The 55693-nt window shown below is 69.6% G+C and carries 46 protein-coding genes and 3 pseudogenes; 30 read left to right on the top strand and 19 right to left on the bottom strand.

The annotated features are described in order from the left end of the window. The 4 genes from ACFVW8_RS16055 to ACFVW8_RS16040 form a co-directional block, all read right to left on the bottom strand. The coding region (locus tag ACFVW8_RS16055; protein WP_389690256.1) for an FG-GAP-like repeat-containing protein at nt 1–794 on the bottom strand (794 nt) is incomplete at its 3' end. A 311-nt stretch (nt 795–1105) separates the two neighbouring features. Continuing rightward, on the bottom strand, nt 1106–1972 hold the full coding sequence (locus ACFVW8_RS16050) for a GyrI-like domain-containing protein (RefSeq protein WP_389690254.1): 867 nt from the start codon (nt 1970–1972) through the stop codon (nt 1106–1108). 195 nt (nt 1973–2167) lie between these two features. Next, a complete protein-coding gene (locus tag ACFVW8_RS16045; protein WP_389690252.1) occupies nt 2168–2680 on the bottom strand; it encodes a hypothetical protein in 513 nt (170 codons plus the stop codon). Continuing rightward, on the bottom strand, nt 2677–3042 hold the full coding sequence (locus ACFVW8_RS16040; RefSeq protein WP_389690250.1) for a signal peptidase I: 366 nt from the start codon (nt 3040–3042) through the stop codon (nt 2677–2679). Before ACFVW8_RS16040 ends, ACFVW8_RS16045 begins: the two co-directional genes overlap by 4 nt. Nucleotides 3043–3435: 393 nt before the next feature. Here ACFVW8_RS16040 and ACFVW8_RS16035 point away from each other — a divergent pair, with 393 nt between their 5' ends. From ACFVW8_RS16035 to ACFVW8_RS16015, 5 genes are all read left to right on the top strand, one after another. Beyond that, nucleotides 3436–3597, top strand: a complete 162-nt coding sequence (locus ACFVW8_RS16035; RefSeq protein WP_389690248.1) for a hypothetical protein — start codon at nt 3436–3438, stop codon at nt 3595–3597. After that, nucleotides 3594–4163, top strand: coding sequence for a sigma-70 family RNA polymerase sigma factor (locus ACFVW8_RS16030; RefSeq protein WP_389690247.1), 570 nt, complete (start codon nt 3594–3596; stop codon nt 4161–4163). The genes ACFVW8_RS16035 and ACFVW8_RS16030 overlap by 4 nt, the downstream gene beginning before the upstream one ends. After that, nucleotides 4160–5026 (top strand): hypothetical protein, encoded by an 867-nt coding sequence (locus ACFVW8_RS16025; protein ID WP_389690245.1) that lies wholly within the window; start codon nt 4160–4162, stop codon nt 5024–5026. The genes ACFVW8_RS16030 and ACFVW8_RS16025 overlap by 4 nt, the downstream gene beginning before the upstream one ends. A gap of 177 nt (nt 5027–5203) precedes the next feature. After that, nucleotides 5204–5800 carry an RNA 2',3'-cyclic phosphodiesterase gene (gene thpR / locus ACFVW8_RS16020; protein ID WP_389690243.1) on the top strand — a complete coding sequence of 199 codons (597 nt, stop codon included), beginning with the start codon at nt 5204–5206 and terminating at the stop codon, nt 5798–5800. 231 nt (nt 5801–6031) lie between these two features. Beyond that, entirely contained in the window at nt 6032–6496 is a 465-nt protein-coding gene (locus tag ACFVW8_RS16015) for a phosphotransferase (protein WP_389690241.1), read from the top strand. Nucleotides 6497–6558: 62 nt separating this feature from the next. On the opposite strand, the gene ACFVW8_RS16010 is transcribed toward ACFVW8_RS16015, so the two are convergent. Both ACFVW8_RS16010 and ACFVW8_RS16005 read right to left on the bottom strand, forming a co-directional pair. Next, nucleotides 6559–7065, bottom strand: a complete 507-nt coding sequence (locus tag ACFVW8_RS16010; RefSeq protein WP_389690239.1) for a DinB family protein — start codon at nt 7063–7065, stop codon at nt 6559–6561. Nucleotides 7066–7203: 138 nt separating this feature from the next. Beyond that, nucleotides 7204–7641, bottom strand: coding sequence for a glutaredoxin domain-containing protein (locus tag ACFVW8_RS16005; RefSeq protein WP_389690237.1), 438 nt, complete (start codon nt 7639–7641; stop codon nt 7204–7206). Nucleotides 7642–8499: 858 nt separating this feature from the next. On the opposite strand from ACFVW8_RS16005, the gene ACFVW8_RS16000 reads away from it, so the two are divergent. Beyond that, nucleotides 8500–9261, top strand: a complete 762-nt coding sequence (locus ACFVW8_RS16000; protein WP_389690235.1) for a metallophosphoesterase family protein — start codon at nt 8500–8502, stop codon at nt 9259–9261. Between the two features lie 73 nt (nt 9262–9334). After that, complete coding sequence (locus ACFVW8_RS15995; RefSeq protein WP_389690233.1) at nt 9335–10177, top strand: endonuclease/exonuclease/phosphatase family protein; 843 nt, start codon at nt 9335–9337, stop codon at nt 10175–10177. On the opposite strand, the pseudogene ACFVW8_RS15990 reads toward ACFVW8_RS15995, so the two are convergent. After that, nucleotides 10125–10433: pseudogene (locus ACFVW8_RS15990) on the bottom strand (MFS transporter); the annotation flags it as partial. The gene ACFVW8_RS15995 and the pseudogene ACFVW8_RS15990 overlap by 53 nt on opposite strands. Between ACFVW8_RS15990 and ACFVW8_RS15985 the strand changes: the two are divergent. The 3 genes and pseudogenes from ACFVW8_RS15985 to ACFVW8_RS15975 all read left to right on the top strand — a co-directional run. Then, nucleotides 10324–10722, top strand: a pseudogene (locus tag ACFVW8_RS15985) (DUF5937 family protein); the annotation flags it as partial. The pseudogenes ACFVW8_RS15990 and ACFVW8_RS15985 overlap by 110 nt on opposite strands. Then, nucleotides 10613–10894, top strand: coding sequence for a DUF5937 family protein (locus ACFVW8_RS15980; protein ID WP_389690231.1), 282 nt, complete (start codon nt 10613–10615; stop codon nt 10892–10894). The pseudogene ACFVW8_RS15985 and the gene ACFVW8_RS15980, both read left to right, overlap by 110 nt. Further along, the gene (locus ACFVW8_RS15975) at nt 10803–11066 is read left to right on the top strand and encodes an ArsR/SmtB family transcription factor (RefSeq protein WP_389690259.1); all 264 of its coding nucleotides are present in this window, start codon (nt 10803–10805) and stop codon (nt 11064–11066) included. Before ACFVW8_RS15980 ends, ACFVW8_RS15975 begins: the two co-directional genes overlap by 92 nt. 29 nt (nt 11067–11095) lie before the next feature. Here the strand turns inward: ACFVW8_RS15975 and ACFVW8_RS15970 are convergent, their stop codons facing one another. Both ACFVW8_RS15970 and ACFVW8_RS15965 read right to left on the bottom strand, forming a co-directional pair. Beyond that, nucleotides 11096–11896, bottom strand: coding sequence for an SAM-dependent methyltransferase (locus tag ACFVW8_RS15970; RefSeq protein ID WP_389690230.1), 801 nt, complete (start codon nt 11894–11896; stop codon nt 11096–11098). A gap of 153 nt (nt 11897–12049) precedes the next feature. Beyond that, nucleotides 12050–12652: a TetR/AcrR family transcriptional regulator gene (locus ACFVW8_RS15965; RefSeq protein ID WP_389690228.1), complete on the bottom strand. Its 603-nt coding sequence runs from the start codon at nt 12650–12652 to the stop codon at nt 12050–12052. 297 nt (nt 12653–12949) lie between these two features. On the opposite strand from ACFVW8_RS15965, the gene ACFVW8_RS15960 reads away from it, so the two are divergent. The 3 genes and pseudogenes from ACFVW8_RS15960 (at nt 12950) to ACFVW8_RS15950 (ending at nt 16534) form a co-directional block, all read left to right on the top strand. Then, nucleotides 12950–14092 (top strand): FAD-dependent oxidoreductase, encoded by a 1143-nt coding sequence (locus ACFVW8_RS15960; RefSeq protein WP_389690226.1) that lies wholly within the window; start codon nt 12950–12952, stop codon nt 14090–14092. Between the two features lie 138 nt (nt 14093–14230). Next, nucleotides 14231–15540 (top strand): annotated as a pseudogene (locus ACFVW8_RS15955) (NAD-dependent succinate-semialdehyde dehydrogenase); the annotation flags it as partial. Nucleotides 15541–15706: 166 nt separating this feature from the next. Next, nucleotides 15707–16534, top strand: a complete 828-nt coding sequence (locus ACFVW8_RS15950; RefSeq protein WP_389690222.1) for an aldo/keto reductase — start codon at nt 15707–15709, stop codon at nt 16532–16534. A gap of 39 nt (nt 16535–16573) precedes the next feature. Here the strand turns inward: ACFVW8_RS15950 and ACFVW8_RS15945 are convergent, their stop codons facing one another. Beyond that, nucleotides 16574–17749, bottom strand: a complete 1176-nt coding sequence (locus ACFVW8_RS15945; protein ID WP_389690220.1) for a PP2C family protein-serine/threonine phosphatase — start codon at nt 17747–17749, stop codon at nt 16574–16576. 285 nt (nt 17750–18034) lie between these two features. Here ACFVW8_RS15945 and ACFVW8_RS15940 point away from each other — a divergent pair, with 285 nt between their 5' ends. Continuing rightward, nucleotides 18035–19000 (top strand): LLM class F420-dependent oxidoreductase, encoded by a 966-nt coding sequence (locus tag ACFVW8_RS15940; protein WP_389690218.1) that lies wholly within the window; start codon nt 18035–18037, stop codon nt 18998–19000. A 46-nt stretch (nt 19001–19046) separates the two neighbouring features. On the opposite strand, the gene hemC is transcribed toward ACFVW8_RS15940, so the two are convergent. Continuing rightward, nucleotides 19047–19979, bottom strand: coding sequence for a hydroxymethylbilane synthase (hemC, locus tag ACFVW8_RS15935; protein ID WP_389690216.1), 933 nt, complete (start codon nt 19977–19979; stop codon nt 19047–19049). Between the two features lie 100 nt (nt 19980–20079). Further along, nucleotides 20080–21630, bottom strand: a complete 1551-nt coding sequence (locus ACFVW8_RS15930) for an MFS transporter (RefSeq protein ID WP_389690214.1) — start codon at nt 21628–21630, stop codon at nt 20080–20082. 409 nt (nt 21631–22039) lie between these two features. On the opposite strand from ACFVW8_RS15930, the gene ACFVW8_RS15925 reads away from it, so the two are divergent. From ACFVW8_RS15925 to ACFVW8_RS15915, 3 genes are all read left to right on the top strand, one after another. Further along, nucleotides 22040–22864 (top strand): FAD binding domain-containing protein, encoded by an 825-nt coding sequence (locus tag ACFVW8_RS15925; RefSeq protein WP_389690212.1) that lies wholly within the window; start codon nt 22040–22042, stop codon nt 22862–22864. Further along, a complete protein-coding gene (locus tag ACFVW8_RS15920) occupies nt 22861–25704 on the top strand; it encodes a molybdopterin-dependent oxidoreductase (protein ID WP_389690210.1) in 2844 nt (947 codons plus the stop codon). Before ACFVW8_RS15925 ends, ACFVW8_RS15920 begins: the two co-directional genes overlap by 4 nt. 89 nt (nt 25705–25793) lie before the next feature. After that, nucleotides 25794–26489 (top strand): DUF6882 domain-containing protein, encoded by a 696-nt coding sequence (locus ACFVW8_RS15915; protein ID WP_389690208.1) that lies wholly within the window; start codon nt 25794–25796, stop codon nt 26487–26489. A 25-nt stretch (nt 26490–26514) separates the two neighbouring features. On the opposite strand, the gene ACFVW8_RS15910 is transcribed toward ACFVW8_RS15915, so the two are convergent. Further along, nucleotides 26515–27450 carry an aminoglycoside phosphotransferase family protein gene (locus ACFVW8_RS15910; RefSeq protein WP_389690206.1) on the bottom strand — a complete coding sequence of 312 codons (936 nt, stop codon included), beginning with the start codon at nt 27448–27450 and terminating at the stop codon, nt 26515–26517. A 132-nt stretch (nt 27451–27582) separates the two neighbouring features. Between ACFVW8_RS15910 and ACFVW8_RS15905 the strand changes: the two genes are divergently transcribed. Both ACFVW8_RS15905 and ACFVW8_RS15900 read left to right on the top strand, forming a co-directional pair. Continuing rightward, complete coding sequence (locus ACFVW8_RS15905) at nt 27583–28317, top strand: S1 family peptidase (protein WP_389690204.1); 735 nt, start codon at nt 27583–27585, stop codon at nt 28315–28317. 367 nt (nt 28318–28684) lie between these two features. Next, nucleotides 28685–32143, top strand: a complete 3459-nt coding sequence (locus ACFVW8_RS15900) for a glycosyl hydrolase (RefSeq protein WP_389690202.1) — start codon at nt 28685–28687, stop codon at nt 32141–32143. A gap of 138 nt (nt 32144–32281) precedes the next feature. Here the strand turns inward: ACFVW8_RS15900 and ACFVW8_RS15895 are convergent, their stop codons facing one another. Continuing rightward, nucleotides 32282–32359, bottom strand: coding sequence for a 50S ribosomal protein bL37 (locus ACFVW8_RS15895; protein ID WP_371604899.1), 78 nt, complete (start codon nt 32357–32359; stop codon nt 32282–32284). Nucleotides 32360–32765: 406 nt separating this feature from the next. On the opposite strand from ACFVW8_RS15895, the gene malX reads away from it, so the two are divergent. The 10 genes from malX to ACFVW8_RS15845 all read left to right on the top strand — a co-directional run bounded on the left by malX (nt 32766) and on the right by ACFVW8_RS15845 (nt 45939). Further along, complete coding sequence (gene malX, locus ACFVW8_RS15890) at nt 32766–34373, top strand: maltose/glucose-specific PTS transporter subunit IIBC (protein WP_389690200.1); 1608 nt, start codon at nt 32766–32768, stop codon at nt 34371–34373. Nucleotides 34374–34375: 2 nt separating this feature from the next. After that, on the top strand, nt 34376–35590 hold the full coding sequence (locus ACFVW8_RS15885; RefSeq protein ID WP_389690198.1) for a MalY/PatB family protein: 1215 nt from the start codon (nt 34376–34378) through the stop codon (nt 35588–35590). Between the two features lie 195 nt (nt 35591–35785). After that, on the top strand, nt 35786–36256 hold the full coding sequence (locus ACFVW8_RS15880; RefSeq protein ID WP_389690196.1) for a MarR family winged helix-turn-helix transcriptional regulator: 471 nt from the start codon (nt 35786–35788) through the stop codon (nt 36254–36256). Between the two features lie 254 nt (nt 36257–36510). Beyond that, complete coding sequence (locus tag ACFVW8_RS15875; protein ID WP_389690194.1) at nt 36511–39081, top strand: FUSC family protein; 2571 nt, start codon at nt 36511–36513, stop codon at nt 39079–39081. Between the two features lie 314 nt (nt 39082–39395). Continuing rightward, nucleotides 39396–40718, top strand: coding sequence for a glycoside hydrolase family 71/99-like protein (locus tag ACFVW8_RS15870; protein WP_389690192.1), 1323 nt, complete (start codon nt 39396–39398; stop codon nt 40716–40718). A gap of 552 nt (nt 40719–41270) precedes the next feature. Then, nucleotides 41271–42491, top strand: coding sequence for a cytochrome P450 (locus ACFVW8_RS15865; protein ID WP_389690190.1), 1221 nt, complete (start codon nt 41271–41273; stop codon nt 42489–42491). Further along, nucleotides 42485–43147 carry a TetR/AcrR family transcriptional regulator gene (locus ACFVW8_RS15860; RefSeq protein WP_389690188.1) on the top strand — a complete coding sequence of 221 codons (663 nt, stop codon included), beginning with the start codon at nt 42485–42487 and terminating at the stop codon, nt 43145–43147. The genes ACFVW8_RS15865 and ACFVW8_RS15860 overlap by 7 nt, the downstream gene beginning before the upstream one ends. Nucleotides 43148–43189: 42 nt before the next feature. After that, nucleotides 43190–43390, top strand: a complete 201-nt coding sequence (locus ACFVW8_RS15855; protein ID WP_389690186.1) for a ferredoxin — start codon at nt 43190–43192, stop codon at nt 43388–43390. Further along, nucleotides 43387–44592, top strand: a complete 1206-nt coding sequence (locus ACFVW8_RS15850) for an NAD(P)/FAD-dependent oxidoreductase (RefSeq protein WP_389690184.1) — start codon at nt 43387–43389, stop codon at nt 44590–44592. The genes ACFVW8_RS15855 and ACFVW8_RS15850 overlap by 4 nt, the downstream gene beginning before the upstream one ends. Nucleotides 44593–44700: 108 nt before the next feature. Beyond that, entirely contained in the window at nt 44701–45939 is a 1239-nt protein-coding gene (locus ACFVW8_RS15845; RefSeq protein WP_389690182.1) for a cytochrome P450, read from the top strand. Between the two features lie 61 nt (nt 45940–46000). Here ACFVW8_RS15845 and ACFVW8_RS15840 read toward each other — a convergent pair whose 3' ends face one another. From ACFVW8_RS15840 to ACFVW8_RS15820, 5 genes are all read right to left on the bottom strand, one after another. Beyond that, entirely contained in the window at nt 46001–48988 is a 2988-nt protein-coding gene (locus ACFVW8_RS15840; protein ID WP_389690180.1) for a phosphatase PAP2 family protein, read from the bottom strand. A gap of 240 nt (nt 48989–49228) precedes the next feature. Beyond that, nucleotides 49229–49975, bottom strand: a complete 747-nt coding sequence (locus ACFVW8_RS15835) for a DUF1838 family protein (protein WP_389690178.1) — start codon at nt 49973–49975, stop codon at nt 49229–49231. A gap of 154 nt (nt 49976–50129) precedes the next feature. Then, nucleotides 50130–51590: an amidase gene (locus ACFVW8_RS15830; RefSeq protein WP_389690176.1), complete on the bottom strand. Its 1461-nt coding sequence runs from the start codon at nt 51588–51590 to the stop codon at nt 50130–50132. Continuing rightward, entirely contained in the window at nt 51587–53296 is a 1710-nt protein-coding gene (locus ACFVW8_RS15825; protein WP_389690174.1) for an MFS transporter, read from the bottom strand. The genes ACFVW8_RS15830 and ACFVW8_RS15825 overlap by 4 nt, the downstream gene beginning before the upstream one ends. 250 nt (nt 53297–53546) lie before the next feature. Then, nucleotides 53547–54407 carry a helix-turn-helix transcriptional regulator gene (locus ACFVW8_RS15820; protein WP_389690172.1) on the bottom strand — a complete coding sequence of 287 codons (861 nt, stop codon included), beginning with the start codon at nt 54405–54407 and terminating at the stop codon, nt 53547–53549. A 126-nt stretch (nt 54408–54533) separates the two neighbouring features. Here ACFVW8_RS15820 and ACFVW8_RS15815 point away from each other — a divergent pair, with 126 nt between their 5' ends. Next, nucleotides 54534–55529, top strand: a complete 996-nt coding sequence (locus ACFVW8_RS15815; protein ID WP_389690170.1) for an aldo/keto reductase — start codon at nt 54534–54536, stop codon at nt 55527–55529. The last annotated feature ends 164 nt before the right edge of the window (nt 55530–55693 follow it).

Here is a 55693-nt window from a genome sequence, read left to right as displayed (position 1 = left end):
CCGTTGACGTCGCCGACCGACTCGGCGGTGTTGGGCCCGCTGAGCGAGTGGGGGCCGTTCACGCACGAGTCGTCGGTCGCGCAACCCGCGCCGTCGGAGTCGTAACCCCACCACTCGGACTTGTCCAGGAAGTCGAGCCGGGCGGTCGGCTCGCCCGCGCGTGAAACGGGGCCCTTCCACAGGTTCGCCTGCTGCGGCACGGAGTCGTCGCCGTCGGTCTCGGCGTCCGCGAACAGCGCCAGGTCGGCCTTTCCGTCACCGTCGAAGTCGCCCACCTGCGGGGTCCGTCCGAAGCCGGCGATGGCGGTGCCGCCGGTGAGTCCCGAGGGGGAACCCCATACGACGACACTGCCCGCCGACCCCTGGGAGGAGCCGATCACCAGGTCGCTGTAGCCGTCGCCGTCGAGATCACCCTTGCTGAAGGTGTTCCCGAACCGCTGCTTCGCGGTGGCCGCCCCGGGCACGCCGCTCGTCGAGCGGCTCACGACCTTCCGGTGTGCGGGATCGATTCCGTCCGCCGATCCGTATGTCACGGCCACATAACCCGCCTGTGCCTTGCCGGACACGGTCGCGCCGGGGGCTGCGGTGACGAGGTCCGCGTAGCCGTCGCCGTTGAAGTCGTCCGCCGACGTGGCGCGGCCCCCGGCTGCGTGGGCCTCCCCGGGGGTGAGCGATACGACGGTCAGACCGGCTGACACCAGTAGCGCTGCGGCCAGTGGGGCCGCTGCCCGGGCACTGTGTCTTGTGCCGGTCCGTCCAACGAGTTGGGTGTCAGGCCGTCGCATCCATAGCATGAAGTCTTCCTTCGGTCGCCATTTCGTATTCACTTCGTATGACGGTGCGAGTGAGGAGATGGTTGTGCGCCACATGGCACCGAATGTTTTGTGCGGGGCAGTTGTGGCGCAATTTGCGTGCACATTCTGTTCGTTCCGGATGGTCCAGAAGCGCATTCGGCGATGTGAGGCGTCGTTCTGAATCGAGCCGGCGAGACGTCAGGATCAGAGCAGACCACCGAGGCATACGGCGGCGTCGGAGTCCGGTCGGGCAAGTACTGGCGAACCCGGAGCAGTTCACCGACACCGATCCGCCGTCCTGCCTCCACTTCTCAGACGGCGGTCCGCTCCACGGGGATCCACAACTCCGCGTCCGCCTGTGCCGCGTCCTGCGAGAGCCGGGTCCGCAGGATCTCGGGACCCGGCCGGCTCCGGTACGGGTTGGACGGGAACCACTGCGTGAAGACGTCCCGCCACAGGTACTGGAGCGCCTGCGGAAACGGTCCGGAGTTCCCGAAGACGGCCCACGTGCCGGCCGGGACGGTGAGCGCGTCCAAGTCCTCGGGCGCGGCGGCACCGGTCACCACGCCGTGGTAGTAGTCGAGTTCGGTTCCCTCGGCACGGCTGTGGTCCAGATTGTCACTCACCGAGACGATCCCCTCCGGCTCCTGATCGGACAGGCGCTGGATCCGCTGCACCGTGTCCTGGCCGATGCCCCGGACGAACGTGGCAATGGCGGGGTTCATCCCCTCGTGCACGAGGGGAACGCGTGCCTTCCTGCCCACCACACGGAACTCGGCCTTCTGCACAACCCGGTACCGCATGCTGCTGCTCCCCTCGACGACGAGGCGGAAGGACATCCGTGGCTGGGACTGCAGGCTCGCACCGGCCCGCCTGGCCTCGCCGGGGCCGACGCCGTGCATCGCACGGAAGGCACGCGCGAACGCCTCGCCCGAGGTGTAGCCGTAGCGCACCGCGATCTCCAGCAGCGTCCGCTCCCCGGTCAGCACCTCGGCACCCGCGACCGTCAGCCGCCTGCGCCGGACGTACTCCGACAACGGGACCCCCGCCAGCGCGGAGAACAGCCGCCGGAAGTGGTACTCGGACGTCACCGCGATCCGTGCCGGCTCGGCCACCTCGATCCGCTGATCGAGGTGGCGTTCGATGTGCTCCATCGCCTGGTTCAGCCGCTCCAGCACCCCGGACTCCTTCCCTTTCGATCACTCAGGTTAGGAGCCCCCTGCCTCACCGGGCCCGACATCCTGTGCCCGGTCCGGTCGGGTCCGACGGGCTCCGGCACGCCTGCACAGGCCACATCCGCACCGTCGGCGAGCGGTGCTGCATGGCGATCACACCGCAACCAGATCCTGTGTCCGGCGTGACGTGCGTGGCGGCTATCTGCCGGGCGGCCTTACCCAGGGAGCGAAGCGTTGTCCAGGTGCTGTGTCCTCGCGCCAATACCTGAGAACCATCTCGTGGACGATACGGACGCGCTCGGCGGCGACGAGGCACGAGACGAGCTCGTGCCCGCCGGCGTCGGCCTCGAAAGCCACCAGGACGGGGGGTTCTGCGCCGAGCTGACGCGTGACACGCAGAAGCTCTTCGGGCGACGGGGAACGGAACGCCGGATCGTAGAAACCCGAAGGGCAGCTCACCAGCACCGGGTCGTCGAAGACCAGCTCCAGGCCATGGTGGTAGGTCAGATCGTGATCAGCGGCAAGCGTCAGCCGTGCGCGGTCCCAGCTGACCACGTCCCACTCCCACCACGACCCCTCGGGGAGCCGGAGGCCGGCATGTTGCTGTTCGGCGTCCACCGTCAACCCCCTGATCAGTCGGGAAGGACCCGTATCTTCGGCGAAGGCAGCGTCCCGGACAGTCCGCAGGCCCTGGTCGGCGAAGGCGATCAACCAGTCACCGCGTAACCGGGTACGGACGGCCATCGAACGGTCAGCACCACCGACTCCTCCTCCGCGAACCAGGAGTGATCGACTCCGCGCCCCCAGACGACGTAGTCACCCTGTTCCTCCAGGAGGACGTTGCGGCCCGGGAGTTCAACGCGGAAGCGTCCGCTGATGAGGACGAGCAGGGCGGTGCGTTCCTCGCCCTGCACCCATTGCGATCGCTCGTCGCCGCGAGGGTGTACGCCCCATTTGATCTCCACGGCCTCACTGTGGCGCGGATCGCCGGCGTGCTTGAAGTGCCCCAGGAGCCACCCCCGGTCCAGCGCCGCATCCTTGCCCGCATTGCCCACGTAGACACTGTCGTTCATGCTGCCGGACGCTAGCACCGGTGCTCATGAGTGCCGGGCCGGCGGGGGCGGTGCGCCTGTCGTGCCGAACACTGAACCCTTCGGGTGCTGTGACTTGAGTCACGAGAGCCGTTTGCTGGATTTGCGCAAATTTATGCAAAAGATCGCTCCCGGGATGTGTGTGCTGGTGGCCGCGCCGACGTGCGGGTGGCCCGGTGTGGCCAATGGTGCTGGATGAGCAACAGGAAACATCTGTGTGTCACTGGGGATCTTCACTCCGTAGCGTTCATCGAATTGCCCCTGCACACTTGTTCGTTCCCAGGTGTTGTTGAGGGTGAAGGGCGCACACTCCGCGCCCTTCCCGGGCTCACAGAATTTCTCCCGGCTCCTTCGCACGAACAGAGGCTCTTGCCTGTGACGATCCATCTTGTAGCTGACCTGATGATCCTGGCGGTCACGATTCGTGTCTTCGGCAAGGACGCCCGCACCCTGCTGCGCCATCTGGCGGCCGCGGGAGTCCGGATCGGGGTGAGCGAGATGAGCCGCCGCCCCCGCGACGGGGAGGAAGGCCGGTGACCGAGTCCCGAAGCCGTACCCGCGCGGGCGCCGATCCGATGACCCAGCAGCCCCCCGATCTCTCCTTCACCGCCTTCCATCAGATGAACCGACCGCGCTATGTCCACTATGCCGAGACGTTCCTCCACAACCGCCACGATGCCGAAGAGGCGATCGACAGCGCCTTCGAACAGCTCCTGCGCACCTGGGACAAGGTCCTGATCGTCGAGAATCCTTCCGGGTACGCGTGGACGGTGATGCGGAACAAGGTCAATGACCACAGCCGCGCACGCAGGCGCCGGCCCCCGCTCCTCGACGACGAGGCCTTTAACACCTTCGCCCTGCGCGACGCCGTCGATCCGTACGGACAGATCACCGAGTCCCTCGCCCTCATGAGGGCCATGCGTCAGCTCACGGAACGTCAGCTCGACGTCATGGTCATGACGTACCTCCACGGACTGAACGCACCCGAGGTCGCCGACGCCCTCGGCATCACCAGCGCCACTGTCCGCTCCACGGTCCGCCACGCGACGCGCCGCCTGCGGGACATCCTGGGACCCGACCGTGCCATGGAAGGACGACGATGAGCCGCCACATCACGGAATTTCTCTCCCGCGCACGCCTCGTCACCACCCCTTATACCCAGGAAGACATCGACGCGGCCGAGGCCCGCCTCCTCGCCCGCCTCCACACCACCGGCCCGTCCTCGGTCCCACCGGCGCCCTGTGTGCCCGCTACGGAGGAGCCGACGGAGCACGAGGCGGCCCAGAACCTGCAGACCCTCTGCGAAACCGTCGTCACCCGCAACACCGCTCTCAGCACCCTCGACACATTCCTCACTCCCCAGCTCCCCGAGCCCCCCGGGGCACGGGTCCTCGGCTGCATCCTCCAGCTCGCCGAATCCGAGGAGAACGCCCGCTTCTGGTGGCAGTACGCGGCCGGCGCCGGTGACCCAGCGGCCGCCTACTGCCTCTACCTGCACCACCTCGCGCTCGGCGAGCGCGGCGAAGCCCGTTGGTGGGGTGAGCAGACCGAGCAGATCCAGAGCGCTCCCCCCTCCACCGACGGCTTGACCGATGCCGCCCCCGATGTCACAACCGACGACGTGCCGGTCGCCGTCAGCGACGCGCTCAACGCCGTGACGACCACCGACGCGAGACTCCTGCCCACCGCGCTGCGCATCCTCGGCGCGCTGAAGACCGACCCGGGGCCGGTGCCGGCCATGGTGGGAGCCGTACTCGACTACGTCCCCGTGGCAGTCGGCCACATCGACGACTTCGAGCTGCCCCTGCCCGCTCCCGGATTCACCGACCACATCCGCACCCTCACGGCCACCAGTCCGCCCGCTTCCGGACGGCCCTCGGTACGCAACCGCCTCCAGCCCCGTCCCAAACCCACCCGCCCCCTCATCGCCTCTGCCCGTCGCCACCCCACATGGTGCTGGGGGTAGCGCCGACGGCCCAGCGGACTGCGGGCGTCAGCCGGCTCGCCGCTGATCCCCGCAGTGCGCGGCGAGCGCCACGGCTGCCCCGTGGCCGCTCGCCGGGAGCGCCCTCCGCACCCGGCTCGCCTGCGTACCGGCCGGCCGCCGACGCATCCGCCATGCGGGTGCGGTAGGAAGTGCGGTGTGATCGAACAGACCCCGTCCCCGACCGTTCGCGTGTTCATCGCCCTCGCCCCGCCCGACCACGCGAAAGAAGAACTTGCCCGGGAGCTGCGCCCCGTCTACGACACACACCCGCACATGCGGTGGAACCGCATCGAGGACTGGCACATCACGCTCGCCTTCCTCGGGGAACTGCCCGCGGAGACAGTTCCGCTCCTGCGTCGGCCGCTCGCCGACCTCGCCGCGGCCCACCGGCCACCAAGTCTGGCGCTGCACGGCAGCGGAAGCTTCGACGGCCGGGTGCTGTGGAGCGGCATCGACGGGGACCTCGACGTATTGCACATGCTCGCCGAGGATGTGCGCACCACGGTCAAGAACTGCGGTGTCACCCTTGAGGACCGGCCCCTGCGCCCGCATCTGACATTGGCTCGCGCCCGCCGAGGAGACCAGTCCTCGGCGGAAGAAATCGCCGAAGGGCTCGCGCGGTTCACCGGCAGTCGATGGGCTGCCGAACGCCTGCACCTGGTCGGCAGCAACGCCGGCCGGAGCCGGGGGCCGATCCACTACCGTGACATCGACGCCTGGGCCCTCGGTGGCCGAAGCCGCACCGGATCCTGAACGAGCCGACCGGGGCGGCCGACCGGGGCGGCCGACCGGTGCAGCCGGCCGGGCCGGGAAAACGTCGTCGACCAGCCCGAGACCCAGCCGGCAGTCTGTTGGGCAGGTCCGACCGCGGCTCATGAACATACGGCCAGGAGACCTAGTGGTGCCCCCCGCACGCCTGCCTGACCGCGCCGACGCGGACACCGCTGCGGCTGCGCTGCGAGAGGCGTCGCGGAGATCCGCTCCATGGGATGCCCCACTCCGGCGTGGCCTGCCGTCGGTGCGACGGCAGACGGTTTCGGCTACCGGATCCAGGAGTTCGTTCCCGGGCACAGCCGGAACCAAGTGACCGCGACCAGGGCCCGGTTGCTGATCACCGTGCTGGAGCGCCATGCGGGTATCGATCCGGACCCACAACACTGCTGGTCGCGTTTTGTGAGGGAACAGGTGACCGGCCGCCGGGACGAACTGCTGCGGGCCGCGGCCGAGAGAGGTCCAACCGGGCAGCCGCTGGCCGACGCCTGCGAGCGGCTGCTCGCGGCCCACGGCACCGTCGCTCTGCCCACGGGCGGCCTGGTCCACGGAGACTTCCGTCCCGGCAACATCCTCTTCCAGCCAGGCCGTGTCAGCGGCGTCATCGATATCGAGGCCCTGGGCAGCGGATCCCGGTCGCGTGCTGATCCTTCTCGGCCGCGCCGACGGGGCCCATGAGCCGTGGGCGCGATCGCCCACCGGGCCCGGCACGGGCGGCTCGCCGCTGCTCATGGGTCGCACTACTCGCCCACGACTCCGTCGACAGCTTCGCGCAACAGGTCGGCGTGGCCGTTGTGGCGTGCGTACTCCTCGATCATGTGGGTGAAGACGTACCGCAGGGAGATGGTCTCGCCGCGAAAGTCGACTGGTTCGTCAAGGGAGTTGAAGGAGTCCGCGACGGCACGGGCGCGGGCGCACTCCTCGCGCCAGACTTCGAACGCCTCCTCGGCGTCGGCGTCCTCGACACGGAACTCGACGAACGTGCCATCGATCTCGCCGGGCCAAGGCGGTGTGACGTCCTCGGCGTTCATGACGAGGCGGAACCAACACCGCTCGACCGAGGCGGCGTGCCGCACCAGGCCGAGGAGAGTGAGCCCCGACGTCGGGATCGCTCTCCGCTTCAGCTGCTCGTGGGTCAGCCCTGAGCACTTCATGGCCAGGGTGGCCCTCTGGTAGTCGAGGAACGAGACGAGCGAGGTACGGTCCTCGGCCGTCTTCCCGGGATGTATGCGCTGGTCGTCGGTCACCGGGCGATCATGGCAAGGAGGCACTCGCGTCGGCCACCTGGATTCCGAGGCGTGGACATCGAAACCTGCCCGCCCCGTCGGAGGCGAGGGCGCAATCGGCCCGCGGGCCCGAGCCTTCGGATGCGGCGGCCTTTGCGGTCACGTGGACGGAGGAAGCAGGTCACGCACCCATCGCGGGTCCGGGTTGACGTGGGGCCGGCCTGCCACGACGACGGTCGGCACGGTCTCGTTGCCGTCGTTGGCGGCTCGCACCACTGCCGCGCCGGCGGGGTCACGCCAGATGTCGACCCAGTGCAACCGGCGGGCATGACGACCCAGCCGGTAGCGCAGTCGCAGACAGTATGCGCAGCCCGATCGCCAGAAGACGACCGGTCTGCCGTCGACCGCGCTGCGGCGCTGCGCCTCCAGCGCACCGATCGATCGCGGGAAGGCGAGAGGCGAGTGCATGCCTGCGAGCAGCACGAACACCACCAGGATCGCTGTGGACTCCCAGGCGAGTCCCGCCAGGATCGGCCCGGCCGCGACGACCGAGCCGCAGAGAACAAGCAGTATCGGCAACGTCCATGCGCGCATCATGATGACGCATGCTATCGACAAGTCGAAGTGCAGGCTCCCCTCCTGTTCGTCCTACGCCGGCCCCGACCAGGAAACGGCACGGAGCCGTGCGACGGCCCGCTGCAAATCACCGAAGGCGCGTTCTTCCTCCCGCGGACCGGTGCGGGAGGCGGCCAGGACGCTGTGACGTGCCCCGAGGATCCGGGCATATGTGTCGAAGCAGGTGAGGACCTCCTGGATCGCAAGCTCCTCCGGCGTGGGAGGAGGCGGGGGAAGGGGGTCGTTCGGGGATGACATCGCCAGACTCTTGTCTCATCGCAAAGTTACGGGTCGGGGAGAAGCGGTGCGTCCGTCAGGCGTCGCGCACTGGCTGCTCAGGTGCCGTATGACGGCTTCCGGACAGCACGCGGGGACGAGGCGAGCCGTGCGTGACGACACGTGCGCCCTGCCGGTGGGGCGTGGTCCGAGGAAGCAGGGCGGTGCCCCGGCCTCCGCGGCGAGGCGGATGACCGTGCTGGGGCCGCCCGGTCTGCTTGCCGGCGCCGGGGGCGCGTGCGCGAGCCTTGAGGAGCCTTCTTCGAATACGCGACGCTCTGGGGGACAGCATCCCCGTACACGGCGGGACGGCTGTGTGAGCGTAGAGGCGGGGAGATGGAGCGAATTGCACGGCAGGCCTTCCGGGCGCGACGAATACGTCGCCGACCAGGCTTCCCGGCACACCACCCGTCCCCGAACGGCGGGGTGGGCTGTCATCAGAGTACGCGCCACCGCAGTCGTCAGTACACTCCGGGGCGACCGCAAGGCGCAATGCGGCCCCTTGGACTACGCGCCCGGCGAAAGAGCAGCCCGCTCGGCTGTCTTCACCCCACAGTGGTGACCATGCTGAACCGAGTCGCCGTCCTGTCCGACATTCACGGAGTCCTGCCGGCCCTGGAAGCGGTGCTCGCCGAGCCGGAGATCGGCACCGCAGATCACATCGTGCTCACCGGCGACATCACCGCCGGCCCGCAACCGGTTCAGGTTCTCGACCTGTTGTCCGGCCTCGGCGACCGCGTCATCTGGATCAGCGGCAACGCCGACCGTGAACTCCTCGAATACCGCCGCGGGCAACCTGACACGATCCACGACCCGATCGCTCCCTGGGCAGCCGAACAGCTCCGCGAGGACCATCTCGACCTTCTCGGCTCGCTGCCACGATCGCTTTCCCTGTCCGTGAAGGGTCTGGGAAAGGTGCTGTTCTGTCATGCGACCCCTCGCGACGACGAGGAGGTCGTGCTGGTCGACTCCCGCCTCGACCGCTGGACGGAAGTCTTCAGCGGACTCGATTCCGACATCCGCACCGTGGTCTGCGGCCACACCCATATGCCGTTCGTCCGCCTCGTCCATGGCCGGCTCGTGATCAACCCCGGCAGCATCGGCATGCCCTACGGACGAACCGGAGCACACTGGGCCCTGCTCGGCCCGGGCGTCGAACTGCGTACTACACACTTCGACCTTCAGGCCGCAGCCATCCAGCTCGGCCAGGAATCGTCCTACCCCGGAATCGCCGAGTGGGCCGACTACTTCCTGCACGCCCGCGCGACCGATGTCGACGCCCTCGGAGCCTTCGCCCCACGGGACGGACGCGACCAGAGCCCGTGACACCCGCCCCCCCCACACCTTGTGCGGGGAGACCTCGCATGATGGCGTGTGTCTCTACTTCGAGGAGGCGAAGGTGACCGGAAACGGCGCGCGGTGGCTCGCGGGCGCCCTGATCGTGGCCTGCGTGTTGCTCGCCGGCTCCAGCGCACCGGACGGTGCCTCCATCGCGAGGCCGCTGCCGGCCGGCGCCCCCAAGGAGATCGTGCCGAACCGCGTCATGACGTGGAACATCTGCAATCCCTGCAAGGGGAGCGGCCAGAACGCAGCCCGGGCGGCGGAGATCGCCACGTACGCGCCTCAGGTCATCGGCCTGCAAGAGGCGTGCGTGGGTGATGTCGAGAGGATCCGGGATCATCTGCAGTACCAGTACGGGCTGGTCTACCACGTCGAGTACGGATCCGTTCTGCAGAGTTGGAGCCGCTGCGGGGGAGTGCCCTGGAGCCCGGGGGGCTTTGGCCAGGCAATCCTCTCGGCCACTCCGATGACCGACCAGGTGAACGTGGAGTACCCGGACGGCGGTTCCGAGGACCGCGGGTACATGGCCGTCACCACGCTCGTGGACGGCCGGCCCGTCCGGGTCTTCAACACGCACCTGGCCGAACGGAGGCAGGAATCAGTCCGGGTGAAGCAGACCGCCGTACTGGCGGAGGCGGTCGCCCGGCTTGACCGCACGATCGTTCTCGGCGACTTCAACGCGGTGCCGGATGCCGCCGAACTCACCGGGATGTGGGGTTTGTTCGCGGACGCGGATCCCGGATGCGGTCCCGCTGCGGCCGGTACGTGCGAGCCGACCACCGACTGGCGCAGCACGTTCGACTACATCTTTCTGCGCGGCTTCGCCCCGACCGGGCACGGTGTGCATCTCACTCCGTACTCGGACCACGATCTGGTGCAGGCCGATCTGAGGCGGGCGTAGCGAGGTCCGGCGTTCTCAGCAGGTTCTGTGGGCGCCCCGCGGCGGGCGGGCGAGCGTTGTCGGTGGCGACGGCTCCGGCGGAGAGGAGCGTCGCGGTGGCGAGGCTGCCCCAGAGGGCGGCCGGGCCGTGGGGCGCGAGAGTGGCGATGACCGCCGGGGAGACGGCGAGTCCGAAGCCAGTGGAGAGCTGGAAGCGGGCGAGGGCGCGTCCCAGGACATGGGCCGGGGCGAGGGCGGTGACGAGCGCCGTGGCGCTGCGGCTGCTCGCGGACCCGGCAGGTGTGCGGATGCGGGTGCGTCACACCCTCGAACAGTGCGCCGAAGCATTCTTCGACGCCGCCTGGACGGGCGTCGCCGCGCAACTCGCCACCGACCTGCGCCTGAAGAACGACCTGCTGAAGCGCCGGGGCGGCACTCGCATCGGTCTCCGGCGCCGTGACCCTGGCGCCGGACGGCAACTGCATCATCGTGGACAAGCTGCAGGACAACGCGACCGCCGCCCGCGGCACCGGGGTGACCTTCCTCCCCAGCATCTTCGGCCGCCCGCACCTGGTGTGGTCCACGCGCCCGGGTGGCAGCCGGTGGTGCAGTACCCCGTGGCCGAGTCGAGTCCACCGGAGCCGGTATCGCTGGAAACGGTCACGCTACGACTGGAGGCACTCGCGCATCCGGTACGGCTGCGGCTGCTGCGCACCCTGGCCCGCACACCACCGGTGAGCTGGCCCACGCCTGGGGACTCTCACCCCCGGAGGTCCCCCGCCACCTCGCTGTCCTGCGCCGCGCCGGCCTGCTCACGGCCCGACGGCACGGTCGTTACGTCCGTTACACCCTCAATCTGCCCGACCTGACGGCGCTGGGGACCGACCTGCTGGCGGCCGTGCTGCGCTGAGCGGCTTCGGTCGCCGATCGCCGCGAAGGTCACGCCTTGCGGCCGACCGCGCACCACATCGGCAGGCTGTCATCCGGGGCGTCGGACGGCCCGGGGCGCCAGCGGGTCAGTGTGACGACCCCCGGTTCCAGGATCTCCAGGCCGTCGAGGAAGCGGTGCACCTCCGCCTCGGTGCGCGGAGTGGCCGAGGCATGGCCGGCAGCACGCTCGTTGTAGATCCGCATGGATTCGGCGACCTCGGGGGCGGTGACGTCGGCGGCCGGATGCGACAGCACGAGGTGACTGCCGGGGGCGAGGCGGTCCAGCAGCCGACGGGTGATGTCCCAGGGGTCCTCGGAGTCCTTGATGTATTGAAGGATTGCCACGAGCATGAGTCCGACCGGCTGGTTCAGGTCGAGTTTGCCGGAGGCCGCTTCGAGGATCGTGTCCACGTCCCGCACATCGGCCTGCACATAGTCGGTCTGCCCCTCGGGCCCGCTGACCAGCAGGGCCCGGGCGTGGGAGAGCACGATCGGGTCGTTGTCGACGTAGACGACACGGGATTCGGGGGCGGCCTTCTGTGCCACCTCGTGGGTGTTCGCCGCGGCGGGAATCCCCGTGCCGATGTCGAGGAACTGGCGTACCCCGAGCTCCGTGAGGTGACGTACGGTGCGGCCGAGGAAGGCTCGGTTGGCCCGGACGGACGGCACGATCGTCGGGTTCGCCGCGGCGGCGAGTTCGGCTGCTTCCTGATCCACCGGATAGTGGTCCTTGCCGCCGAGCCAGACGTTGTACACCCGGGCCGGGTGCGCGGCCGCGGGAGGCGGTGCGGACAGCGTGTGGTCGTTCATCGATTCGTCCCCTCTGCGGCCGCGACAGCCGACTCGAACTCAAGTCCGCATACGGTACCTCTCGTGATCAGCGGCGCGGTTCCGCTCGGCACATGTCCCGTGGTGCGCGGGCGAATTCGGTTCGGCGCGGACGGTACTGCACAGGACGGCCCCCTACTTGCTCCGAGGAGCACCCGAACCGCTCGGTGGCTGCCAGCCGTTGGCGAGAATGCCGAAGACCTCCTCGACTGCGGCTCGGCGGTCCTTCTGTCCCTGGGCGAGGACCGGGACCTCGAGGACGAACCGGGCCAGAGTGGCACAGGCGAGATTGTCATGGTCCACGCCGAAATCGTCGGCGATGGCTGCGCTGAGGGTGCCGGTGTGCCGGGCCCACATGCGTTCGGCGTACGCACGCAGAGCCGGTGTGGAGTCGACCAGGTGGTTGAACTCCTCCCTCTGGGGGTGCTCCGCGATCGGCAGCCAGGAGTCGAGCACATGTCGGCGCAGTGCGTCCGGGACGCTCTGGCCGGCGGGCCGCTCCCGCACCGCGGCGATCAGCTGCGCGTCGTTGCTGTCCTCCTGGTCGAAGACGAGGGCTTCCTTGCCGGTGAAGTGCTTGAACACCGTGGTGGTCGACACGTCTGCCGCTTCGGCGATGTCGCGGATGCTCACGTGGTCGTATCCGCGCTCCAGGAAGAGCTCGAGTGCGGAGTCGCTGATCGCTCGGCGGGTGGCTGCCTTCTTGCGTTCGCGGCGGCCGGCGGGGGGCTCAGTCATACGGCGAGCCTACCCGATAGTGGCATCCGTAGTTAAGTTGTCAGATTCCACTTTTTGCCATAATCTACTTTCGTGAGCCGGGGGGCCGGTGGAGGCTCCCGTGCTTCTGGCGGCCGGCATGAGTTGTCGCTTTTCGTCTGCGGCCAATGTCTTTCGTCTGCGATCAAGTCCTCGCTTTCGCCGCCGCCGGCCTGCTGCGCCCCTCCGCGAAACGTCGCCTCCGCGGCGCCGGCGGTCGAAGCCAGGATCTGTGCCTGCTCACCTGCCCCTCTCTCTTCACTCCCGGAAGGAACACCCATGACTTCTCCGAACCCCGCACGCGCCCGGATCAGCATCATCGGAGCCGGACCCGGCGGACTGACGTGTGCCCGCATCCTCCAGCGGAACGGCATCCCGGTCACCGTTTACGACCGCGACGCCGGCCCCGACGTGCGCAATCAGGGCGGCACCCTGGACCTGCACGCCGACAACGGTCAGATCGCTCTGCGCGAGGCCGGTCTCCTCGAGGAGTTCTTCGAACTCGCCCGCCCCGAGGGGCAGGAGATGCGCCAGATGGATCCGGCGGGCACGATCACGTCCCACGAGGTCCCGGAGCCCGACGAGCTGTTCAAGCCGGAAATCGACCGAGGCCAGCTGCGCGACCTTCTGCTCGACTCGCTGCTGCCCGGCACTGTGCGCTGGGGTCATGGCCTCGAACGTGTCGACGGGCCCGCCCGAGGGGCGCGCCAGCTGCACTTCACCGACGGCACCACCGTCGAGACCGACCTGGTCATCGGCGCCGACGGCGCCTTCTCCCGGGTGCGACCGGCCGTTTCCCCCGCCGTGCCCGAATACACCGGAGTGAGCTTCCTGGAAGCGTGGTTCTCCGACGTCGACAACCGGCACCCCGACATCGCCCGACTGGTGGGCCAGGGCGGCGCCCACGCCGCCGACGGTGAGCGAGGGATGTTCGCGCAGCGCAACAGCGGCAACCACATCCGGGTCTACGTCATTCAACGCGTCCAGGCCGACTGGATGAGCGGGAGCGGGCTGAAGCGGGACGACACCCACGGGATCCGGGCCCTGCTCCTTGAGCGCTACGCCCACTGGTCGCCCCTCATGCGTCGCATGATCACCGACAATGACGGCCCTTACGTCGACCGCCCGATTCTCGCCCTCCCCGTCCCGCACGCCTGGGAGCCCAGCCCCACGGTGACGCTGCTCGGCGACGCGGCTCATCTCATGCCGCCTCTGGGTGTCGGCGTGAACCTCGCCATGCTCGATGCCTGTGAGCTGGCACTCGCTCTCGCAAACGCCACCACGGTCGACGACGCCGTCCGCGCCTACGAGAAGACGATGCTCCCCCGCTCCGCGGAGATGGCCCAGGTGCTCGAGGGCGGTGCGGAGCACCTGCTGGCCACCGAGGCGCCCGACTTCGGCGACGGCGACCACCGGCGCTGACGACCGCAGGGCTTTTTTGGGGTGTTTGTTCGGTTTGCCCATCCTGCTGCCGGGTAACCCGGGGGAGAGGCGGAATGCGATGTTCCGCCGTGCGCCGATGTCAGCCGCGCGCGCCGCCCCTCTCGTTCTGGAGATTCCATGTCGGGTCAGCACAAGAGTTCTTTTGCGACCGTGAACCCATACACCGGGGAGACTCTCGCCGAGTTCCCGGCCATCGAGGGCGAGAAGGTCGATTCCGCACTCGAATCAGCAGGTCAGGCATTCGAGGCATGGCGAAAGCGGCCTATCACGGAGCGTGCGGCCGTCGTCGGTCGTGCGGCCGGACTGATGAAGGAACGAAAAGAGCAACTGGCCCAGATCGTCACCCAGGAGATGGGCAAGCTCATCTCCGAGGCGCGCGGCGAGGTGGATCTCGCCGCGTCGATTCTGGAGTACTACGCGCAGCACGGGGCGGACTTCGCCGCCGCCGAGCGACTCGATGTGGAGGAGGGGAGGCGTACCTCGTCAATGAGCCCATCGGGGTGCTGCTGGGTGTCATGCCCTGGAACTTCCCGCTCTACCAGGTGGTCCGTTTCGCGGGACCGAACCTGGTGCTCGGCAACACCGTGCTGGTCAAGCACGCCGGTATCTGCCCGCAGTCCGCTCTTGCCCTGGAGTCACTCTTCCGGGACGCGGAGGCACCCCAGGGCGTCTACACGAACCTGTTCGTGAGCCACGACGAGATCTCGCGCATCATCGACAGCCCCGTCGTCCGAGGGGCCTCCCTGACCGGCAGTGAGGCGGCGGGAGCCCGGGTCGCGGAACGGGCCGGGCGGAACATGAAGCCCACTCTGCTCGAGCTCGGCGGCAGCGACGTCTTCGTCGTCCTCGACGGTGAGGGACTGGAGCGGACCATCGGGGCCGCGGTGGCAGGCCGGATGGCCAACACCGGTCAGAGCTGCGTGGCCTCCAAGCGGTTCATCGTGCTGGAGGGCGTCTACGACGACTTCGTGGACGGAATGCGCCGCGCGTTCGAGGCGTTGCGGCCGGGCGATCCGGCGGACGACGTGACCACCCTGGGGCCGCTCTCCTCGGAGCAGGCGGCCTCGGACCTGGCCGACCAGATCCGCGAGACCGTGGCACAGGGCGCGGAACTGGTCACCGGCGGCCACCGGATCGACCGCCCGGGCGCCTTCGTCGAACCGACGGTCATCACCGGCGTCAAGCCGGGTATGCGCGCCTACGCCGAGGAACTGTTCGGGCCGGCCGCGGTGATCTACCGGGTCGCGGACGAGGACGAGGCCATCGCCCTCGCCAACGACAGTCAGTACGGCCTCGGCGGATCCGTGTTCTGCGCGGACGTGGAGCGGGGCCGGCGGGTGGCGGAGCGGGTGGAGACCGGCATGGTCTGGGTGAACCACCCGACCTCGACCCAGCCCGACCTGCCCTTCGGCGGCATCAAGCGCTCCGGCTACGGGCGGGAGCTCTCGAAACTCGGGATGCAGGAGTTCGTCAACCGCAAACTGGTCCGGATCCTGCCGCCCGACGCGGAGCTGCGGGGCATCGCAGGCTGAGCGATCCGGCCGCGGCGCGTGCGTATATACGACACCAGAACCGACGACACCAGGAGTGACCGTGACCGCAGTGCCCGTCATCACCCTCAACAACGCAGTACAGATCCCTCAACTCGGCTTCGGCACCTTCCAGATTCCGGCGGATGAGACCCGGGCGACGACCCTGGCCGCGCTGGAAACCGGATACCGGCACATCGACACCGCGGAGATGTACGGCAACGAGAAGGAGGTCGGCCAGGCGGTAAGGGACTCCGGACTCGACCGTGCCGACGTCTTCGTGACCAGCAAGCTCGACAACGGCGACCACGCACACGACGACGCCCTCAAGGCGTTCGATCGCACCATGGACGAGCTCGGCTTCGACTACCTGGATCTCTTCCTCATCCACTGGCCGCTGCCCGGCAAGGGCGACTTCGTGGAGACATGGAAGGCCCTGGAGGAGATCTACCGCTCCGGCCGCGCCAAGGCCATCGGCGTCTCCAACTTCCAGCCCCACCACCTGCGCCGCCTGCTGGAAGGCAGCGATGTGGTGCCTGTGGTCAACCAGATCGAGGTGCACCCCTACCTCACCCAGGACGATGTCAGGGCGTTCGGAGCCGAGCACGAAATCGTCACGGAGGCCTGGTCGCCCATCGCGCAGGGCAAGGTGCTCGACGACCCCACCATCAACCGCATCGCGGAGCGGGTCGGCAAGACGCCTGCCCAGGTGACCCTGCGCTGGCACATCCAGCGCGGGGACATCGTCTTCCCCAAGTCGGTGACCCAGAAGCGTATTGAGGAGAACTTCGACCTCTTCGACTTCGAGCTGGCCGAGGGCGACGTCGGTGAGATCTCCGCGCTGAACCGGGACGAGCGGACCGGGTTCGACCCGGATCGCTTCAACGGCTGAGAGGACGCCGTACCCGGCGCGACCGCCCCGGACCGAGCCCTACCGCCACTCGATCATCAGGATGGTGGCATCGTCATTGAGTTTGTCGTTCTGGCGCTCCCGGATCGAGTGAATCAGCTGACGGAGAGCCTCCGAGGCAGGCTCTCCCGCGGCGGTGGCGCGGATGATCGAGGCCGTGAAGCCCTCCAGCCCGAATTGCGGTCCGTCTGCCAAGCGGGCTTCGGTCACTCCGTCCGTGTACAGGAGGACGCGGTCCCCGGGTTCCAGGGAGACCTCGTGTACTACGCGGGACGAAGGCACGAGACTTCCAGGGGTGCCCATCGGAGGTTCACCGGTCCGCTCCAGGGCATTTTCCAGTACCTGCTGGTCACGGATGAGCAGGGGCGGGGGATGGCCGCAGTTGATCCAGCTCATGACTCCGCTGGACATGTCCAGCTGCAGGGCGATCCCGGTACAGAACTGCTCCGGAAGCCATTCGGCGAGGGCGTCGTCGACGGTCTTGACGAGTTCGCGCAGCCCGGCACCCTTGCGCCGGGCACTTCTGCATCCGGCCATGGCGATCGCGGTGGTCATTCCTGACGCAAGGTTGTGGCCCATCGCGTCGAGGATCACGACGTGCAGCGTCGACTCGGTCAGTGAGTGGTCGAACGCGTCCCCGCCGAGCTCATAGGCCGGTTCAAGGACTGCTGTGGACAGGGCTCGCGCTTCGCCGACCGTCCGGGGCGGCAGCAGGGCCCGTACCATCTCCGCCGGCAGCGTCATCGCTTCTGTGCGGGCCTGTTGCACGAATCGGTCGCTGAAGGCGCGCTTCGAAGTGATGGCCATCGCAAGGATGGACGCGAGTGTTCTGCAGCGCTCCAGTCGGGTGCTGTCCAGCGAATCCACTTGGACCCCGAGGACTCCGAGACGTTCCACTCCGTCCACGAGCGGGAGCCAGGCCAGCAGGGTGCCGTTGTCGGTACTTTCCACCCGCAGGGCCAGTGCGCGGAACGCCCAGCCGGCCAGCGACGCGTCCACGACGTGCTGGGCTTCACCGGAGAGCGAGGTCAGCCGTTGCTGCTGCAGGTCGACGAGGCAGATGTCGACCTGGCGCAGGCCCAGCAGGACCGCGTATCGGTTGACGAGGGACAACAGATCTGTCGGAGCCGTGGAATGCACCTCTGCCAGGAATTCGTGCAGGAGATGCTCACCGTCCCCGGCAGGAGATGTACTCAAGGGAGGTCACCTTTCCTTTCGGGCCAGCCAACCGTGCCAATGACCCTGGGTGCCAGTCCGAGGCGGCATTCGGCTGAGGGAACGGGCCATTTGCGCACATGCCCGTCCGCGCATGTGACGGGCCGCGGCGGTGGCGGTGCCGGCTGCCCGCCGCCGGCCTGACGCTCCGCGCGACGGGGAGGCCGGGGCGAGTCAGGCTGGGAGAGACCGAGCAGCACCGCGCCAAGCACTACCGGACCGGAGCGAGGCGCAGGTCACCGCTCGCCCGCGGAGGAGAGGAACGACATGGTGCAGATCGGCTACACGATGATGACGGAGCAGGCCGGACCGCGTGAGCTCGTCGGCCATGTGGTCGGCGCCGAACGTGCCGGCTTCGATTTCTCCGTCACATCGGACCACTATTTTCCCTGGCTGGAGTCCCAGGGGCATGCCTCGTACGCCTGGAGTGTCCTAGGGGCCGCCGCGCAGGCCACCGAGCGCATCCCGCTGATGACCTATGTCACCTGTCCGACCAGGCGCTATCACCCGGCGGTCGTGGCGCAGAAGGCCGCCACGATGCAGCTGCTGTCGCAGGGACGCTTCCGGCTCGGACTCGGCTCGGGGGAGAACCTCAACGAACACGTGGTGGGCGGGGGCTGGCCCGCCGCCCACGTCCGTCTGGAGATGCTGGAGGAGGCGGTGGAGATCATCCGCGCGCTTCTGTCGGGGCAGAGGCTGAGCCACCACGGCGTTCACTTCGACGTCGAGAACGCCAGGCTCTGGGACCTGCCCGAATCGCCCCCGCCCATCGGCGTCGCCGTTTCGGGTGACCGCTCCTGCGAAGTCGCCGGCAAGCACGCGGACCTGCTGATCGCGACCGAACCCAGGCAGGAGCTTGTCTCGTCCTTCGAGCGACACGGCGGGGGAGGCAAGCCCAAGGTCGGTCAGCTGCCCATCTGCTTCGACACCGACCGCGACGCGGCGCTCGCCCGCGCCCACGAGCAGTTCCGCTGGTTCGGCGGAGGCTGGCCCGTCAACTCGGAACTGCCGGGCCCGGCAGCGTTCGCGGGCGCCACGCAGTTCGTACGGCCCGAGGACGTTGCGGAGTCCATCCCCTGCGGCGAGGACGTCGAGGCAGTCGTCGAGGCGGTTCGGCCCTATGCGGATGCCGGGTTCACCGAAGTCGCCCTCATCCAGATCGGCGGCGACCACCAGCAACCGTATCTGGAGTGGGCGGAGCGGAAGCTGCTGCCGGCCCTGCGGGAACTGTGACCTCATGGCCCGGCTCGGCAGCGGCCCCCCCCCGTGACCTGGTGGCTCAGTGGGCGATGCCGTCGATCAGTTCGCGTGCCCCCTGGCGCAGCAGGGAGACGGCGACGGAGGTGCCGAGCGTCTGTGGGTCGAGGCGCCCCGCCCACTCGTGCGCATTCAGGACGGTCTTGCCGTCGGGCGTGAACACCTTGGCCCGCAGGGCGAGTTCCCCATTCCCCTCGACCCTTGCGTAGCCGGCGATCGGGCTGTTGCAGTGGCCCTGGAGGACATGGAGGAACATGCGTTCGGCCGCTGTCTCGCGATGGGTGGCGGGATCGCCGAGTGCGCTCACCACGTCGATGAGCTCCGCGTCGCCCTCGCGGCACTGGAGGGCCAGGACCCCGGCTCCGATCGGCGGGCACATCGCCTCCGGGGACAGCACCTCCGTGATCACGTCGGTGCGGCCGATGCGCTCCAGACCGGATACGGCAAGGATCAGCGCGTCGGCTTCCCCGGCGGCGAGCTTCTCCAGGCGTCGGTTCGCGTTCCCGCGCATCGGTACGCAGTCGAGCTGCGGGTGCGAGGCGGCCAGCTGAGCGATGCGCCGTACGGACGAGGTGCCGATCCGGGTGCCGGACGGGAGCTGGTCGAGGTGGAGTCCGGCCGGGTGGATGAGTGCGTCGCGGACGTCGTCGCGCTTGAGGAACGCGGCGAACGTCGTGCCTGCGGGCAGGGGCCGGTCGGCGGGGATGTCCTTGACGCAGTGCACGGCGAGGTCGGCGTGCCCGGCGAGCAGTGCGGCGTCGACCTCCTTCGTGAACGCGCCCTTGCCCTCGACGACGCTGAGGTCGCCCATCCACTTGTCCCCGGTCGTCCTGACCGGGACGACCTCCGTGCGGATGCCGGCGTGGAGCGCCCCCAGCTCGGCACGGACGCGCTCCACCTGGGCGAGTGCCATGGGCGAGTCGCGGGACACGATGCGGATGAGGTCAGTGGCCATGTGGCCCACGATAGACCGTCGGCCGCGGGCGCCGGCCAGTAGGCGAGACGCCTGTGCTGCCGCCGTTCGGACGTGGTGCGCGGAGGGTGGCCCGGTCCGCTCACCCCGCCGTGCCGCCCAGAGGAGCGGGGCCGCCACCGGGCTGATTCCCGCCGCCCTTCTCCGTCTGGGAGAGGGGCCTGGCGATGTCCTCCAGGGAGCGCTGTTCGGCGTCGACCGCGAGGAAGGCCGCGACGATTCCCGCCGCGCACATCAGGCCCGCCCCGATGCAGAAGGCCAGGGCCGTGTCACCGGGCACACCCGACTCGGTGAGGTCGGCGAAGATGAGCGGTCCGCTGATCCCGCCGACGGCCGTACCGACCGCATAGAAGAACGCGATGGCCATCGCCCTGGTCTCCATCGGGAAGACCTCGGAGACCGTCAGATAGGCGCTGCTCGCCCCGGCCGAGGCGAAGAACAGCACGACGCACCAGCAGGCGGTGAGGGTGTTGGCCGTCAGTGACCCCCGGTCGAAGAGCCAGGCGGTGACGAACAGCAGGATGCCCGGCACGATGTAGGTACCGGCGATCATGATGCGCCGGCCGACCGTGTCGAAGAGCTTGCCGAGCACGAGCGGCCCGATGAAGTTGCCGGCCGCGATCACCGCGAAGTAGTAGCCGGTGTGGCCTGTCCGGACGTCGTAGAACGTGGTGAGGATCGCGCCGAAGCCGAAGGTGATCGCGTTGTAGAGGAAGGCCTGGCCGATGAAGAGGGACAGTCCGAGCACCGCACGCTTGGGATAGCTGCGGAAGACGGTCTTCGCGATGAGGCCGAAGCCGATGCTCTTGCGCTCATGGATCGTGATCTCACCGGCCGGCGGCGGCAGCTTCTCGTGTTTCTCCTCCTCGATCTCGCGCTCGACGGAGCCGACGAGCTTGTCGGCGTCCTCCCCGTGTCCATGGATGAACTGCCACCGCGGGCTCTCCGGCACATGCCGCCGTACGAGCAGGATCACGAGACCGAGGACGACGCCGAGGGCGAAGGTGAGCCGCCAGCCGAGGTCCTTGGGGAAGTAGTCCGTGTTGAGCATGACGATCGAAAGCAGTGCCCCGCCGACCGCCCCCAGCCAGTAGCTGCCGTTGATGATGAGGTCGACCCGGCCCCGGTACTTCGAGGGGATCAGCTCGTCGATCGCCGAGTTGATGGCCGCGTACTCCCCGCCGATGCCGAAACCGGTGAGGAAGCGGAAGAGGAAGAACCACCACGCACTGAAGGACAGAGCGGTCATCGCGGTCGCGGCGAGGTAGACCGCGAGCGTCACCATGAACAGCTTCTTGCGGCCGAACCGGTCGGTGAGCCAGCCGAAGAACAGTGCGCCCGCACACGCACCCGCCACATACAGGGCCGCGGCAAGGCCGGTGACCTGTGCGGACGTGATGGCCAGCCCCGACCCCTCCTCCGACAGCCGGCCCGCGATGTTACCGACCGTCGTCACTTCGAGGCCGTCCAGAATCCAGACAGTGCCGAGGCCGATGACGATCATCCAGTGCCAGCGTGACCACGGCAGCCGGTCCAGTCGCGCCGGCACGGCTGTCGTGATGAGTCCGAGCCCGGAATCGCCCGGCGCCGCGGTCTCGTCGGAAGGTTCGTCCGATGCGGCGGGGGTTGTCACGGCGGCTACCTCCTGGTCGGAGCGGGCGCACACTGCGGGACCGCTGAGAGTCCAATATCCGCCAGGTGCCCGGCCGTCGCCGCCGTACACGCGGTGTCGCTCGCCCGGACGTGGAACGGGTGCGGCAGTCGGGTTCGGGTGCAGCCGGACATCTGACGCGCGCGTGTCCGTGCATGTCTGCCGCCATGCCCTGGGCAGCCGCTCACCTCGGCGCCTCGATATCTCATATTCACAAGCCGTATAAGGGCCAGAACATGGCTCATGCGAGGACTGCGAGGGGGGTGCCGCTTGGCTGATTCACCAAGGTGCGGTCGGCCGGGCCGACGGTATTCCGTGCGGCGCACCAGTCGTTTCCGGCCTGCGGCCCGGCTTCACTGGCCAGGAAGCAGCGGCCGAAGACGGGGGAGACATGGATCTGAACACAGTTCTCGACGTGCGAGATGCGCGCCGCCGTGAGCCCTGGCGCCCGGGCGACGCCTGGCTCGGCGGCGGAACGTACCTGTTCTCCGAACCCCAGCCGCATCTGCGGCGGTTGGTGGACCTGAGCCGGATGGGCTGGGAGCCGGTCCGTACGCGGCCCGACGGGTCGGTGGAGATCGCGGCGACGTGCACGATCGCGCAGCTGTCCAGATTCGGGAGGACGCTCGACGCGGCGGCCGCCCCGCTCATCGAACAGTGCTGCCGGGCCTTTCTCGCCTCGTTCAAGATCTGGAACATGGCGACCGTCGGCGGAAACCTCTGCAACGGCCTGCCCGCCGGCCCGATGATCTCCCTCACCGCGGCCCTCGACGGCGAGTGCCTGCTCCAGGCTCAGGACGGCTCGCTGCGGCGGGTGAGGACGGCGGACTTCGTCACCGGAGCCGGCGTCAAGGACCTCGCCGAGGGCGAGCTGCTGCGTTCGGTGACCGTTCCCGCGCGCTCGATGAGGTGCCGCACCGCATTCCGGCAGGCGTCGCTCTACGGCCTCGGGCGCTCGGGTGCCCTCGTGATCGGGACGCTGGACCCCCTGGACGGTTCGCTGGCCGTGACCATCACGGCCGCGACCCGGCGCCCGATCCGCCTCTGGTCCGCTCTGCCGCCCGGCCGGTCGGAGCTGCGCCGCGCGATCGAGTCCGCCGTCGACGACCGGGACTGGTTCGACGACATCCACGGCCTGCCCGAATGGCGGCGGCACATGGCCTTCCACCTTGCCGAGCAGGTCCGGCGCGCTCTCACCCAGGACGGTGTGCGATGAGTTTCAGTATCCAGGTCAACGGCCGGCCCTTCGGCGCCGAGCCCCGCGCCGGTCAGTGTCTGCGTACCTACCTGCGTGAGCGCGGCTGGTTCGGGGTGAAGAAGGGGTGCGACGCCGGGGACTGCGGAGCCTGCACGGCCCATGTGGACGGTGAGCCGGTGCACAGCTGCCTCTACCCGGCCGTACGTGCCGAGGGCCAGTCCGTGACCACCGTGGAGGGCCTGGCCCGCAAGGACGGCGAACTCCACCCCGTGCAGCAGAAGTTCCTCGATGCCCAGGGCTTCCAGTGCGGCTTCTGCACAGCGGGCTTCCTGATGACCACGGCCGCCCTCGAAGAGGAGAAGGGCGCCGCCCACGACGACGGCAAACTGGATGACCTCCCCCGTGCGTTCAAGGGCAACATCTGCCGGTGCACGGGATACCGCGCCATCGAGGACGCCGTCCACGGCGTGCGGCACACCGAACGCCCGTGCGCCGGGCAGGCGGTGGGCAAGAGCCTCGGCGCTCCGGCGGGCCCCCAGGTCGTGACGGGCGCCGCCCGCTACACCTTCGACGTCGAGGTCCCCGGACTGCTTCACATGAAGCTGCTGCGCTCCCCGCACCCGCACGCCCGCATCGTCGGCATCGACACCGCAGCGGCCCTGCGGGTTCCGGGTGTCCACGCAGTCCTCACCCATCGGGACGCCCCTGCCACCCTGTACTCCAGCGCCCGGCACGAGCACCCCACCGAGGACCCGGACGACACCCGCGTCCTCGACGAAACCGTCCGCTACGTGGGCCAGCGCGTCGCCGCCGTCGTCGCCGACAGCGAGCAGGCGGCCGAGGAAGGCTGCCGGCGGATCGAGGTGACCTACGAGCAACTCCCGTACGTCACCGACCCCGAGGAGGCCATGCGTGCCGGAGCGCCCGTCATCCACGCCGGCAAGGGGCCGGAGGAGAGGATCGCCCGCGTCGGGAACAACGTGGCCGGCGAGGTGCACGGTGAGATCGGCTCGGTCGACGACGGGTTCGCCGAAGCGGCGGTCGTCTACGAGGAGACCTTCCGCACCCAGCGGGTCCAGCACGCCAGCCTGGAGACCCACGGCTGCGTCGCCTACTTCGAGCCGAAGGAGGACGGGACCGGCGAGCGGCTCACCGTGCGCTCCAGCACCCAGACGCCGTTTCTGACCCGACGCGCGCTGTGCGCCCTCTACGGTCTTCCCGAGGACGAGGTCCGTGTCGTCGCCGGCCGGGTGGGCGGCGGGTTCGGCGGCAAACAGGAGATGCTGACCGAGGACATCGTCGTCCTCGCCGCCCTGGGGCTGCGCCGCCCGGTCAAGCTCGAATACACCCGCGCCGAGCAGTTCTTCGGAGCCACCACCCGCCACCCCTTCACGATCGGCATCAAGCTGGGTGCCCGCGCCGACGGCACCCTGACCGCGATCCAGATGCGCGTGGTCTCCAACACCGGTGCGTACGGCAACCACGGCCCCGCCGTCATGTTCCACAGCGTCGGCGAGTCCTTCGCCGTCTACCGGGCCCCGCACAAGAAGGTCGACGCCTTCTCCGTCTACACCAACGGCGTTCCGGCGGGGGCCTTCCGGGGCTACGGTCTCGGCCAGGTCACCTTCGCCGTCGAATCCGCCATGGACGAGATGGCCCGCCGTCTGGACATGGACCCGCTCGCCTTCCGGGAGAAGAACATCATCGGCCCCGGTGACCACATGGTCAGCCCGATCGGTGAGGAGGAGGACCTGCACATCGCCTCGTACGGCCTTGCCCAGTGCCTCTCCATCGTCCGCAACGCCATCGCGGAGGACCGGAGCACGGAGGACGTTCCGGAGGGGTGGCTGACCGGCCAGGGCACGGCCATGGCGATGATCGCCACCGGGCCGCCCGGGGGCCATTACGCCGATGCGACCGTCACTCTGCTCACGGACGGGACGTACGACATCGCCGTCGGTACAGCGGAGTTCGGCAACGGCACCACCACCGTCCACAAGCAGATCACCGCCGGTGCCCTCAACACCACCGTCGACCGGATCGCCATCCGCCAGTCCGACACCGACGTCGTCCGGCACGACACCGGCGCCTTCGGATCGGCCGGTACGGTCGTCGCCGGCAAAGCGGTCCTGCTCGCCGCGGAGTCCCTGGCCGGCCGCCTCAGGACCTTCGCGGCCCGGCACACCGGTGTGGCCCGGCACCTGTGCACGCTCGGGACCGATGCGATCGACTGCGCCGGCCGGACGGTCACACTGAAGGAGCTCCACGAGGCGGCCCACGCTGCGGGAGCGCAGAAGGAGATCACGGCGGAGGGCCACTGGGGCGGCAGCCCGCGCTCGGTGGCCTTCAACGCCCAGTGGTTCCGGATCGCCGTCGACCCGGACACGGGCGAGATGAAGATCCTCCGTAGTGTCCACGCCGCTGACGCCGGCAAGGTGATGAACCCGTTGCAGTGCCGGGGGCAGATCGAGGGCGGAGTCGCGCAGGCACTTGGCGCCACACTCTTCGAGACCGTCAGGCTCGACGAACGCGGCCGGGTGACCACGGCGGCCTTCCGCCGCTACCGGCTCCCGCAGTACGCCGACGTGCCGCGCACGGAGGTCCATTTCATGGAGACGACCGACGCGATCGGCCCGCTCGGAGCCAAGTCGATGAGCGAGAGCCCCTTCAACCCGGTGGCTCCCGCCTTCGCCAACGCGCTGTACGACGCCACGGGTATCCGTTTCACCGAGATGCCCGTCACCAGGGACCGGGTCTGGCTGGCGATGGACCGGCAGGCCGTGGCACGGGCCGAAGCAGCCGCATGGCCGACGGCTGGAGTCCAGCCAGGAGCCGGCTCCGGGATCCGGGCCGACTGATCGATTCACCATGAGGTCGATTCGGTGGGGTGGGACCAGAGTTGGCCCGGGCTACCCGCCGGTGGGTCTCGCCCTCTACGCTTGTGATCATGACAAGCGGATTCAGCGACCAGTTCCTGCTCGAGGCGGAACGGCACTCCGTCTGGGGCACCGCTCAGCTCGAAGCACTCATGGAATTCCTGCCCGAGGCGCCGTGGAGCGCGGACCTGCCGACGTGTTCGTACCGGCAGGGGGACGTGCAGCTACGGGCTGGTGTCCTTGGGACGTACGACGCGGAAGGGGGGTCCTGGCTGTGGGGCTGGGCAAATCCGGGGCTCGGTGGGACTGAGGTCGTGGCGTTGTCCGCTGCGGTGGCACGGTACGGGCAGGCGCACGGGATTGCGGAGTTCACCACTGAGGAACTCGATCTGTCCGGGTTCGACGATCCTCGGCGGGCCGCCGAGATGCTGGCCTTCGCGGGGATGGGGGTAGCCAACGCTCCCGGGTACATCGGGCAGTCCGCCGGGCCCGGCACTCAGGTGTACTTCCTGCCCGACGACCCGAAGGTGCCGAGCGCCGAGCTCGATCCGGTCGCCCTGCCGCGCGTGCTCATGGCCGGGATCTCACTCATCGGACGTTCGCCGCGACAGGCCGTCACGGGGTACTTCGAGCACCACGGGGTGCCGCAGCGCGTGGAAGGCGACCGGCTGATCGCCGATCTGCCGACGGGGAACGCTGCCGTTGTCTCCTTCGACGGGATGGGGCGGATCAGCAACATCCGGCTCACGGTCAGCGGCTCCGTTTGAGACTCCGGCGCCCGTTCTGAAACGTTCAGCGGGTGCGTTCGGTGAGTAACTCGGCTACAGAACCAATGAGGTGGGTGAGCCGTTCCAGTCGTGTCCCGCTGCGGGCGATTCGGAACCCGTGGCGCCGGCCCCAGAACGCGGCCTGTACGGCATGGAACTGGGCCCAGCGCCGCACCCGTTCGCGATCCACCTCCGCAGCCTCCGCGAAGACGTCCACGATCCGGTGGACAGCCTTGCGCAGGTCGTCCGCTTCGACGAGCGTCACCGCAAGTGACTTGAGCAGGGTGCCGCCGTCGTAAGCGGGATCCCCCGCACACCCCTTGGGGTCGACGGCCAGCCAGGGCTCACGGTCGGCGCGCAGGATGTTCCGGGGGTGCAGGTCGCCATGGACCAGGACATCCGGCTGATCGTGACCCAACTCGCGCACGGTCGCTACGGCGGCGTCCACCACGCAACCCGGCAGGGTGTGCGTCAGCTCCCCGGCATCCTCGCGCAGCTGCGCCTCCCAGGCATCGGCCTGCTCCCGCAGCCGGGGGAGGCCGGGCGGCGCGGGGACGGCCAGTCGGCGATTGATCAGCCCGGCGACCGTCACCACCTCGTCTTTGCTCTCGACCTCCGCCAGGGTCGACGTCCTGACCCGCTCCAGCAACATCGCGAAACGCTCGTCGTCCCGCTCATGGAGCAGGACGGCTCCGTGCCCGCCCCAGGCCACGAACGCGTCCGGCTCATGGACGTTGCCAGGATGGGGAAACGACACCTTCATCACAGCGGTCGCCCCGTCCTGCCGGCGCACCGGGACGATGACCCCGACACCGCCGTGCAGGACCTCGCCGTCCGTCCGGCATCCCCAACGCCCCAGGAGTACTTCCACGATCCCGGGCAGTTCGGCGAGCCATGCCGCACCGGGCTCGCCCTCTCGGCCGACTGTGTTCCGCGCGAACGCCTCCGGTACCTCGATCATTCGGGCACCCTACGCGCCGGGCCCCGATGCCGGTTCCATCGGATGAACCTGTGCCGGATTCGGAACCTTTTGTTCCAGAGCGATATCTGACCACGCGTACGGCCCATGGCCCGACGAGAGGAGCTGTTCCGGATGGTGTGTCGAATGCGTGCGTTACTGCTGACCGCCCTGCTGCTGGTGACGGGTGCGGTGATGTCATCCGCGCCGGCCTCCGCCGTCATCGGGGGGTCGAAGAGTGCGTACGGTCCATGGGCGGTGCGCATGCTCATCGACGGCAAACCGGTGTGTACCGGGACGGCGGTTACGCGGCAGTGGATCATCAGTGCATCGCACTGCTTCTTCGAGCAGGCGCAGTCGGTCGCGGACAAGCGGATTTCATTCCGGGTCGGCAGCCTCGACGTGCGGAAGGGCACCACGGTCCGCCCGGTGCCCGGGGCGCGGGTGGGAAGCGCGAAGGCCGACATGATGCTCATCAAGGTCACGCCGATGAAGGTCCGCACGGCGCGCCTGGCCACAGGCGGCGCCCGGGCAGGTCAGGTTGTGCGGCAGTACGGGTGGGGTGCTACGTGCACCGGGGACGAGAACGCCTGTCAGTCCCCGGTCCTCAAGCGTTCGGATCTGCGGGTCGTACGGGCGGATGCCGCCCGGTGCCAGGGCTTCGCCGTGCCTGACGGTCCGGACTTCTGCATGGAGAAGGTGTCCGGGATTCCCGCAGGCGGGGACTCCGGCGGCCCGGTGATGAGTATCGCCCCGCAGGGTGCCGAAACCCTCCTGGGGGTCTTTTCCGGCTCCGACCGGGAACGCATGGCCGGGGCGGGGGAGATCTCCCGGCAACTCGACTGGATCCGGTCGGTCACCCGGCGGTAGGTGGTAAGCGGCAGTGCGGCGGGCCCGGGGTGATGTATCGTCCCGGGCCCGCTCGGCATCGTCCGCGGAGCCTGCCGTGACTCCTGCCGTTTCCGGTGAATTGAATCGTTCAATCCGGTCACGCTCCGCGCGTTCCATTCTTGTGACATCCCGGCACCTCGACTTGTGGCCACCTGAACTGGCCATCCAGTAGAGGATGCGGCAGATCGCGACACGACCATTGACGCTGGTCGGCCACCTGTCATAGCGTCCGCCACGGCTTGATTGAAACAATTCATCTCCCCGGGCGGCACGGCCCGGGGCGCGCCGGTGACAGCCGCGTCCCGCAGGCCTGTTGGCGTCGCAGCCACTCTGCGAGGGGGTTTTGATGAACGACGGTGTTCGCGCGGCGACCGATGGCGCCGCTCCTCCCGGGGATACGCGGGGTGCCGACGTCACGGGGCAGGGCCGCCACGCCCCGGTCTCGCGCCGACGGCTGCTGCAGATCGCGGCGGCTGCGGCGGCGGCCGGCGCCACCACCAGCTTCTGGCAGCCCGCCTACGCCGCCGGGCCGACAGGTCACCAGTCCTTCTCGGCTGAGCGGTTCGCCCATCCGGCCGGCGACAGCATGCCGCTCATCCTGTGGTTCTGGAACGGCACCGTCACCACGGACCTGGTGGACACGACCCTTGCGGACATGCGCGCCAAGGGCGTGACCGAGGTGCTGGTCTTCCCGTTCGACACCACCGCCCTGAAACCGGCCTTCTTCACCGAGGAGTGGTTCGACATCGTGGAGCACACCCTCCGCGAGGCCGACCGCCACCACATGCATATATGGCTGTTCAACGACGACTTCTTCCCCAGCGGCCGGGCCGGCGGCTTCGCGGTGAACGGCGGCAGAGTCGGCGACCGCACCTACCCGCCCCGCCCCCACCTGCGGGCCAAGAGTGTGCAGCGCAGCAGCATGCGGGTCGCCGCGGGCGCGACCGTCCCGCTGGCGGGCCGGGCGCTGAGCGTGGCGGACGGCCGACTGGTGGTGGACGCCGCCGCGTTCGACGGCGTGCGTGTCCTGAAGGAGGGGGCCGACTGGGCGGACTGCACCGTCACCGGTACCGTCCGTATCGACTCAGGCGCCGCCGGACTGCTGGTGCGCTGCTCCGACGCGAAGAACGGCTACCTCGCCGATCTGCGAAGCGACGGCGGCGTCGACGTGTACCGCCAGACGGACGGCGATTTCGCGCTGCTCCGGCCGGGCACCGCAGTCACCGGCTTCGACGCCGGGGCGGACCACCGACTCCAAGTGGCCGTACAGGGCGCGAACATCGTCACCTCGCTCGACGGGGCCGAGTCCGCGCCGGTCTCCGACACGGCCTTCGCCACCGGCACGGTCGGACTGCGCGCTACGGCGACGCAGCATTCCTCCTGGGACGGTCTGACCGTAGTCGGGGCGGACGGCAGGCAGTTGTTCGCCGGCACCTTCGATTCCGACTCCGCTGTGGACGACTTCGTGACGCCCGACGACCTCGGGTCCGCTTTCGCGGCCTCGGCCCGTCCGGTCGGTGCGGGCGGATCCGTCGTCCCGCAGATGATCGACCTCACGGACGCCGCACGCAACGGCGGCACCTGGACGGCTCCGGCAGGACAGTGGCAGGTGGACGTCTTCACGTCCCGGCTGTTGGCCGACACCGGCGGAAGCCGCCGCAACTACCTCGACCTGCTGGACGACGAAGCCGTGGGCCTGTTCATGGACATGGTCCCGGGCGAGTACGTCCGCAGATTCCCGTGGGCCGTCGGCCGTGTGCTGCTCGGCTTCGCCGACGACGAGCCCTTCATCGTGTCCGCCGATGCCGAATGGGGCCAGGTGCCGTGGTCGGCGAGTCTGGCCGGTGAGGTGCGCCGACTGGGCGGGAAGGCGGGCCTGGGCATCGTTCTCTCCGCGGTCCACGACGACCTGGGCGAGCAGGGGCGCGCCCTGCGCGGTGTGTTCTGGCGCGCCGTCTCCAACCGATTCTCGTCGGCGTACTACAAGGGCATCAGCACCTGGATGGGGGACCACGGGCTGGACCTGATCTCCAACCCGCTGTGGGACGAGTACGGCCCCGCGGAGCAGCTCAGGAGCACCGGCAACCTCAACACGGCACACCAGTGGGCCCAGGTGCCGGGTACCGACCTCATCGCCGACCACTACCAGAAGGGGTACCACCGGATCCTGCCGCGCGGGCCGGCCAGCGCAGCCCACCAGGTCGGACGCGAGCGCGTCTACCTGGAGGCGATGGGCGCCGCCGGCTGGCAGGTCACTCCGGCGTTCACCCGGGAGGTGATCGGGGCGTTCGTCGTCCGCGGCATCAACAAGGTGCTGCTGCACGCCCGTTTCTCGGACGCTGACAACATCGTCTTCGCGCCGCCGTTCCAGCCGGTCAACCCGTGGTGGGACCTGTCGTCGCCGCTGAACGAGTGGATCGGGCGGCTGGTGGAGGCGGCGCGCGCCACGCCCGCGGCCCGTACCGCGCTGCTCCAGCCGCAGCGCGCCGCGGAATCCTTCCAGGACCACCCGGAGCAGACCGTGATCGACAGCGCGTTCACCGGTGCGGTGCACGCGCTGGAGGACAGTCAGATCGACTTCGACTTCGTCGACGAGGGCGCGCTCACCGCCGATCCGGCGCTGATCGAGCACGCGCGGTCGCACGGTGGGGACCTGGTCGTAGGACGGCAGCGGTACGGCGTCCTCGTGCTGCCGACGACGCCGATGCTCTCGCTCGGCGCGGCCGTCGCACTCACCCGGTTCGTGGATGGCGGTGGCGTGCTGGTGGCGGTCGGTGAGCTGCCGGCCCAGGAGCCGGAAGGCCGCGACAAGGACCTGACGAACGCGCTGGCGAAGCTGTTCGCCGGCAAGCGCGCTTCCCGCGCGCACCGGGTGAAGGACGTCGCGGAGGCCGCTGCCCAGGTCGTGGCGGCGGGCGGCGCCGCTGTGACGCTGTCGCCGCCGACTCCCGAGGTGCGGGTGCTGCGGCTGGAGCGTGACGGGGAGCGGTCGTTCCTGCTCGGCAACGAGCACGCCGGCGCGGTCGAGGTCACCGCGACCTTCCCGGCACTCGGCGCGCCGTACCTGTGCGACCCGGACACCGGGAAGACGGTCCCGGCCGGGGTCTGGCGCGCGGCGCCGTTCGCGGGCAGATCCGGCGCGGGCACCGCGGTCTCGCTGCGGCTGGAGTCGAAGAGTGTGGTCCTGGTGGTCTTCCGGCGTGCGCTCCGCGGCGGTCCCGCGCACGCGGTCGAGTCGAACGCACCGGTTGAGAGCCTGGCGGTCAAGGGAAACGGCGGCACCGCCACCGTGCGGGTGTCGACGCCCAGAACCGTACGGGTGGTCGCTCAGGAGGGCAGCCACCGGTTGGCCGGAACCCTCGCCGTCACCGATCCGCTGACGGCGGTGCCCCTCGACGGTGACTGGAGCTTCCGCTTCGACGCCGACGGTGCGCAGAGCGCCGACCGCCCGCTCGGATCCTGGACGGTCCTGGACGCCTCGTATTCCGGATCGGCGTTCTACGAGCGCCGGTTCACCCTCGAAGCCAAGGATCTGGCCGACCGGATCTGGACGCTCGACCTCGGGGAGGTGCGTGACGTCGCACAGGTCACCGTGAACGGCGTCGAACTGCCGCCCCGGCTGTGGGCGCCGCACCGGCTCGATGTCACCGGTCCCCTGCGCAAAGGGGACAACGTACTGCGGGTGCGCGTCACCAACACCGGTGCCAACGAGCACGGCGACCCGCAGGCGTCCGGTCTGCTCGGTCCGGTGCTGCTGCGCCCCGAGCGCCTCGAAGGGGTCAGGCTCACCGCGGTGCGCGACTGAACACCGCGGGCGTCGCGAGCCTGTGCGCCCACCGGTCCCGGGATCGTCCCCGAACACCATCCGCACGGGCGCCGCGCCATGTGCCGGGAACGCGTTCGGGGGGTGGCGCGTGCCACCCCCCGATGAATCGGCGTGCCCTCAGGTCTGCGGACGGCTGCCGTGGTTCGCGCCGTTCTTGCGGCGGGCCTTCTTCTTACGACGTCGCTTCGATGACATCGAACCCTCCTCTTCCTGTGCTTATCCGAACTATCCACCGGATTGTCTCCGACGATCACAGAGCCCCTTACCCACCGACGCGGCAACAAACACCAGATGCGCAGGCGTACGAGTGGCATGGGTCACGGAGCGTGACAGCGCGTTCCCCGAGTATGCCGAACCGTCCGCGTCCGGCGCCGGGCCCGTACCCCTGAGCCTCCATGGACAGTCGTCGACCTGCTGTGATGTGATCCCTGCGGCGGAACGGCCCTGCCTGGCGCTGCTCACCGGGCGATCCCCGGGTACACCGTGCGAGGACGGCCGGAACTCCCCTCATCATGTCTTCCGCCGCTCGATCATCCGTGGCCCCCGCATTTCCACGGCGAGCGCCGGGGGCAGTCCCCCCAGGCTCGAAGGTTCCGTACACATGCAGAAGACCAAAGCCGCACTCTGGGAGTTTCTCCAGGGGCTCGGCAAGACGTTCATGCTCCCGGTGGCCCTGCTCGCGTTCTGCGGCATCATCCTGGGCATCGGCTCGTCCCTCTCCAGCGAGGCCGTCACCGACAACCTCCCCTTCCTCAAGGCCGAGGGCTTCCACCTCGTCTTCACCTGGATGGCCAACACGGGGCTGGTCGCCTTCACCTTCCTGCCCGTCCTCTTCGCGATGGCGATCCCGCTCGGTCTCGCCCGCGAGGACAAGGGGGTGGCGGCCTTCTCGGGCTTCGTCGGCTTCGCCGCCATGAATCTGGCGGTGAACTTCTACCTCACCGCCAAGGGCGTCGATTTCGAGGACGAGAAGGCGATCCAGCACTACGGGATAGCTGACGTGCTGGGCGTGCAGTCCATCGATACCGGACTCCTCGGAGCCGTGGTCGTCGGCATCGTTGTCAGCCTCCTCCACCAGCGCTTTCGTGCCCAGCGGATGCCTGACGCACTGGCCTTCTTCGGTGGGCTGCGCTTCGTCCCGATCGTCTCGGCACTCGCCCTGAGCGTGCTCGGTCTGCTCATCCCGCTGGTCTGGCCGACCTTCAACGGCTGGATCACCGCCGTGGGCCGCGGCATCGGGCACACCGGTGTCTTCGGGCCGTTCTTCTTCGGCATGGGTGAGGTGCTGCTGCGGCCGATCGGGCTGCACCACATCCTCGTGGCCATGTTCCGGTTCACCGACGTCGGCGGTTCGGGCACCGTCTGCGGCGACAACGTCTCCGGCGCCCTGAACATGTTCTACGCGCACCTGGACTGCTCCGCCGCGCCGAATGCCTCCGTCACCGAGGCGACCCACTTCCTCTCCCAGGGCAAGATGGCGTCCTACCTCGGCGGGCTGCCGGGCGCCGCGCTCGCGATGTACCACTGCGCGAACAAGAAGATGCGCCCGGAGATCAAGGCTCTGCTCGTGTCCGGCGTGGTGGCCTGCGTGGTCGGCGGGATCACCGAGCCCCTGGAGTTCCTGTTCCTGTTCGTCGCGCCGTGGCTGTACGCCATCCACGCGGTCCTCGTGGGACTCGGCTTCCTCACGGCGGCCGTGCTCGGCGTCTTCATCGGGAACACCGACGGCAACGTCATCGACTGGCTGGTCTTCGGAGTCCTCCAGGGCTCGACGACCAAGTGGTACCTGATACCCGTGATCGCGGCGGTCTGGTTCGCCGTGTACTACTTCCTCTTCCGCTGGGCGATCACCCGCTTCGACCTGAAGACCCCGGGCCGTGAGGAGGAGACGGAGCCGGAGGACGAGGACGTCGAGGCCGCCGCCCCGGACGGGGCGGCAGAGCCCGCACGCGTGCTGGTCGCGGGGAAGTACGACGCCGTCGCCATCCTCGCCGCGATCGGCGGCGCCGAGAACATCCAGTCCCTGGACAACTGCATCACACGCCTGCGCATGACGGTGCAGGACGCGGGACGGGTCGACGAGGCACGGCTGAAGAAGCTCGGTGCCGTGGGGGTCATCAAGCTCGACGGCCACAACGTGCAGGTCATCATCGGGCCGCAGGTCCAGTCGGTGAAGGACGCCATCGCCACCATGGTCCCGGTGGGCTGACCATGACCCTCCACCTTCCCGGCTCGTCCGGGCCGGCCCAGCAGCCCGCACCGTACGGCTTCGACACCCCCGTGGACCGCCACGGCACCTGGTGCACGCAGTGGGACTACGTAGAGGACCGCTTCGGAGTGCCGGATCTCCTGCCGTTCACGATCTCCGACATGGACTTCGAGACCGCCCCGGAGATCCTGGCCGCGCTCCGCGACCGCCTCGGTCACGGTGTGCTCGGCTATTCGCGGTGGCGACAGAAGGACTTCCTCTCCGCGATCGTCCATTGGTACGCCTCCCGGCATGCGACGGCCGTGGATCCGGAGTCGATCGTCTACGCGCCCTCCGTCGTCTACCAGATCTCGCAGCTGCTGCGTCTGTGGTCGGAGCCCGGCGACGGCGTGGTCGCGCACACGCCCATGTACGACGCGTTCCCCAGGACGGTGGCCGCCCACGGGCGGCAGCTCCGGGAGTGCCCGCTGGACGACTGGGCGGAGCTGGAGCGGCTTCTGGCGCTGCCCGACACCGCCGTTCTGCTGCTGTGCTCGCCGCACAATCCGACGGGCAGGGTCTGGTCGGCCGACGAGCTGGACCGGATGGCCCGGCTGTGCGCGCGGTACGACGTGGCCGTGATCAGCGACGAGATCCACTCCGACCTCGCCCACGCCCCGCACGTCCACCGCCCCTGGGCCCGGCATGGCGGCGACGGCCGGTGGGCTGTGGTCACCTCGGCCTCGAAATCGTTCAACATTCCTGCGCTGACCGGAAGTTACGGGATCATCGGCGACGCCGAGTCGCGTGACGCCTATCTGCGGCAGCTCAAGGACGCGGACGGTCTCTCCTCTCCGGCCGTGCTGTCACTGGTCGGGCACATCGCCGCGTACCGGGAAGGGGGGCCGTGGCTGGACGCCCTTCTCACGTATCTGGCGGGCAATCTGACCATGGTCGCCGACCGGCTGCGCGCGGAGTTCCCGCAGCTCGGCTGGGAGCCCCCGCAGGCCGGGTATCTCGCCTGGATCGATCTGCGGCCGCTCGGTGTCGACGACGACGCGCTGCAGCGTGAGCTCGTCGAGGTGGAGGCAGTGGCCATCATGCCGGGGGCCGCGTACGGCTCCCCGGGCCGGGTCCGGCTCAACGTCGGGTGCCCCCGCTCCAAGGCCGGGTCCGGCGTCGGGGCTCTCGTGCGCGCGCTGCGCCGTCTCACGGAACCGGGGACTTCCCGGTCCTGAGCCACGGGGGCCGGGCATGCCCGGCTGCCGTCACCCCTCGTACCGCATGGGTGACACGTACACGTACCGCATGACCGACGCCTCGGCCATGCGGTACGTGCCGTTCCGGCCGGTCTTCCGGGGCGGACCGGACGAGCCCGGGCATTTTGCCCGCGCATGGTTCCGGGCCCCTCTTGACATATATATAATTGCAATATGCATCAATCGTCACCGTCTTCAGGTCTCACCGACGAGCAGCGCATCGAGAGCGCCGCCCGGGGCCTCCTGAGAGGTATCGGGCGACTGGCGCAGACACTTTTCCGGACGGGTGATTTCGGGCTCACCCGCAGCCAGGCGGCCGTACTGGACGCGCTGGAGGACGGCCCCCGACGGGTGACCGCCCTCGCGGCGTACACGGGTATGGCGCAACCGCGCGTGACCGTGGTTCTCCAGAGCCTCGAAGAGCGCGGCCTGGCCTCGCGCGAACGCTGCGCACCCGACCGGCGTGTCGTTGAGGCGACCCTGACACCGGCCGGCCGGGACCTGCTCGAAGAGGCGCGCCGGCGGATGGCCGCAGCGCTCCTGAGGGGCCTCGACGCCGGCGTCGAGGACTCCGAGCGCGCCGTGGCCGCCGCTCGCGACGCCCTCACCACTTTGCTGAACGCGATGGAATCGGAGACCAGTTGACCAGCCCAGGCACCGCGCCGTCAGGGACGGCGTCGGACCGAGCAGCGCCCGCACCACCCACCGGCACCCCCGCAGAAGTTCCGCGTCCCCCCGCATCTGTGGAGGGCGTTGTGCACACCCCCGTACCCGGGACAGGCGTTCCGCGCGCCGTTGCGCCGCGTCGGGTGGGCGGGCCCCGGCGGCGCTGGGACTGGGTGCTCGCGGCAGATCCCGGCCTCGGGCAGCTGCAGTCGGGATGGCGCACGTTGGTTGCCATGGTGACCTCCCTCGCGGTCGGCTACGGGATGGCGAGGGCCCTCGACATCCCGGCCATGATCGGCATGATGGTCGGCGGGATGATGGGCCTGATGAGCGCCTTCGCCGTGGCCGAGAACACCTGGCAGCGGCTCGCCCGGGCCATCCTGTGGATGCCGTTCCCCTACGCCGCCGTCCTGTGGCTGGCCGCCGAGCTGCACGACGACCGCCGCCTGGAGATCGGGCTGATGGTCGGTGCGCTGGCCCTGACGTTCTTCCTTGCCCGATTCGGTCAGCTGTACCTGCTCACGGGCATGATGCTCTTCAACGGGCTGATGGTCGGCATGATGGCGAACATCCCCGCGGGGATGTCGGGCAAGGCGCTGCTCGTCGCCCTGGTGTCCGCCACAGCGGTGCTCGTGACCCGGCTGCTGTTGTGCTACCCGATGCCGCGCGAGGACCTGCTGCGCACCCAGCGCGCCTTCGTCGTGGAAGCCCGCCGGGTCGCGGACGCGGCCATCGAGGCGCTGGACCCCGACGCCGACCAGGAACGTGCCGTACGCCGCATGACGCGCGCTCTGCGCCGTCTCAACGTCACCACCGTCACCATCGACGGACGGCTCGCTCAGCCGGAGGTCGCGGCCGACCCCGACATGGCCGAGCTTCTCCACCGCCACCTCTTCGACGCGGAACTCGCCCTGCGGGGGATAGGCCGGGCCGTCCAGGACCTGACCGGGCTCGAGGTGCCCGCGCACCTGCGTGAGGCGCTGGTGGTGGGACTCGTCGTCGCGCGGGACACCCCCCTCGGCAGTGCCCAGGGGCTGCGCCCCGCAGCCGAGATCATCCGCCAGCAGGCCGATGCCGTGCCGCACCGCCCCGGTACCGGAAGCCGGCAGGCGGAAACCGTGGAACCCGCCTACCGCGTGGCCCACCTGCTCGACTCGCTGGCCGGCTCGCTCTCCCAATGGCTCGCGCTGGGCTGGAGCTCCCCGCAGTCACCGGCGAAGGTCCCCTTCCAGCCGACCGTCGCCCTGGAGCGCGACCGTCCCGCCGGATCCGCCGCGGCGACGCGGCGCGTGCTCGCGGCGGGAACGGAGACGAGCTGGCGGCGGGCCGTCCCCTTCGTGCGCGCACCGCTGCATGCGGGGATCGCCGCCGCCATCGTCTGCCCGATCACCGACGCCGTGGACCCGCAGCGCTTCTACTGGGGTCTGGTCGGCGTGATGATCACCCTCTTCGGTACGAACACGACCCACGAGCGGTTGCGCAAATTCGGCCACCGCATGGCCGGTACCGTGGGCGGCGCGGTGATCGGCATCGCTCTGCTCCACCTGGTGGGCCACGGTCACGTCTACGTGATGCTCACGATCATCGTCGCGGGGATCACGCTCGGCGCGTGGGGAATGCAGCGTGCCTACGCGCTCTGGGTCGTGGGCCTGGTCGTCGCACTCGTGCAGCTGTACGGACTGACGACGCCCGACGCCGGGATGGACCACCTGCTCGGCGAACGGCTGCTGGACAACGGTCTCGGCATACTGATCGCGACCCTGTGCGCGGCACTGATCTTCCCGCTGTCCGGCCGCAGGATCACGCGGGAGGCGGAGCGCGGCTACGTGTCCGCCGTGGACGGCCTCGTCTCGCAGCTGGCCCTGCGCTGGGAGGACCCCGACGCCCCGGTCCGGCTGCGCGGAGCGGCTCGCGCGGTCGACTCCGCCCTGTTCCAGGTCGTGAGCCTGGTCCGGCCGCTGGTCAGGATGCCGCTCGGGGTGCGCGGGCGTGACGCGGACCATCGCACCGCCCTGCTCACCACGGCAACCGGCCACGCCCGCGCCCTCGCGGCAGCGGCCGACATCGATATCGACCTGGCGCCCCGGCAGGCCGAACGGTTCACCCGTATCACCGCGGTCCTGGCCGGTTCGCTGCAGGCTCTGGACCGCTCGCTGGCCACCGGCGAGCCCGAGGAGTCCTGGCAGCGGGTGGGCCCACTGGTACGGGAACTGAAGGCGGAGCTGGACATGGCACCGCCGGGACCCCGCGCCGCGCGCATCCGCTCGGCACTGCGGGAGCTCGCCGCGCTCGACGAGGCGCTGGCCGGGTACGCGGAGCAGTGCGGGCTCACCGTGCGCAGCGCGGCTGCACAGGACGTCGTGACCTCGCCGATGGAACGACGCACACAGGCATTCTTGGCGGAGTGGGGCACCCGGCGGCCGCCCCGGAATGCCGCCGTCTCCGACGCGTCCCCCGCCACGGTCGCGGTCGCGGCCACTCACATTCCCGGCACGGAAACGAGCTTGCCGGTGTCCGCGACACCGCCCCCGGCGGCCGCGCCTCCCGGCGGAGTCACCGTCACCGGAAGCGTCCGGTGCGACCGGCACCCCGCGGGCTGCGCCGGATGGATCACTGTGATCAACGGACGCGGGAAGCGGGTCGCGGCAGGGTCCGTGCAGTCGGGCCGTTACCGCGTCGGAGGGCTGCGGCCCGGTCCTCACACACTGGTCGTGTCGGCGTCGGCCCACGCCCCGCACGCCGAGCTCCTGTCCGTGCCCGGGGCGGGGGAGGCCGGCCGGATCGGCCACGACATGTGGCTGTAGCGAGGGCGCCCGCGGCCCGTGAACGCGAGGCCGCCGGACTCGTACGGTGCCCGGGATCAGGCACGCCCCGGGCATCGCAGACGGGCGCCGGTGCTCCGCCCCGGCGCCCTGGAAGCGCCCTCACGTAGCCGTGGTGGCTCCTTCCCCGTAGATGATTCGTTTCTTGCGTCTGCTGCACAAAATATTTCGTTATTGGCGCGCATCATTGCTCGCATGTAACCCCGCCGTTACGATCCCCGCAGCAGAACCCCGGCTCGCCGTCTGCCCAAGCAGGCGTCATACGGCCGGAGTTGGCCTATTCGGAGGAGTTCCAGATGGGTGTCACGCGCCGGACATTTGCGCAAGCCGCGATCACGGTCACCGCGGCGACGGTCATGGGCGGCACGCAGACCGCCCTCGCGAAGGCTGCGGTGGCCGCAGGCAGCCCGCCGGGCGACGTGGTGGGGAAGGTCACCGTCGGCTATCAGGGCTGGTTCGCCTGCACCGGCGACGGCGCCCCGATCAACGGCTGGTGGCACTGGACCCAGGACTGGAGCCGGCCGCCGTCCCCGTCGAACACCGGCATCAAGTGCTGGCCCGACATGCGGGAGTACGCGCACGGCTACCCGACGGGCTACGACAACCTCGGCAACGGGCAGCCCGCGACGCTGTTCTCCTCCTACGACCAGCAGACCGTCGACACCCACTTCCTGTGGATGCGGCAGTACGGAATCGACACCGCCGCGCTCCAGCGCTTCAACCCGACCGGCGGAGAGGGCCCGACGCGCGACGCGATGGCCACGAAGGTGCGGTCCGCCGCCGAAGCGCACGACGTGAAGTTCTACGTGATGTACGACGTCACCGGCTGGACCGGCATGCAGTCGGAGATCAAGGCCGACTGGACGGACAAGATGAAGGCGCACACGGCCTCGCCGCAGTACGCCATGCAGAACGGGCGCCCGGTGGTGTGCATCTGGGGCTTCGGCTTCAACGACACCAACCACCCGTTCTCCGTCGATGAGTGCCTGGACGTCATCAACTGGTTCAAGGCGCAGGGCTGTTACGTCATCGGAGGGGTGCCGCGCGAGTGGCGTACGGGCGGCGCGGGAACGCGCACCGGGTACACGGACGTCTACCACGCCTTCCACATGCTCTCTCCGTGGATGGTCGGCGCGATCGGCAACGCGGGTGACTCCGACCACGCCTACTCCACCTACACGGTCGGCGACGAGGCGGACTGTGCCGATCACGGCATCGACTACCAGCCATGCGTGCTGCCCGGCGATGTCTCGGGCCGTCAGCGCGCGCACGGCGACTTCATGTGGCGGCAGTTCTACAACATGTGCCGGGCCGGGGTGCAGGGCATCTACATATCGATGTTCGACGAGTACAACGAGGGCAACCAGATAGCCAAGACCGCCGAGTCCCAGGCCTGGTCACCGGCAGGTTCGGGGTTCCTGGCACTGGACGAGGACGGCACCGCATGCTCGTCCGACTACTACCTGCGGCTGACCGGCGACGGCGGGCGAATGCTCAAGGGGCAGATCGCCCTCACCGATGGCCGCCCCACCCCGCCGACGACCTCAGGGGGAGTCGATACGCCCACCGACCGGCCGACGCTGGGGAGCGGGCCACACCCACTCCTACGGCTCGGGTAACGAGGTGGACGACGACCGGGACGGCTACGGGGAGTCGGCGAACGGCGCCTTCCCGCAGTGGATCCCGGTCGATCCGGCCCAAGGGCTGTCCCGTAGTCCGGCGGATCGTGCTCACGCCGCCGCCGTCCAGCAGCCGGGACTCCCGTGCCCGGACGGTCGTGGTCGACGGCGGAACCGACAGTGCCGCCTCCGGCCGGCCGCTCGCCGCGTCGGGCGGCCGGTTCGACCCGGGGAGCGGCAACTCCGCCACCCTCGCCCTGCCGTCGGCCTCCACCACCCGCTATGTGCGGCTGACCTTCACGGCTATTAGCGCCCGTGCAGCTCTCCGGCCTCAAGGTCTACGCGACGTGAGCGGCAGTCACCTGATTCGCTGACGGTCCGGCAGCCGTCGCGGCTGCCGGACACCACGCTTCTGCGCCATCTGAACAGTGCGTCTCAGGGCCTCCCCGCACATGTTTTCCGGTCACCCTGCCACCTCGATTAAGTCAGTCGATTGATTTAGTTCGAGGCCTGGTGTCTAGTGATCGAGAACCCGGACTCAAGGAGGCTGGCATGAGCGAGACACAGGATTCAGGTCCGCTGGACTACCCGGTCGTCTCTCCAACGGCCCTGGAGCCGCCGGGGGAGTGGGCCGAACTCCGGAAGAAGTGCCCGGTGGCGGACGTGACCTTTCCGAGCGGCGACCCTGCGGTGCTGCTGACTCGCTACGACGACGTACGCACCGCCCTGGCCGATCCCCGGCTCACCCGTGAGGGCCTCGCCCGTCCGGACGCCGCGCGGATCACGGCCGGTGACGCCGAAGGCATCTTCAGCAGCCCGATGGCACGGACCCTGAACGACGAGGGTCACGAACGCTGGCGCCGGATGGTGGGCAAGTGGTTCACCGCGAAACGGATGGCGGCGCTGAAACCGCGCATGGAAGAGATGACCGACCGGCTCGTCGACACCATGATCGAACACGGCGGCCCCGCAGACGTGGTCAGCCATCTCGCCCTCCCCCTGCCGGTCTACGTCATCTGCACGATGCTCGGGGTGCCCGAGAGCGACCGGGACCGCTTCAAGGCGTGGTCCGACACCTTCCTCAACATGACGAAGTACACCCGCGAGGAGACCGAAGCCGCACACCGGGACTTCGCCGGCTACATGTCGGCCCTCATCGCCGGCAAACGCGAAGCGCCCGGGGACGACCTCCTCAGCCGGCTCATGGACGCGGAGGACACCGAGGGCGAACCGATGTCCGAGGCGGGCCTGGTGGCCACCGGCCAGGCCCTGCTGCTGGCCGGCCACGAGACGACGGCCGGGTTCATCGCCATGATGACGGCGCATCTGCTGTCCGTCCGCAGCCGCTGGGAGCGACTGGTCGAGGACCCGACGCTGATCCGCTCCGCCGTGGAGGAGCTGCTGCGCTTCGACCCGAACGGCAGCGGCTTCGGGATGCTGCGCTACGCCCACGAGGACGTCGAGCTCTCCGGCGGCACCGTCCCGCGCGGCACAACGGTCGTATGCAGCATGGCCGCGGCCAACCGGGACGAACGCGCCTGGGAGCAGGCCGACCTCATGGACGTCGGGCGCACCCCCAACCCACATCTCACGTTCGGCGCCGGACCGCACTCCTGCCTGGGCCAGCCACTGGCCCGCACGGAACTGCAGGCCGTGCTCGGTGTGCTGCTGCGCCGCCTTCCGCAGCTCCGGCTCGCCGTGGACGCCGACGCCCTGCAACGTCACGAGGGCATGCTCACCAACCCGCTGCGCGAGGTACCGGTGACATGGTGAACAGAACGAACAGAACCCAGCCCCTCAGCGGCCGTGGCGCCGGCACACGCGAGGCCATCATGACGGCGGCCGAGCGCCTCTACGCGGAGCACGGGCTGTCGAACGTCTCCAACCGGCAGATCGGCGAGGCGGCCGGACAGGGCAACAACACCGCGGTCAGCTACCACTTCGGCAGCAGGGCGACGCTCGTACGCACCATCATGGCCAAGCACGGAACGCACGTCGGTGTCATCCGCATGCGCTACGTGAAGGCCGCCGGTGACAGCACCGAACTGCGGGACTGGGTGCGCTGCCTGCTGCGCCCGGTGACCGAACACCATGCCGCCCTCGGTGTGCCCTCGTGGCACGCCCGGTTCGCGGTACAGGTGATGACCGATCCGCTGATGCGGACGCTGGTGGAGGACGAGTCCCTCACCCGGGACAGCCTGTGCCTCACCCTCCAGGGCCTGGGCCGGTGCCTGTACGACATCGTGCCCCCCGAGATCCGCCCCGCACGCGCCGAGATGGCCCGCCACCTCATCACCCACACGTGCGCGGAACGCGAACGGACCATGGCCGAAGGCCTGGCCGAGCCCGGTGCGTCCTGGGAACGAACCGCCGACGCGCTGGAGGACGCGCTGGTGGGGCTGCTCGCCGCGCCCATCACCCGCCACTGAAAGACCACCGGGAACCGCATCGACCCGACAGGGAGAGGGACCATGAAGATCACTGTGGACGAGGAGAAGTGCTGCGGCGCCGGCCAGTGCGTGCTGATCGCCCCGGAGGTGTTCGACCAGCGCGACGAGGACGGGATCGTGATCCTCCTCGACGCCGCGCCCCCCGCCGAGCGGCACGAGGAGGTCCGCGAGTCCGCCGCAGTCTGCCCCGCCGCAGCCATTCACCTCGGCGAGGACACGTGAGCACGCCGGCCGACGTACTGGTCGTCGGGGCGGGCGCCGCAGGTCTCACCGTCGTGGAGAGCCTGCGCCGCAAGGGCTACCGCGGCCGGATCACACTGCTCGGCGAGGAGCCGGGCGCACCGTACGACCGGCCGCCCCTGTCCAAGCAGGTACTGGCCGGGACCTGGGAGGCCGAGCGCACGCATCTGCGCACCCGTGACGTACTGGACGCCCTGGAAGCGGAGTTGGTCCTCGGCGAGCGCGCAGTGGCCCTCGATGCCGCCACACGCACCGTGCGGACCACGAGCGGAACGGAGCTGCGAGCCGAAGCCGTGGTGCTGGCCACCGGACTGAACGCGCGCAGAATGCCCTCCCTGTCGGGGGCGGAGGGCGTGCACGTCCTGCGGACCCTTGACGACGCCGCGCACCTGCGCAGGGAACTCCGGGCGGCCGAACGGCTCGTGGTCGTCGGCGACGGGGTGCTCGGCGCCGAAATCGCCGCCACCGCCCGCCTCATGGGAACGGACGTGACCCTTGTCGGGCCGCAGACCGCGCCGATGCGGGCGCAGTTGGGACACGACGTCGCACAGCTGCTCGCCGCGCTGCACACCCGGAACGGGGTTCAGCTCCGACCGGGCACCCTCGTGGCAGGACTGGAATCGGACGATGGACGCGTCACCGGCGTCCGCCCGGCCGACGGTGACGCCATCCCCGCCGACCTCGTCGTCGCGGCGGTCGGCAGCACCCCTGCCACCGACTGGCTGGCCGGCAGCGGCCTGCTCCTGGAGGACGGCGTGGTGTGCGACTCCCGCTGCCGAGCCGCCGACGGCATCTACGCCACAGGAGATGTGGCCCGCTTCCACCACGAGGGCCTCGACCGGCCCCTGCGCCTGGAGAACCGAACGAACGCCACTGAGCAGTCCATGCTGGTCGCGGCCAACATCCTGGGCGAGGACCGCCCCTACAGCCCCGTTCCGTACTTCTGGACCGACCAGCTCGGCGTGAAGATCCAGGTCTACGGACTGCCCACACCCACGGCCACCGTGCACATCGTCGAAGGCGCCCTTGAGCAGGGCCGGTTCGTCGCGCAGTACGCAGACGGCGAGGACGGGCCCGTCGCCGTCCTCGGCTGGAACATGCCCAAACAGGCCCGCCAACACCGCCACCACCTCATCGACCGGTACACACGCGCGCCCCGGCCCGAAGCCGTCACCCCGCGGTGACGGAGAGCCACCGCCGGGCCCGCGCCCGGTCGCCCCAAGACCGACTGCTCCCCACACGCCTGCCGGCCCGATGACGGAGGCGGTCGTCCCGCCCCACCGGAGGAGACCATGTCCAGCACGCCCGCCACCCCCGAAGCAAGCGCCGTCGACATCCCCGACTTCCCCCCGCCGCGCTCCGCGGAATGCCCGTTCGCCCCCTCGCCCGGCATGCGGGCGCTGACCGAGTACGGGCCGCTCACCCGGGTCAGCTCCTGGGGCGGCAGCACTCCCTGGGCCGTGACCGGGCACGCCGAACAGAAGGCGTTGCTGTCCGACGCCCGTCTGAGTGTGGAGTTCGCCAGGCCGGGCTACCCCAGCCCCGTGGACCCGGCGCACACTCATGGCGGTGGCACCGATCTGAGCTTCGTCGGCATGGACGACCCCGAACACGCCCGGCTGCGCCGCATGATCAGCGGCACCTTCACCATCAAGCGGATCGAGGCGATGCGCCCCCGCGTGCAGAAGATGGCTGACGCCTTCATCGACACCATGCTCGAAGGGCCCAAACCGGCAGATCTCGTCCAGTCCCTCGCCCTGCCGATCCCCTCCCTGGTCATCTCGGAACTCCTCGGAGTCCCTTACGAGGACCACGAGTTCTTCCAGTTCAACAGCAAGACCATCGTCTCCGCCGTTGCCTCCCCACAGGAACGCGCGACGGCCCACACCAACCTCGCCTCGTACCTCGACGAGCTCGTCGGCCGCAAACTCACCGAGCCGGGCGACGACCTCCTCTCCGGCCTCTGCGGGCAGATCGAGAGCGGCGAACTCAGCCGGCGCGAGGCTGCCGCCATGGGCGTGCTCCTCCTCCTGGGCGGACACGAGACCACCGCGAACATGATCAGCCTGGGCACGCTTCTGCTCCTGCAGCACCCCGGCCAACTCGCCCTGATCCGCGACACGGACGACCCCGCTGTCGTCCGAGACGCCGTCGAGGAACTCCTGCGCTACCTCTCCATCGTCCACCTCGGCCGCCGCCGCACCGCCCTGGAGGACATCGAGATCGCCGGCCGTACCATCCGCGCCGGAGAGGGCGTCATTCTGCTCGGCGAACTCGCCAACCGTGACCCCTCGGTCTTCCCCGAGCCGGACCGCCTCGACATCACCCGTAACGCCCGCCTGCACCAGGCGTTCGGGGCCGGCAGCCACCACTGCATCGGCCAGCCCCTGGCGCGCATGGAGCTACAGGTCCTCTATCCCACCCTCTTCCGCCGCATCCCCACCCTCCGCGCCATCGACGACCTCGATGCGATCCCCTTCAAGTACGACGCCCTCATCTACGGCCTCCACGCCCTGCCCGTCACCTGGTAGGGATGCGGTCGGCACCACGTGGGTCCGGGCACCGGTGAACCGGTGCCCGGACCGCGGCTGTCTACTCGCTGCCCCCGGAGACCGGGCGGTGGCGCGGCAGACCGTCGGCATCCACCGGGACGCCGTTGACGGTGAGCGACCCGTCCCGTCCGACGGTGACTTTCGCGGCCATCGCGGCCGCGAGGTCCAGTCGCTGCCAGCTGCCGGTACCGTCCTCCTGGTCCATCACATATCCCGAAGGGATCTCGGTGGCAGCCAGCACAGTACGGCGCTGGGCAGCGGTCAGCTCGGGGAAGGCGCTGATCAGCAGGCTCTCCGCGCCCTGGGGCACGGACGGATCGAGCCCGGTGGTGCCGACCTTGGGGAAGCCGTAGGTCATGCGCTGCTGGAACACGCCCAACGCCTTGTCCGTGCTGAGGTACGGGCTACCGCCGGCAGCGCACTTCGCCAGACTGCCGCCCGCCCCGGACTCGTGGCACTTCTGGGCCAGCACGGACCGCAGCTCGGCCCCGGCCTGCTCCAGCAGGGTGCGGAACCGCGGGTCCGACCAGCGCATCTGCGCGGTGTCCGCGCCGACGATCCGGCCGCCCATGATGTCGGTCGGATAGTGGAAGGCCAGCACGATCCGGTTGTTGGCGTACTCCGAGGTGCGGGCCAGGATCTGTGGTGCCAGCTGCGGCAGCAGCGTGGCCATCACGATGCCCTGTGCGTAGGCGTGGCTGGTGTGGCCGCTCGGGAACGAACCGTCACCCTCCAGTCCCGCGTAGCCGCCCGCGCTGTCCCACGGCTTGATCAGACCGCTGTCGTCCGTGAAGCCCATGCGCACGAACGGCCGCTTGTACTGGTAGTTGTTCTTGGCCGTCTGGTACCAGTCGGCCGTCGACGTCGGCGTGTGCTCCAGCCGGCCGCTCAACAGCTCCTTTGTCTTGGGCAGTTCGCCGTTCCTGAGGGCCTTGGTGTAGAGCGGCCCGATCACATCGCCCAGGCCGTCCGCCATCGTCTTGTACGGGCTGTTCGCGCCGTCGACGAGTGCCTTGCGCACCTGGGGGGAGGTGCCGTCCTGGTAGGCATTGTTGATGTCGACGACGGTCTTGTCGTTGAGCGCCGTCAGCTGGTCGTAGGTCGTCCCCTTCGGCAGGACGGCGTTGGCACCCATGATGCTCGGTGTGTTCTCGGCTTGGGTGAACGGGTGCAGCAGCCGGGTGAAGTAGTCGCTGCCGTCGGGAGTGGTGGGCAGGACGTCCGACGCGTAGGTGGTGTTCAGCTGGGTGTCGGTGAAGGGCAGTGACGCGTCGGTCTGCGCCAGGGACGGCATCCCGAAGTACGCGTCCGAGCTGGTGCCGTTGCACTGGTGCACCTCGACCGCCAGCGTGTTGGTACCGGCCCGCAGGGAGGACGCAGGAATCGCGAATGTCGAGGCGGCCGGATCACCCGTGCCGGCGGCACCGTCCGGCGTCTCGTACTGGAGGTTCCGCGTGATCCGGTCGTCGTTCCAGCCCGCCACACGCTTGCCGTTGAGGTAGACCGTCGCGGTGTCGTCGTAGACGATGGTGCCGACCAGCCCGGTGATGGCGTCGATGGTCGCCCGGTCCATCGTGAACGACGTGCGGAAGAAGTACGCCTCGAGGTCGTCGTCCTGGGCCCCGCCCTTCTTGAGGTTCAGCTTGGTGCTCACCGGGAAGCCCGCTCCCAGGTCGGTGCCGTCACCCTTGACGCCGAACGCGCCGGTGGCGGTCTTCCACGGGTCCCCACCGGTGTCGAAATCCGGTCGCGTCCACGCGGTCCGGTCCGTCGCGCCGCGCGCCGGATCGGCATCCGGTGCGTCGAGGTAGCTCCAGGTGGTGGTCGTGTCGGCCGCCTGTCTGCCGAGCTCGACGGCGTCGACCCATCCGGAGACCGCGGCGCCGGCCTTCGCGGCCGGATTGTCGTAGTCGAGCAGCACCTCGGTGATCCGCTTGCCCGTGAGAGAGCCGAGGTCGACCGACATGGTGTTCCAGGCGCCGGGCTTCGGCGACGATGAACGCGCCGCCGTGCCGGCGGGACGCCCGTCGATGCCGCGGAGCAAGGGGCGCGCGTGCAGCCGCCGGGCGTGACGCCCGTCGGCGTCGGTGTAGACCATGTCGACGGTGGCATGCGCGGAGGCGTCGTCCCCCGGGCGGATCGCGTAGCTCAGCGTCGAGTCCGCGCCCAGCGGGATGTCGAGTCCGGACCTCATGACCACGGTGGAGGAGGCGGCACCGGACTTCAGCACCCGCGCCGCGTACCGGAGCGCGCCCTTGCCGGCCGCTGCGCCGACGGACTGCGCGTCCTCCACGGACAGGCCCAGCGCGGAGGGCCGGGAGCCGGCGTTGCTGCGCAGCGTCCAGTCGGCGAGCTGGAACTTCGTGTGGTCGGACGATTCCCCGGTGCAGTGCTCGGCGCAGTTCTCGGTCACCCGCAGCTGGTAGTAGCGGTAGCTGCCGGGGGCGTGGACGGAGTAGAAGTCCGTCTGGTTGCGTTCACCGAATTCCTGGTTCTTCTCGGTGCCGAGTTCGGTCCAGGACGGGTCGTCGGCATCGGAGGCGGCGGATGCGCGGTTGCTGCCGAGCACCGTCCAGGCCCGCGGGTCGCGTGGGGCCGCGTCATTGGCCGCGGTGAGGGAGTAACCAGTTACCGGGGCGGGGGAGTCGAGGGTGTAGATCGCGTACACGGGGTGCTCGGCCGTCGGCCGGCCACTGCCGCTCGCGTACCACTTGGTGGAACTGTCGTTGTCAGCCAGGCCCGTGACGTGTTCGGTGGCGCTCGCGTCGTTCGGCCGGTTGGAGGTCACCGACGTCACCGTCGTGCTGACCTCGGTGGTCTCGCCCCGCAGGCCGGTTGCGGCGCGGTAGGCGGGGAACCCTGCGGGCTGGGGTGCACCGGCCTCGTACGAGGTGGACCAGTAACCGCCCGGGCCCGGAGCCTCGTCGGCGACAGCCGTGGCGCCGGCGGAGCGGACACCCGTCAACAGGGCCAGCAGCGATACCGCGATCACCGCGGCTCTGTGTCTGCTCCTCGCGTGCGAACTCATGCAACCTTCTTTCGTCGGTCGGGGCTGAGTGATTTCCGGACGGATGCGCTGACGGCGACCGGGGCGACCACCCGCCATGACATCGTTGTCAGGATGGAGTTGAACCGTCTGTCATTGCAGAACCTGGGATACCGGGTGCCGCGCCGAGAACGGGGAGCTGATCGAGGCGGGCAGGACGGCGCACGGGGCCAGCCGCGTGGGCCGCCCCGCGCAGAGGCTACAACTTGGCGGTGGCTTCGGCTATGCTGGCGGATTGAGCTTGCGGAAGTACGTCCAGCTCGTCTCGTTCGGCTCGCTCCACTTCTCCGGGGCCCGGGCGAACTCCGGTTGGTGGTCGGTGACATAGGCACGTGTGCGCTCCGGGACCTCGGCGTACGAGCCGAGCTTGCGGCCCCGGCAGTGGAAAGTGAGGCCGCCGGGCGCCTGCCCGCGGGCCATCCATGGGAGCCACGGGGACATCCGGGTCCAGGACATGGTGGCCGGGACGCTGGGCGACGGGCCGGACAGATCGGAGCGGTCGGCGAAGAACTGGAAGAGTTCCAGGGCCTTGTAGGTGTCGCCGGCCGAGTGGAGAGGGTACTGCGCCACAGGCAGCGGCGAGGGGTAGGACAGCGGGATCTCCAGGCTGAAGCAGACCTGTCCGCCCAGCTCGGTCGTCGGGATCGGGAAGGGGCGCCACTTCTGGTTCGCCGGGTCGTTCCAGACGTGTACCACCGGCAGGTCCTGCCAGGTCTCCAGGATCTCGCGACTCACGGGGTCCAGGTAGAAGGCGGCCTCCCTGGTGAGCAGTTGGTAGGCGTCCGGCCCTGCGTCTGTGTCCTGGACGAGCCGGGAGACGTTGATGCCCTCGAAGCCGAAGACGCGCTGGTAGGGCTGGTCGGGGGACCAGGAGTACACGTCTCCCGACCACCAGTACGTGACTTCCTCGCCGTCGAGCGAGGCACGGGTGCGGGCGAAGGAGCGAAGCAGCTCGGCGGGTGTCGTCATACCCAGTACTCTGCGCGACGCCGGACCCGGCCGGGCGTGAAACACTCCGAAAGACCCCGGCCGGGCCCGGAAGGGGCCGGAAAAGCCACCCGGGCCCGGTTCGGCCCCGCCGCAGCGCCCGCGCACTGTCCGTCGTCCTTGTGCCTGTCCGGGCTCAGTCCCGGGTTCGGCGAACGTCGACGGCCGGATCCGTCAAGAGGCGTGCGTACCGGTCTCGCCAGGGGCTCGCCTCCTCCACCTGGGCGCTCAGAGCGATCAGCGTGGCCTCGTCGGCAGGGCGTCCCACGAGCTGGACGCCGACCGGAATACGGTCACCTTCGGTCCAGTGCAGCGGAAGGCTGACGGCCGGCTGGCCCGTCATGTTGTACGGACTGGTGAACGCACTGAAAGCGCTCTGCCTGTAAAGGTTCACCAGGGGGTCTCCCGACTCGTCGAAGAACTCGACGCTCTGCGGGAGTGTCGCGAGGGTCGGAGTGAGCACGGCGTCGTACTGCTGTGTCGCACGGATCGCACGCCGCGCCGCACTGTGCATTGCCGTGACGGCCGCGGCGAATTGCTCACCCGACACCCCGCGCCCGTACTCCCGCCAGGCCCGCGTCACCGGCCGAAGAAGGGTCTCCCGCTCGGCCTCCAGCGGGCGTCCGAGGGACTGCACGCCCCACGCGGTCACGAAATGCGCGGAGATCTCGGGGCCGAAGGGGGTGGGTATGTCCTCCACGGTGTGGCCCAGGCTTTCCAGCAGCTGAGAGGCCTGTTCCCAGGCGTCCAGGCATGCCGGGTCCACGGTGATGCCATCGGCGGCCGGTGTCGCGTACCGGCCGATGCGCAGTCGTCCGGGTGCCCGCCCGGCATGGCCGAGAAACGACTCGCCGGCCGGCAGCGGGGGCGCCCAGTGCGGATCGCCCGGTTCCGGCCCGGCCAGCACATCGAGCAGGGCCGCCGCGTCACGCACCGACCGGGCCAGCGGACCCTGCACGGCGAGGCCTGTGACCTCGGCGCCGAACGGCCCCGAACTGACCCGGCCCCGCGAGGGCTTGATACCGACGAGTCCGCAAATGCTCGCCGGGATCCGGATGGAACCGCCGCCGTCACTGGCATGCGCGACCGGGACCAGGCCGAGTGCCACGGCCACCGCGGCACCGCCGCTCGACCCTCCTGCGGAGAGCGCCGGGTCCCAGGGATTCCGGGCCGGGCCCACGAGATCATTGTCCGTGTAGCAACAGCATCCGAATTCGGGGGTGTTGCTCTTGCCCAAACTGATGGTGCCGGCCGCGCGCAGCCGGGTCACGCTGTGGGCGTCCACATCGGGGACATGACCGGCGAAGGCCTTCGATCCGTACGTGGTCGGTATCCCGGCCGTGTCGACGAGGTCTTTGACGGCGGTCGGCACACCGAACAGCGCCGACCGGTCCGCGGGTTGTCGCGCCGGGAGAGCGGCGGCCTCGGAGAGTGCCGCCTCGGGCGTGCCCGTCAGGAAGGCGCCGAAGTCCCCGTCGTACTGTTCCACGCGCGCGAGGTGGTGACGTACGAGATCCAGTGGGGAGACCTCGCCCTTCCGTACTGCGGCGGCCTGTTCGAGCGCGGTGAGTTCGTGCAGCCGGGTCGGCGTCGTCATGCGGTCTGTCCTTCCTGGGGGTCCGGCTTCATCTCGGCGAACTTCCTGGCGACGGCCTCCTCGTGTACCTGGAGGTCGTGCCGGGCGTCACGCGGCCGCCATCGGCCCGACATGACGAAGACGAACGGCAGGAACAGCACCTGCCCGCCCAGACACACCCACCACCAGGTCTGCCACTTGCCCGGATTGTCAGCACTGGCCTGCTGCACCTCCGTGCCGTGCTCACGCAGGATCTTCAGCTGCGGCGCCGCCTTCTGTACCGTACGCAACTGCTCGGCGCCGACTTCCTTCTCCGCGCGGGAGAGCAGCGCGGCCGGCACCTTGTCCGGTGCGTACGCGTCGAGTTCGGCGAAGAGCCTGGGATGTGCTTTGGTTACCGCCAGTGCCGGTGCGGCTTGGACGGAGGCCTGTTCAACGGCCGGCCCGTACTCGATGAGCGGGGTCACGGTGTTCACCACGAGCGGTACGAAGGCAGCGGACAGGGCCACCGTGATGCGGACGGTCCAGCCCCAGATGGCGAGCCCCATCGCCGTGGCGGCCGGGTTGTGCCGTTCCACCGTCTCGGTGAAGCCCGCCATCCACGGGGAGTAGGCGATGCCACTGGTCACGCCGATGCCCGCCACGATCAGCGCGAAGGTGTAGTACCCGGTGTGGGGTTCCGTGGCACGCAGGGTGAACCACAGGGTGAAGCCGATGGACCCGAGACCGCCCACCAGCATGAACGGCTTGCGCACACGCAGCCGGTCGGAGACCACTCCCGCCAGGACGAGCGTGATCGCGTTCGCTCCCCAGTACCAGTTCAGGAGGGCATTCGCGCGCTGTGCCGAGTAGCCGAAGGCCGTCGCGAAGTAGACGACGAAATTCCCGACGGCGGCGTAGTACAGAAGCAGATACAGGCTGATCGCGACCGCCGACCCGACGACGTCGAGGCGCAGCATCTGACGCCACTGACCGCGGAGGGCGGAGTCGGTGTCCATACCCTTGGCGCGGGCCTCGACCAGCGCACGGTCCCGCAGGCTCACCATGATCTGATCGCGCAGGGCCGGGGCGAGTTCGCGCAGCCCGAACAGGGCGACGACGAACAGGACCAGACCGCTGATACCGGCGAAGCGGATCTCGTCCTGCCACGTGGTGCCGCCGCCGTAGGTGCGCGAGGTGACGGCCGTGACGACGAGGCTGCCGACGATCGGCCCCATGGTCCAGTAGCCCATGGCCGAGGCGCGGCCCAGCTGGGGTGAGAAGTCCCGGATGAGAGCGGGGGTGGCCACCAGGATCATGCCCTCGACGAGCGCGACGGCGGAGTAGATGAGCAGGTAGCTCACCTTGTCCGGCGCGTTGGGCAGGGCGAACGTGGTGAGCAGGCCGACCACCAGGAGTCCGTAGACCACGATGTTGGCCCGGCCCCAGCGATCGGCGAGACCGGCCACCAGCGAGGAGAACGCCCCCACCGCGTTGGCGGCCACCGAGATGTACACGAAGTACAGGAACGTCATGTGGAACTGGCTGATGATGGCGGTCGACACCGCGTACTGGATGTACAGCTGGTAATAGAGGACGATCGTGACGAGTACGACGATCACCAGGTACCAGTGCCGTGCGCCGCGTTCGGGATAGCGGTCGAGCCGTCGCGCACCCAGCCCGCGCAGTGCCGATGGTGCCCTCCTGGCCGTGCGCGGCTCCGTCGCCGCCGGTGGCGAAATCGACACCTTGCCTCCCAGTGCTGTTCAACGGCACGCCGCAGTGCGTGCCCGCCGGCGCGAGGCTAGTACCGACCAGTCGGTACGCAGAAGGGGTAGGACGCAATTTTTGTGCGAAGGGGGCCGGAGGCGGGAGCGCAGGCTCGCACCAGGGGCGGAGCGTGACCGTGGCGCACGTGAGGGTGATGAGGGCTGCGACCAGTTCCTGAGGGTCGACGGCTCCTTCGGGGCCGACAGCCGGCGCCGGACGGGGGCCGGCTCACGGCACGGGCGTGTCCGCCGGCCCAGCGGTGAATTCCTGGACGCCGAGCACGCGCAGCAGCTCAAGCCGCTCGCGGGTCTCCGCGTCGGCCGGGGTGAGTACCAGCAGTTGCTGGCCGTGGTCGGGCGTGACCAGGGTTTCGCAGTCCATCAGCAGACGGCCCACCCGTGGGTTCAGGAAGGTCTTGCGGTCGGCACGCCGCACCGCCACCTCGTGCTCCGTCCAGAGCCGGTCGAAGTCCGGGCTCGCGGCCCGCAGCCGCTCGACGAGTCCGGTCACCGTGGGGTCGTGGGAGCGGCGGCCGGCGGCCGCGCGCAGGTCGGCGACGAGCCGGCGGGCGTGGTACTCCTGCTCCTCGGGAGGGCAGACGGCGCGGGCGGCGGGGTCGGTGAACCAGCGGTGCGCGGCGTAGCGCCGGTCGCCGGAGAAGCCGGTCTGGTCGCCCGTCAGCAGGAGGGACGCCCGGTTCTGGGCGAGCACTTCCCCCAGGTCGGACAGGACCAGGGCCGGGGTGTCGCCGAGCAGGTCGATCATCCGCACCAGACCGGCGCGGGCCAGGCGGGCCACCCCGTCGGCAGGTGGCGGCTGGTGACCGGCCAGATGGAACAGGTGGTCCCGCTCGTCGTCGGAGAGCCGCAGCGCCCGCGCCAGCGCGCCGAGCAGCTGGACCGAGGGCTGGCTGCTGCGGCCCTGCTCAAGACGGACGACGTAGTCCACCGACATTCCCGCGAGCATCGCCACTTCTTCCCGGCGCAGCCCGCTGGTGCGGCGCCGGGGGCCGTCGGGGATGCCGGCCTCGGCCGGGCGTATCGCCTCTCGGCGGCGGCGCAGGAAGTCGGCGAGCTGGTCGCGTTGCATGACTCCATCGTCCCTCGCGGGGGCAGACCGAGCCAGGGAGCGGCTCTCCCATGATGAACGCTCCGCTCCCGCAAGCCGCAGCACGGGCGCAGGGTGGATGGCAGATCGACGACTGAGGAGAACGAGATGAAGACACGAACCCTGGGAAGCACCGGCCCGGCCGTCTCCGCGCTGGGTCTGGGGGCGATGGGCATGTCGGGCGCCTACGGCGAGACCGATCGCGCGGAGAGCATCGCCACCGTGCACGCCGCGCTGGAGGCCGGTGTCACGCTGTTCGACACAGGCGACTTCTACGCCATGGGCCACAACGAGCTGCTGCTCGCAGAGGCCCTGCGTGGCCGGGACCGGGACAGCTACCGGTTGAGCGTCAAGTTCGGCATGCTGCGCGGGCCGGGCCCGCAGTTCGGCGGGCATGACGGCCGCCCCGAGGCGGTGAAGAACTTCCTGGCCTATTCGCTGACCCGGCTGGGCACCGACCACATCGACATCTACCGCCCCGCCCGGCTGGACCCTGCGGTCCCGGTCGAGGAGACGGTGGGCGCGATCAAGGAGATGATCGATGCCGGGTACGTGCGCCACCTCGGCCTCTCGGAGGTCGATGCGGCGACGGTCAGGCGGGCCCATGCGGTGCACCCCGTCGCCGACCTGCAGATCGAGTACTCGCTGATCTCCCGTGCGGTGGAGGCGGAGGTTCTGCCCGTGCTGCGGGAGCTCGGCATCGGCCTGACCGCGTACGGCGTCCTCGGCCGCGGCCTGATCTCCGGGCACTGGTCCGCCGGCCGGGCCGGGGGACCCGGTGACGCCCGCGGCGCCAGTCCGCGGTTCTCCGGGGAGAACGTGGAGCACAACCTCGCGCTCGTGGAGGCGCTGCGCCGGGTCGCCGAGTCAAAGGGGTGCACCGTCGCCCAGCTGGCCATCGCCTGGGTCGCCGCACAGGGCGAGGGCATCGTGCCACTGGTCGGTGCCCGCACACGCGAGCGGCTGGCCGAGGCGCTGCCCGCGATGGAGCTGAACCTCACCGGGGATGACCTGGCCGAGATCGAGAAGGCGGTGCCGCCGGGCTCGGCGCGGGGCGACCGGTATCCCTCCGCGTTCATGTCCGACCTCGGCGTGGGGAATTGAGCCCGGAGCCCGGAGCCTGCAGTGCACGGTCGAACGAGCCTCGGTGCCTGCCGGCCGGATGTCCGCAAGGCGATTGAGGACCGGGAGGGCTCGTCACCGCCCTGAAGCCGGTCCGCTGACGTTCAGGCGCCGGGAAGGAAGAGACAGAACGGATGGCCGTGCGG

Source organism: Streptomyces sp. NPDC058221, assembly GCF_042882365.1.
Taxonomy (GTDB): domain Bacteria; phylum Actinomycetota; class Actinomycetes; order Streptomycetales; family Streptomycetaceae; genus Streptomyces.
Note: the sequence above shows the minus strand (reverse complement) of the source record. Positions and strands in the feature narration are given on the sequence as shown.

What these genes read in the sequence shown, in the direction of transcription:
- ACFVW8_RS16040 (WP_389690250.1), bottom strand. Translation starts at nt 3,042, where the DNA reads ATGAACGACAGTGTCTACGTGGGCAATGCGGGCAAGGATGCGGCGCTG.
- ACFVW8_RS16025 (WP_389690245.1), top strand. Translation starts at nt 4,160, where the DNA reads ATGAGCCGCCACATCACGGAATTTCTCTCCCGCGCACGCCTCGTCACC.
- ACFVW8_RS16015 (WP_389690241.1), top strand. Translation starts at nt 6,032, where the DNA reads ATGGGATGCCCCACTCCGGCGTGGCCTGCCGTCGGTGCGACGGCAGAC.
- ACFVW8_RS16005 (WP_389690237.1), bottom strand. Translation starts at nt 7,641, where the DNA reads ATGATGCGCGCATGGACGTTGCCGATACTGCTTGTTCTCTGCGGCTCG.
- ACFVW8_RS16000 (WP_389690235.1), top strand. Translation starts at nt 8,500, where the DNA reads ATGCTGAACCGAGTCGCCGTCCTGTCCGACATTCACGGAGTCCTGCCG.
- ACFVW8_RS15970 (WP_389690230.1), bottom strand. Translation starts at nt 11,896, where the DNA reads ATGAACGACCACACGCTGTCCGCACCGCCTCCCGCGGCCGCGCACCCG.
- ACFVW8_RS15965 (WP_389690228.1), bottom strand. Translation starts at nt 12,652, where the DNA reads ATGACTGAGCCCCCCGCCGGCCGCCGCGAACGCAAGAAGGCAGCCACC.
- ACFVW8_RS15960 (WP_389690226.1), top strand. Translation starts at nt 12,950, where the DNA reads ATGACTTCTCCGAACCCCGCACGCGCCCGGATCAGCATCATCGGAGCC.
- ACFVW8_RS15940 (WP_389690218.1), top strand. Translation starts at nt 18,035, where the DNA reads ATGGTGCAGATCGGCTACACGATGATGACGGAGCAGGCCGGACCGCGT.
- hemC (WP_389690216.1), bottom strand. Translation starts at nt 19,979, where the DNA reads ATGGCCACTGACCTCATCCGCATCGTGTCCCGCGACTCGCCCATGGCA.
- ACFVW8_RS15925 (WP_389690212.1), top strand. Translation starts at nt 22,040, where the DNA reads ATGGATCTGAACACAGTTCTCGACGTGCGAGATGCGCGCCGCCGTGAG.
- ACFVW8_RS15920 (WP_389690210.1), top strand. Translation starts at nt 22,861, where the DNA reads ATGAGTTTCAGTATCCAGGTCAACGGCCGGCCCTTCGGCGCCGAGCCC.
- ACFVW8_RS15915 (WP_389690208.1), top strand. Translation starts at nt 25,794, where the DNA reads ATGACAAGCGGATTCAGCGACCAGTTCCTGCTCGAGGCGGAACGGCAC.
- ACFVW8_RS15910 (WP_389690206.1), bottom strand. Translation starts at nt 27,450, where the DNA reads ATGATCGAGGTACCGGAGGCGTTCGCGCGGAACACAGTCGGCCGAGAG.
- ACFVW8_RS15905 (WP_389690204.1), top strand. Translation starts at nt 27,583, where the DNA reads ATGGTGTGTCGAATGCGTGCGTTACTGCTGACCGCCCTGCTGCTGGTG.
- ACFVW8_RS15900 (WP_389690202.1), top strand. Translation starts at nt 28,685, where the DNA reads ATGAACGACGGTGTTCGCGCGGCGACCGATGGCGCCGCTCCTCCCGGG.
- ACFVW8_RS15895 (WP_371604899.1), bottom strand. Translation starts at nt 32,359, where the DNA reads ATGTCATCGAAGCGACGTCGTAAGAAGAAGGCCCGCCGCAAGAACGGC.
- malX (WP_389690200.1), top strand. Translation starts at nt 32,766, where the DNA reads ATGCAGAAGACCAAAGCCGCACTCTGGGAGTTTCTCCAGGGGCTCGGC.
- ACFVW8_RS15885 (WP_389690198.1), top strand. Translation starts at nt 34,376, where the DNA reads ATGACCCTCCACCTTCCCGGCTCGTCCGGGCCGGCCCAGCAGCCCGCA.
- ACFVW8_RS15880 (WP_389690196.1), top strand. Translation starts at nt 35,786, where the DNA reads ATGCATCAATCGTCACCGTCTTCAGGTCTCACCGACGAGCAGCGCATC.
- ACFVW8_RS15875 (WP_389690194.1), top strand. Translation starts at nt 36,511, where the DNA reads ATGGTGACCTCCCTCGCGGTCGGCTACGGGATGGCGAGGGCCCTCGAC.
- ACFVW8_RS15870 (WP_389690192.1), top strand. Translation starts at nt 39,396, where the DNA reads ATGGGTGTCACGCGCCGGACATTTGCGCAAGCCGCGATCACGGTCACC.
- ACFVW8_RS15865 (WP_389690190.1), top strand. Translation starts at nt 41,271, where the DNA reads ATGAGCGAGACACAGGATTCAGGTCCGCTGGACTACCCGGTCGTCTCT.
- ACFVW8_RS15860 (WP_389690188.1), top strand. Translation starts at nt 42,485, where the DNA reads ATGGTGAACAGAACGAACAGAACCCAGCCCCTCAGCGGCCGTGGCGCC.
- ACFVW8_RS15855 (WP_389690186.1), top strand. Translation starts at nt 43,190, where the DNA reads ATGAAGATCACTGTGGACGAGGAGAAGTGCTGCGGCGCCGGCCAGTGC.
- ACFVW8_RS15845 (WP_389690182.1), top strand. Translation starts at nt 44,701, where the DNA reads ATGTCCAGCACGCCCGCCACCCCCGAAGCAAGCGCCGTCGACATCCCC.
- ACFVW8_RS15840 (WP_389690180.1), bottom strand. Translation starts at nt 48,988, where the DNA reads ATGAGTTCGCACGCGAGGAGCAGACACAGAGCCGCGGTGATCGCGGTA.
- ACFVW8_RS15835 (WP_389690178.1), bottom strand. Translation starts at nt 49,975, where the DNA reads ATGACGACACCCGCCGAGCTGCTTCGCTCCTTCGCCCGCACCCGTGCC.
- ACFVW8_RS15830 (WP_389690176.1), bottom strand. Translation starts at nt 51,590, where the DNA reads ATGACGACGCCGACCCGGCTGCACGAACTCACCGCGCTCGAACAGGCC.
- ACFVW8_RS15820 (WP_389690172.1), bottom strand. Translation starts at nt 54,407, where the DNA reads ATGCAACGCGACCAGCTCGCCGACTTCCTGCGCCGCCGCCGAGAGGCG.
- ACFVW8_RS15815 (WP_389690170.1), top strand. Translation starts at nt 54,534, where the DNA reads ATGAAGACACGAACCCTGGGAAGCACCGGCCCGGCCGTCTCCGCGCTG.